The sequence below is a fragment of the Providencia sp. genome, assembly GCF_003533305.1.
Taxonomy (GTDB): Bacteria; Pseudomonadota; Gammaproteobacteria; order Enterobacterales; family Enterobacteriaceae; genus Providencia.
Genome location: NZ_DOEH01000028.1, coordinates 1 through 51,040, shown reverse-complemented (window position 1 = coordinate 51,040; position 51,040 = coordinate 1). Strand labels below are relative to the sequence as shown.

Sequence of the window (51,040 nt, the reverse complement as noted above, 5' to 3'; positions counted from 1 at the left end):
GGCTCTGATAATTTCCGCGCCTCGGCAGTGCAGGGCATCATGAAACGCATTAAAGCCAAAGGCATTGAAGTGGTGGTATATGAGCCAGTACTCACTGAAGATGAGTTTTTCCGCTCTAAAGTCATTCGTGATTTAGAAACCTTTAAAGCCCAATGCGATATTATTTTAGCTAACCGCATGGTACCAGAGCTAGAAGATGTGGCGGATAAAGTCTACACCCGTGATTTGTTTGGTAGCGATTAATTTGGTAATAACGATATGCCTGAAATTACAACTCAAGAATTAGTTTCTATTATTATGCCTTGCTATAACGCAGAGCAATATATAAGAGACTCAATTAATTCTGTATTAAATCAAACCCATCAATGTTTTGAATTAATTATTGTAGATGATTTATCAACTGATAATTCAATTAATATTATTAACTCCTTTGCTGATAGCCGAATAAAATTAATTCAATTAACGAAAAATGGTGGTGCCGGTATAGCGAGAAACACAGGTATTGAAGCTGCTCAAGGTAGATTTATTGCCTTTTTGGATAGCGATGACCTTTGGCGCCCTAATAAACTCAAGACTCAGTTAGAATATATGATTAAAGAAGGGCATTCTCTTTCATATACTCAATATCAAAAATTCACACAAGAAGGTAAGGGAAAACTAGTTATCCCACCAAATACCGTCACATATAATGAATTACTCTACTGTAATGTTATTGGCTGCTTAACTGCCATCTATGATACAAAAATATTAGGTAAACAGTTTATGCCTTTGATTAGAAAAAGGCAGGATATGGGGCTTTGGTTAAAAATTTTATCGCAATGTGACAAGGCTTATTGTTGTCCTCAAGTTCTAGCCGACTATAGAACTGATTCTGGTATGACTCAAAATAAATTAGATGCAGCAAAATACCAATGGAAATTTTATCGTCAAGAATTAAATTTTAATATTTTAAAATCAACAAAATATTTTATCGGTTATGCTGTAAAAGGCATTATAAGAAAATAGAATTCAGGATTAATTATGCTAACTATCATCGGTGGTTCCGGCTTCATAGGAACACGTCTATCTAATCAATTAAAATCTCAAAATATTGACTTTAAAATAGTTGATATTGAAAAAAGTGAAGCTCATCCTGAAAAGTGGGAATTTGGTGATGTAACCAAGCCAGAGACACTTATTGAACCATTAAAAGGCAGTGATGTTATTATTAACTTATCTGCAAAACATAAAGATAACGTTCATCCTATTAGTCTTTACTATGAAGTGAATGTTGATGGCGCCAAAAATGTCTGTGATGTTGCAGAACAACTTGGTATTAAACATATCGTATTTACCTCTTCTGTCGCTGTTTATGGTTTTGTAGAAAAAGAAACTGGCGAAGATGGTGAATATCATCCGTTTAATGACTATGGCAAATCCAAGCTTGAAGCTGAATACGTATATGACGCTTGGCAAGCAAAGGCTAGTGACAATACCTTAGTAACTATTCGCCCTACCGTTGTATTTGGCGAAAATAACCGTGGTAATGTTTATAATCTATTCCGCCAAATCGCTTCTGGCCGTTTCTTAATGATTGGTAGTGGTAACAATCAAAAATCCATGGCTTATGTTGAAAATATCGCTGCATTTATCTATTTTGCAACGACGGTTACTGAGGGCAAACATGTATTTAATTACATTGATAAACCTGATTACACCATGAATGAATTGACCACTATTATCTGTACTGCTTTAGACAAGCCAAAATCAAATATTCGTATCCCATATGCTATAGGCATTGTAGGTGGCTACTGTTTTGATATTCTATCTAAGGTTACGGGAAAAGAATTTCCAGTAAGCAGTATCAGGGTGAAAAAGTTTTGTGCTAGAACTCAATTTAAATCAAATTATATTGCAGGCACCAACTTTGCTCCTCCAGTAACGTTAGAAAAAGGTATTGCTAATACCGTTCAATACGAATTCAAATAAAATTTAATAAGTTTCTTTCATTATTTGCTAAAGGGATAGAAGGTGTTTATGAAGCGTCTTTCTGCGACGGTACTCATGCTAACTGCACTCACGGGCTGCACCATCACCCCTGGTGCCTATATGTCAACATCAGGTAAAAATGTTGTTGATACGGGTGATAAAGATATTACCAAACTGGTTGATATCTACCCTATTTCACCTAAATTATTAGATGAAATGTATACCCCACAAGTTATCGCCAAACCAAATCCATTACTCGATAAACAGCTTTCAACCTATGAATATCGTGTTGGTGTGGGTGACGTATTAACTATCACTGTATGGGATCACCCTGAGCTGACTATTCCAGCTGGTTCATATCGTAGCGCACAAGACTCCGGTAACTGGGTACACTCAGATGGCACCATCTATTACCCTTACATTGGTAAAGTGAAAGTCATTGGCAAAACCGTCACTGAAATCCGTACCTTAGTCAGTAACCGCCTTGCCACTTATATCGAGTCTCCACAAGTAGATGTTAGTATTGCCGCATTCCGTTCACAAAAAATGTATGTGTCAGGTGAAGTGGCTAAACCGGGAACCCTACCAATTACCAACGTACCACTGACTATTTTAGAAGCCTTTAATAATGCAGGTGGTCTAACCGAAAAAGCCGATTGGGATAACGTAGTACTGACTCGTAATGGCAAAGAAATTAAAGTCTCTTTGCAATCTTTGGTGCAATATGGTGACTTAACACAAAACTACCTGATGCAACCAAGTGATGTACTTTATGTACCGCGCAATGATGGGCAAAAAGTATTCGTGATGGGTGAAGTCGGTCAACCAACTACGCTCACCATTGACCGTGCAGGAATGAGTATTACTGAAGCATTAAGTAAAGCTGATGGTATTAAGCAAGAAACAGCCCAAGCAACGGGCGTTTTTGTAATCCGTCCTGTTAAAAACCAACCAGCAGCAGATAAAGAGCTAGAAGCGTTACTACCGAAAAAAATGGCAGCGGTTTATCAGTTAGATTTATCTGACGCCACCTCTTTGGTTATGGGCACCGAGTTCAAACTGCAACCTTATGACTTGGTCTATGTAACTGCGGCACCAGTCGTGCGTTGGAATCGTCTCATCACACAACTATTACCGACTATCGCCACCTATAATCAGTTAACTGAAGGTACCAAACGTATTCACGATTGGTAATAGCTATGTTTCATAATATCCTAGTTGTTTGTATGGGTAATATCTGTCGCTCTCCTACGGGGGAGCGTTTAATGCAGGTTCACTTCCCTGATAAAACTATTCACTCCGCGGGTATCATTGCTAAAAATGATATGCCAGCCTATGAAAGTGCCATTCGTATTGCCGAACAACATAATCTTTCTTTGCAAAATCATCAGTCTCGCCGTTTAAGTCATGAATTGTGTAAAAAAGCAGACTTAATCCTAGTGATGGAACACGCACATATTGATAAAATCCATCAACAGTTTCCTGAAACTCGCGGCAAGGTAATGTTATTTGGTCAATGGCTAAATAAAACCGAAATTCCAGACCCCCATAAGCGCAGTGATGAAATGTTTGAACATGTCTATCAGCTTATGGAAAAAGCAGCTATTGCGTGGCAAGGAAAAATTTAATTTTATTATTGGATGACTTAACGTTTAATCTATTATGAATACAACAAAAAATAGCGCGCCTGCGGCAGACGAAATCGACCTGCTCGCCTTGTTTAAAGTTTTGAAATCTAACTCCATTAAAATTGGATTTTTCACAGTTATTTTTGCCGCAGTTGCAGTCTCTTACAGCCTGTTAGCTACCCCAATTTACCAAGCAAATGCCACGCTGCAATATGATAAATTAGGCCAAATGTCGTTATTAGACCAAATGAGCGATGTAATGCCGTTTTCTAATAGCAACAATCAGGTCGACTCTGAAATTGAAGTCATCAAATCCCGTATGGTGTTAGGTAAAACGGTATCTAACCTCAACTTAGATGTTCAAACTGCGCCAACAGGATTCATTAATAAGTTGCTCGGTGAAACTGCACTTATTAGCGTTACGCTATACCAGTTACCAGAAAGCCTGTTAGGGGAGCCTGTTACCTTGTCTTATTTAGGTGATGACAAATATTCACTGAATATTGATGGGCAAGTTTTTGAAGCTAAAGTGGGTGAAGTATTTAAACAAGGTGAAATTAACTTATTAATCTCATCTTTTACCGCTAAAGCGGGCGAGGAATTTACTTTAGTTAAAAATGCACGTTATTCAACGATTGAAGATTTACGTAATACCTTAACTATTGCAGAAGTAGGCAACGGAACCGGTATTATCAGCATGGCAATTAAAGGCGCTGATAAAGTTGAAAATGTCACGATCCTTAATAGTATTATCCAAAACTATGTTGACCAAAATACAGAACGCAAAAAAGAAGTCACCAATAATACATTGACGTTCTTAGATGACTATCTACCGACCATCAAAACTAAGCTAGATAATTATGAAAACCAGTTAAATGATTTTCGTAAAAAGAATGAATCTATTGACCTATCTTTAGAAGCCAAAGCGGCGTTAGATACTGCGTTGCAAGTTGAAGAAAAGCTCAATGAACTGACCTTTAAAGAAGTTGAAATTCAGCAGCTTTATACTCGTAATCACCCTGCTTATCAGTCATTACTCGATAAACGCCAACAGCTGCTACGTGAAAAAGATAAAATCAGTAAAAATATTCAAAAATTACCGAATACGCAGCAACAAATTGTTCGTTTAACGCGTGATGTTGAGTCTGAACAAGCTATCTATAATCAGCTAGTCGTTAAACAACAGGAGCTAAGCGTTCTTAACTCAGGAATTACTGCTGATGTGCGTATTATTGACTCTGCTGAATCACAACCGAATGCAGTTGCACCAAAAAAATCATTAATCGTCGTGTTAGCAACCATATTGGGCTTTATTGTTGGCTGTGCCTATGTCATTGCACGCGAGTTCTTTAATAATAAGATTAAAGGCACCGAAGATATTGATGCACTTGGTATTAATGTTTATGCCACTATTCCATATTCAGCCTATGAGAAAAAACTTATTGCTGAAGGTAATAAGCGCCCTCTTGCCCTTGAAAATCCAGCAGATACCGCAGTAGAAGCTATACGTTCATTGCGTACCAGTGTTTACTTCTCGGTGATGAACCAAGGTAATAACTTGGTGATGGTCACCAGCGCATCCCCTGGGGTAGGTAAAAGTTTTGTTACCTCCAATATGGCGGTGGTATTAGCCAATGCAGGTAAAAAAGTCTTATTAATCGATACTGACTTACGTAAAGGTCGTATTCACAAAGCCTTTAGTTTAAATAATAAAATAGGGCTGTCTGAATATCTATCTCAAAAGGATATGACTTCTCCGACAATTCATGAAAACGTGATTGAAAACCTTGATGTGATTTGTCGCGGTAAAAATGTTTCCCACTCCTCTGAATTACTAATGGGTGAGCGTTTTAAACAGCTACTCGATAAAGTAAAATCTCAGTATGACATTGTAGTCATTGATACCGCACCTATCTTAGCCATTACTGACTCAGCCATTATCGGTAAATACGTCGGTACTTCATTACTGATTGCTTTCTATGGTGTGAATACAGTTAAAGATGTTGAGCTATCAATCAAACGTTTCAAACAAAATGATATTGAAATCACTGGTGTGATCCTCAATGGTATCGATGCGCGTTCAGATGACTATAACTATGTTTATGAATACTAAGTTTATAAATACTAGGTTTATAAATATTAATCAGATAAGGACGTTATGATGGATAACTCTCAAGTTTTAGTGACTGGCGGTCTGGGCTACATTGGTAGCCATACCTGTGTACAAATGATTAAGCAAGGTATGCAACCAATTATCTTAGATAATCTACATAACGCGAACCTTGAAGTACTCAACCGAATTGAAGCTATCACGGGTACTCGACCAACCTTTTATCAGGGGGATGTGCGCGATAGCCACATTCTTGATACTATTTTTGCTCAGCATCAAATCAGTTCAGTAATCCACTTTGCAGGGCTAAAAGCGGTCGGTGAGTCAGTACAGAAACCGATTGAGTATTATGACGTTAATGTTAACGGTACTTTGGTGCTAGTCGAAAGTATGAAAAAAGCGGGTGTGAAGAGCTTAATTTTTAGCTCTTCGGCGACAGTTTATGGCGATCCAGAAGAAGTTCCATTAACTGAAGCGTCCAAAGTTGGTGGAACAACTAATCCATATGGAACAAGTAAGTATATGGTTGAGCGTATTCTCTCCGACCTATATATTGCCCAAAATGATTGGTCATTAACACTATTGCGTTATTTTAACCCTGTTGGCGCACATCCATCGGGCACTATGGGAGAAGACCCTCAAGGCATCCCAAATAACTTAGCGCCTTATGTTGCCCAAGTTGCTGTTGGTCGCCATCCTAAAGTTATGGTGTTTGGTAATGATTATCCAACACCAGATGGCACTGGCGTTCGTGACTATATTCACGTGATGGATTTAGCTGATGGTCACATTGCCGCTTTAAATAAAGTAAGCACAAAAGCGGGATTGCATACCTATAATCTGGGAACTGGCACAGGTACTAGCGTATTAGAAATCATATCTGCATTTGAAAAAGCGTCAGATAAACCAATTAAATATGAGATTGTCGCGCGTCGCCCTGGTGATATTGCTGAATGTTGGTCTAGCCCTGATAAAGCCTATAAAGATTTAGGTTGGAAAGCACAATATTCAGTGCAAGATATGGTAGATGATAGCTGGCGCTGGCAGTCCCAAAATCCAAATGGATATAAAGCTTAAAACAAGTTAAGTATCTCAAAATATAGTCATCTAAAAGCGAGCTCAATTTATATTAGCTCGCTTTTTTATTTGTCTCTGATAATGCAACTTGCAAAATTTGCGCGTAAACTCTGCGTTATCATTTATTCACTTTCTAGCTAAAAGTTTATCTAACGTTATGCCACATATTGTTTTGTTCGAACCAGAAATACCGCCAAATACGGGCAATATTATTCGTCTATGTGCCAATACAGGCTTTAGTTTGCATCTTATTCACCCATTGGGTTTTACATGGGATGATAAACGCCTACGCCGCGCAGGCTTAGATTACAGTGAGTTTGCTGATATCAAACATCATCATGATTACTTTGCTTTTTTAGAAAGCGAAGGTTTGAATCCTGATAATAATCAGTCCGCTACTGGTGCTCGTGTGTTTGCGTTAACCACCAAAGGTAAGCCTAGCCACAGTAATGTCAGCTATCAACAAGATGATTATTTGATGTTTGGGCCAGAGACACGCGGCTTGCCGCCTTATGTGCTTGATAACATGCCAATGGAGCAAAAGATCCGTATTCCAATGCTAGCTGATAGCCGTAGTATGAATTTATCGAACTCTGTGGCGGTCGTGGTATTTGAAGCGTGGCGGCAGTTGGGGTATGCAGGGGCTTTGTTAAAGGACTAGAATCCCTCGTCATACTTCAAGCGGTATGGGTGTTGACTTCACTCCGCTACCCAAGTCACATACTCGTGTATGCTCCTTGAAATAGCCTCGTTTGTCGCCTACATACCGCTCAAATTATTTAGAGGGATAGGAGACTGTCTGTGCCGAACATTTAAATAAATCGATTACTCAGTTTAAATTGGGGAATGTATTCAGAAGACACACTTTTAAAAAATAACATCGATAGTGAATATTCCATCTACCTTTTATTCCTTCCCACAACTCAAATCCCATCGCCATTTTCAAAACCATAAATACTGCCATTAAAGTTTTGATCCATTTCGAAAGAAGGTTTGTCGCTGGTTGGTTTACCGACAATACGCGCTGGAACACCGGCAACAGTGGTATGAGGTGGAACGGGGTGAAGTACGACTGAGCCTGCGCCAATTTTTGCGCCGCGGCCGATTTCAATGTTACCGAGAATTTTAGCCCCTGCACCAATCATCACCCCTTCTCTAACTTTTGGATGACGATCGCCACAAGTCTTTCCGGTACCGCCTAATGTCACTGATTGCAAAATCGACACATCGTTTTCGACAATTGCGGTTTCACCGATAACAATACCCGTTGCGTGGTCAAGCATGATGCCACAACCAATTTTAGCTGCGGGATGAATATCTACCGCAAAAGTAACCGAAATCTGATTTTGCAAATAAACCGCTAACGCTTGACGACCTTCATTCCAGAGCCAATGCCCTATGCGATAAGCTTGTAGTGCATGGAAACCTTTAAGATATAAAAGCGGTGTCGAATACTTATCAACAGCCGGGTCACGCAAACGGACTGCCGCTAAGTCCATGGCGGCAGAAAAAATCATTTGTTCATCGTTGCGATAAGCTTCTTCAACAATTTCACGAACTTCCATTGCAGGCATGATGGGTGAGCTTAATTTATTCGCCAACATATAACTCAGGGCACTGCCTAAGTTATCGTGCTTGAGTAATGTCGCATTGAAAAAACTGGCTAGCAAAGGTTCACAATCAGCGAGCGACTTCGCTTCATCTTTAATGAACCCCCAAATTCTATCTAGTTCTTCACGCGACATAATCACTCACTCACAGTTATATTTATTTTGGTACATCCGCAATTTCATCTTTGGTTGCTCGGCCAAGTAGCGCCTGCGCAGCTTCAAGTACATTCTTATGGCAGTAGAGGATTTGATAAATCTGCTCAGTGATTGGCATTTCAACACCCGCACGCTCAGCAAGCGCTTTCACTTCCTTAGTGTTGCGGTAACCTTCAACCACTTGACCAATTTCTTTTTCGGCATCGGCCACACTAATACCATCCCCAAGCATCATACCAAATCGACGATTACGAGATTGGTTGTCGGTACAAGTTAACACTAAATCACCCAACCCAGCCATTCCCATAAAAGTAGACGGGTCTGCGCCGAGGGCAGCGCCAAGACGACTCATTTCAGCTAATCCTCGGGTAATCAAAGCAGTACGTGCATTGGCACCAAATCCCATACCATCTGAAATACCAGCGCCAATGGCAATGACGTTCTTCACGGCACCACCAAGCTGAACACCAACCATATCGGGATTTTTGTAAACACGAAAGCTTTTACCACAATGGAATAACTGCTGTAGCTCGTCGCCAAATTGGCTGTTACTCGCTGCGACTGAAATCGCCGTCGGTAAACCTGCGGCAAGCTCTTTAGCAAAAGTCGGTCCAGATAATACAGCTAACGGAATTTCATTGCCTAATACCTCACGTGCCACATCCTGTAACAAACGCCCGGTATCTCTTTCTAAACCTTTGGTCGCCCAAATAATACGCGCGCCAGTTCGAAGATAAGGTTGGATTTGTTTGAGTACATCACCGAAAACATGGCTAGGTACGACTATCAAGATATTCAGACTCGCCTCAACAGCCTGTTTTAAGTCCGTTTCGAGGGATAAACTATCAGGGAAAGAAACGCCCGGCAAAAATGCCTGATTGCTGCGATCTTGTTCTAATTTGCGGATATGAGCGGGATCATGTCCCCATAGCACCACTTGGTGCGCATTACGCGCAAGAGTGATGGCTAAAGCGGTGCCGTACGAGCCGGCACCGATTACTGTCATTGAAGCAGTCTTCATTAAGCGTCCTGTTGGGCTTCTGAGTTCTGCGCTTGTTCGCCTTGTTGCTGTTGCAAATAGTTCATGAACAATGCATCAAAGTTTACTGGCGCTAAGTTCAATTGTGGGAATGTACCACGGCCCACTAAGCTAGTGATTGCTTCACGTGCATATGGGAACAGGATGTTCGGGCAGTACGCACCTAAGCAATGTGCCATTTGAGTGCCATCAATACCTTCAATAGAGAAAACGCCTGCTTGTTGAACTTCACACAGGAAAGCGGTTTCTTCGCCCAATGTTGCAGTAGTTGTCACACGCAAAACAACTTCATAAACACCTTCTGATAGTTGATTTGAAGAAGTGTCTAAATCTAATTTAATTTCTGGCTGCCATTCGTGTTGGAAAATATGCGGTGCGCCAGGTGCTTCAAATGAAACGTCTTTTGCATAGATGCGTTGAATTTGAAATACCATTTCTGAATTATTTTGCTCTGACATAATTTATATACCTTTTAACTTCTAAATTTCCATATGAGTTTAATCATATAGCGCTGTATCTCACCTTGTTTTAAGCTCTAACCTATTATTAGATAACAATAATTACAGATACAGGCTATATATCGGATAGCTACTTCTTGCCACGAGCTAGTGGGAGGTTATCACCTGCCCAACCAGCGATCCCTTCTTTCAGGACAAAAACTTTTTCAAAACCGTATTGTGCTAATTGTTCCGCAGGTTTTGCTGATTCCATACCACTACCTGAAACAATAATAATAGGTTTTTGTTTATGTTTTTCCAACTCACCTAAATTATTATCTTTAATTTCAGACGGCGTTAAATTGATAGAATCAATAATGTGTCCTTTGCGGAAATCTTCACGAGTCCGTAAATCTACAATAACTGCCTCTTCTTTATTAATAAGTGTGATCGCCTGAGAGCGAGCAATCACTTTAGATTTTGAGAAAAGGCCTTTAAAGGTCATTACGACCACGGCAACTAATAGCGCTATCCAAACCAGACTCAATAACATGTTCCGGCTTACAAATTGCATGATTTCTTGGATCATGGGGGGCAATTACTCCCGTTAGTTAAAAACGAATATCAAAGGGTTCAGAGTATACCTTTGTGTTGAGCTAATTACAGCCAGTTCGCGCAAACTACACGTTTTTTTTTATAATAAAGTATGCAAAATTAGCTTTGTTTTCTAAAAAATAGGCTTTTTCTTTTAAAATTCAGCGCTGGTATTTTAACATAAGTTAAACGGTAAGCTAAATGACCGCTCTGTAATAAAAAGCACATCAACACTGGCTATACCTGTAAAATCGTTGATAATGAAAGGATATTATTTAACTTAATGATGATCTGTCAAAATAGCAATAATCCTAATTAGCCCATGTTTTCAGCCCTTTTTACAAGAGAACACTGGAAACCAAAACTTGCAGATGAAATAATCTGTTATTGCATTTAATTGAGGTGTTCTATCACAATGGCCAACACACATTATCGAATGAAAATATTATTTATTCGTCAGGCTATTACTTCTGCCCTACTTTGCGTGGGTTTATTGGCTATCGCGCCTATCCCGACTGCAATGGCAAATCAGATCACTGAAAATAAAGGTCAACTAAATGACCTACTCAAGAGTATTGCGGATAAAGAAAAAAGTGTTCAAGAACAAAAAGCTAAACGATCAGCTCTTCTCGAACAGCTTAAGCTACAAGAAAAAAATATTTCTGCTGCAAGCCGTGGATTACATGAAACTCAAACTCAATTAAAGCAGCTTGGTAGTGAAATTACCTCTCTCAATAGCAATATTAATCGATTACAAAAAAAGAAAACTGAACAAGAAAAATTGTTGTCTGAACAACTGGATGCCGCCTTTCGCTTAGGTAAACATCAAGGCCTCACCCTATTATTAAAAGGGGAAGAAGGCCAACGAGAGGAACGCATACTGGCTTATTACAGCTATTTAAATCAAGCTCGTGAAAAAAATATTATTGAACTTGAAGAAACCACTTTAGAACTCAACCAACAAAAACAACTTGAACAGAAAAAATTAGTAGAGCAAAAAACGACGCTTACACGGCAGCAACAAGAAAAAAATAAATTAGATACTGCAAAAGTTGATCGCCAAAAAACACTGACTGTCCTTGAAAGTACTTTAAAAGAAGACCAAAAGAATCTTGCTGTTTTGAAACAAAATGAAGCAAGGTTACGAGATAAAATTGTACGCGCTGAACGTGAAGCCAAAGCACGAGCAGAACGTGAAGCCAAAGAAGCAGCCCGTATCCGCGCTGAAGTCGCTCAAAAAGAACGTCAGGCTAAACAAAAAGGCGCGACGTATAAGCCGTCCGAAAGTGAACGTTCACTAATGTCGAGAACAGGTGGATTAGGTCGCCCTGCGGGCCAAGCTTTTTGGCCTGTGCGTGGCTCTACTTTACATAATTATGGCGATGTCATTTCCAGCGAACTACGTTGGAAAGGCATGGTAATTGCCGCCAATGAAGGAACACAAGTTAAAGCAATCGCAGATGGCCGCGTCTTACTTGCTGACTGGCTACAGGGTTACGGATTAGTAGTAGTCGTTGAGCATGGTAAAGGCGATATGAGCCTGTACGGTTATAACCAAAGTGCCTTGGTTAATGTTGGCCAAGAAGTACGAGCAGGACAGCCAATTGCATTAGTAGGAAGTAGCGGAGGTCAAGAACGGCCTTCACTATACTTCGAAATTCGCCGGCAGGGTAAAACTGTTAACCCACGCCCTTGGTTAGGAAAATAACCTAGCCAACTATAAAAAGTTAGGAAAATAATTATGTTAAAGCACTCGCCACTGAGATTATTTGTTGGTCTATCACTATTAATCATATGTTTACAGGCGAATGCAGCAAAATTAGCTATTGTTATCGATGATTTTGGCTATCGAGTCAAAGAAGATAACCAAATATTAGCGCTGCCAACCGCAGTCACAATTGCGATTTTACCGAGCTCTCCCCATGGTCGTGAAGTGGCTGAAAAAGCACATCAACAAGGGCGTGAAATTTTGATCCACATGCCCATGAAACCATTAAGCAAGCAACCGCTTGAAAAAGATACATTAGCGCCATCAATGAGTGCTGGCGAGATTGATCGCATCATTAAAAACGCCATCAGCCGAGTGCCTTATGCCAAAGGAATGAATAATCATATGGGCAGTGAGATGACATCGAGCTTAGCAGGGATGAAAAATGTGATGCGTTCATTATCTCATTCTAATCTATTCTTCTTAGACAGCGTGACTATTGGCAATACCCAAGCCGTCAATGCGGCAAAAGAGTTTGGTGTACCAACCGCCAGACGCAATATTTTTATTGATAATAATCAGTCAGAAGAAGAAACGCGAACTCAGTTGAATAAAGCGGTTGCCTATGCACGCAAACACGGCAGTGCGGTGGCGATTGGTCACCCACACCCTTCAACTGTAAGAGCCTTACAAAAATATCTTCCTCAGCTACCTGCGGACATTGAGTTAGTTGCTGTCAGCGCATTAGTTGGACAACAATCTACGGGTAACCCATCAAGTAACAGCCAGTCAGGTAATAATCAGCCCGATAAACCATTAAAAATGCTACCTGAAAAAAATATTAATAATAAATCTACCCATAAACCAGAGCAGTCACAGAAACCGATTGCCCCTGCGTCAAATGAATCTAAAATGGTCGTAACCCCGTTAGTACCACTAGAAATCGGCGTTTGTGAGTTTGAACAAACACCCGAACGCTTGCAAGGAATCAATTTTTTGATGTTTGTGGTTGAGGCAATTTGTCACGATAAAACATTGCAGCCGTTATTAGCCGAAAAGGTAACGGAAAAATTAGGGAAGCAAAAACCGCCCCTATTCACACAAAAATAAATATAAAACATTTCCAGTTACCACCGAGGTAACTGGAAACTAACTGCTAAGTTAAATTAAGATAAAAATTAATCCCAATTCAATATCACTTTACCCGACTGGCCTGAGCGCATCAGGTCAAAACCTTGTTGGAAGTCATCAATAGAAAATTGATGAGTGATAATCGGTGATAAATCGAGACCTGATTGAACCAAAGTCGCCATCTTATACCAAGTCTCAAACATCTCTCGGCCATAAATTCCTTTGATAAATAAGCCCTTAAAGATAACTTGGTTCCAATCAGTCACCATTGATGCAGGTGGAATACCTAACAATGCAATGCGGCCACCATGGTTCATGGTTTCTAACATAGTCTGAAAAGCGGCAGGGGAACCTGAAACCTCAAGAGCCACATCAAAACCTTCTTTCATACCTAGCTCGTTCATTACATCTTTGAGATTTTCGCGACTAACATTCACTGCGCGTGAAACACCCATTTTCTTAGCTAATTCAAGCCGATAATCATTAACATCAGTGATAACAACGTGACGAGCCCCCACGTGGCGACACACGGCTGCCGCCATAATACCAATTGGGCCAGCCCCTGAAACAAGAACATCTTCCCCGACTAAATCAAAGGAAAGTGCCGTATGAACCGCATTACCAAACGGGTCAAAAATCGCAGCAATCTCATCAGGAATATTGTCTGGTATTTTAAATGCATTGAAGGCAGGAATAACTAAATACTCGGCAAAGCATCCTTGACGGTTAACCCCAACACCGATGGTATTGCGGCAAAGATGGGTTCTCCCACCCCGGCAATTACGGCAGTGACCACAAGTTATGTGCCCTTCCCCAGAGACTCTATCACCAATAGAAAATCCTTTGACTTCCTGTCCAATAGCAACAATTTCCCCAATATATTCATGACCGACCACCATCGGCACTGGGATCGTTTTTTGCGACCATTCATCCCAGTTATAGATATGTACATCCGTTCCACATATAGCCGTTTTACGAATTTTAATCATCACATCATTGTGTCCAAGTTCCGGTTTAGGAACTTCCGTCATCCATATACCTGGTTCTGCTTTTAATTTGGACAGTGCTTTCATAGGCGACCTTATTCTCTCTTTATTTAATTATGTTGAGTTTTTTGCCAATACGGGTGAATGCATCAACAGCGCGTAAAATATCTTCCTCAGAGTGTGCAGCGGACATTTGCGTGCGAATACGCGCTTGTCCTTGAGGAACAACTGGGTAGAAAAATCCTGTCACATAAATATTTTCATTAAGTAACTCAGTTGCAAATGTTTGAGCAACTTTGGCATCCCCTAACATGACAGGGATAATGGCGTGATCGGCACCTGCAAGAGTAAAGCCAGCTGTCGTCATTTTTTCTCTAAATAACACAGCATTACGCCATAATTTTTCACGTAAAGCCTGACCTTCACCCATCATATCAATGACTTTAATGGATGCAGCGACAATCGCGGGTGCAAGTGAATTAGAAAATAAATAAGGACGAGAGCGTTGACGTAGCCATTCAACCACCTCCTTTTTAGCTGCCGTATAACCGCCAGAAGCGCCACCAAGAGCTTTACCTAAGGTACCGGTGATAATATCTACTCGTCCCATCACTTCACAATATTCATGACTCCCGCGACCATTTTGACCAACAAAACCCACCGCGTGAGAGTCATCAACCATCACCAATGCTTGGTATTCATCCGCAAGATCACAAATTGATTTTAAATCTGCAATCACCCCATCCATCGAAAAAACACCATCGGTGGCGATCATGATATGGCGAGCACCTGCGGCTTTCGCCTCTTCTAGACGCTGTTTGAGTTCAATCATGTCATTATTGCTGTAGCGATACCGCTTAGCTTTGCAAAGCCGAACACCATCAATAATTGAAGCATGATTAAGCGCATCTGAAATAATAGCGTCTTCAGGCCCCATTAAGGTTTCAAATAAGCCACCGTTGGCATCAAAACAAGATGAATAAAGAATGGCATCTTCAAAGCCTAAAAAATCAGCAAGTTTTTTTTCAAGAATTTTATGATTATCCTGTGTACCGCAGATAAATCGAACAGAAGCCATACCAAAGCCGTGGCTATCCATTCCCTGCTTCGCAGCTTCAATCAACGCTGGATGATTAGCCAAACCAAGGTAGTTGTTAGCACAAAAATTAACGACCCGCTTTCCCCCAGCAATTCCAATATCCGCATCTTGTGAGGTGGTAATAATTCGCTCATTTTTAAATAACCCGTCCGCCTGAGTTTGCACTAACTGGTCTTTAATCTGCTGATAAAATTGATCCGACATAATTTATTCCTATAGAGTGACTATTTGCAGAGTTTAATAATAGTCTCTACAACTGGCGACAATCTGTGAGCAAATAAGTTAAGTTTGTAGCCAAGATCACGATAATTGACTGCATTGAAGTTGTTTTACCCTAAATTATTCGAATTGTTAGTCATTGAATGGGAACTCAAAGTATGGCGGGTTAATACTGTCGTCAATGCAAAGAGGTGTTATTATACGCACCAAGACATTATTCAATTTATTCTTAACCCATTAGAGGTATACCCAATGATCATAGTCACTGGTGGAGCAGGTTTTATTGGCAGCAATATTATTAGAGCCCTAAATAATATAGGCCGTACAGATATTCTCGTTGTGGATAATCTAAAAGACGGAACTAAGTTTGCCAACCTTGTTGACCTTGATATTGCAGACTACGCAGATAAAGAAGATTTTCTCGTCAGTATTCTTTCTGGCGATGATTTTGGTGATATCGATGCAGTCTTCCATGAAGGTGCTTGCTCATCAACCACAGAGTGGGATGGCAAGTATATGATGGATAATAATTATCAATACTCTAAAGAGTTACTACACTACTGCTTAGAACGTGAAGTGCCATTCCTCTATGCTTCATCTGCTGCCACCTATGGCGGCCGTAGCGATAATTTTATTGAAGAACGTGAATTTGAAAAACCACTTAATGTTTATGGTTATTCAAAATTCCAATTTGACCAATATGTTCGTGAGATTCTACCAGAAGCAAATTCAACCGTGTGTGGCTTCCGTTACTTCAATGTATATGGTCCTAATGAAGAACATAAAGGTAGCATGGCAAGCGTGGCTTACCACTTAAACAAACAGATTAATGAAGGTCAAAGCCCAAAACTATTTGCAGGTAGCGATACTTTCCGCCGTGACTTTATCTATGTCGGTGATGTAGCCGCAATGAACCTGTGGTTCTGGCAAAACAATGTTTCGGGGATTTTTAACTGTGGTACCGGCCGCGCCGAATCTTTCCAAGCAGTTGCTGATGCCGTGACAAGCTTCCATAAAGACAAAAATGTCGCTATTGAATACATTGAATTCCCTGAAAAACTAAAAGGTCGCTACCAAAGCTTTACGCAAGCAGATCTCACTAAGTTACGTGCAGCAGGTTATACCGCGCCGTTTAAAACCGTTGCCGAAGGCGTCACCGAATATATGCATTGGCTAAATAAAGAAGATTAATTCTCATTGATAAATGCATTAGTTTTATCAAACTAGCGATTTTATAACGATAGTGGTTTTATGAAAATATTAGTGGTCGGCCCCTCATGGGTAGGGGATATGATGATGTCGCAAAGCCTATATCGCACGATAAAAGCACTGCATCCCCATGCTCAAATTGATGTGATGGCGCCTGAGTGGTGCCGTCCACTATTAGCTAAAATGCCAGAAGTCAGCCAAGCAATCCCAATGCCTCTAGGTCATGGCAAGCTTGATATTGGTGAACGTCGCCGATTAGGCGTCAATTTGCGAAAAAATGGCTATGACCAAGGGATTGTTTTACCTAATTCATTCAAATCTGCCTTGGTGCCTTTCTTTGCCAAAATAGCCAAAAGAACCGGCTGGCGAGGCGAAATGCGTTATGGTTTACTCAATGATATTCGCCCATTAAATAAAGTCGCTTTTCCACTGATGGTGCAACGCTATGTTGCATTAGCTTATGATAAGCAAATCATTAAATCTGCAACTGATATCCCAACACCAATACTCTGGCCGAAATTAGTGACAAATAAACAAGATGTCACTCATGTAATGGATACGTTTAATATTGAACATTCACGCCCAATTATTGGTTTTTGTCCGGGTGCTGAGTTTGGTCCCGCTAAACGTTGGCCACACTATCATTATGCGGCCTTAGCGGAAAAAATGATTAGTGAGAAAGGTTATCAAGTCTTGCTCTTTGGTTCCCAAAAAGACAATGATGCAGGGGAAGACATTCGCCGCAGTTTAACTAAAAATGCACAGCAGCACTGCCACAATTTCGCTGGAAAAACATCATTAGATCAAGCTGTAAACCTGATTGATGCCTGCCAAGCAATTGTGAGTAATGACTCTGGTCTTATGCATGTCGCTGCCGCACTCGATAAACCATTAGTTGCGCTTTATGGACCAAGTAGCCCTGACTTTACGCCTCCACTGTCCAATAAAGCAGAAGTTATTCGCTTAATTAGTGGCTATCATAAAGTTCGCAAAGGCGATGGGGATAGCGGCTATCATCAAAGCTTGATTGATATTCAGCCTCAATTAGTTATCGATGCCTTGGCACGTTTAAATATAGGTATTGAATAATATGCGCGTGCTTTTAGTCAAAACATCCTCTATGGGCGACGTTTTACATTCCTTACCCGCTTTAACCGACGCGCAGAAAGCCATACCGAATATTCAATTCGATTGGGTAGTTGAAGAAGGTTTTGCTCAAATTCCAACATGGCATAGCGCGGTTAACCAAGTGATCCCTGTGGCTATTCGTCGCTGGCGGAAAAACTGGTTTTCTGCACCGATTAGAGCCGAACGTGCCAAATTTCGCAATCAAATCCAGGCTAATCAATATGATGCAATCATCGATGCACAAGGATTATTAAAAAGCGCCTTTTTGGTCACTCGGTTAGCTCATGGTCCAAAACATGGTTATGACCGCCACAGTATTCGCGAGCCTCTCGCTAGCTTTTTTTATAATTATCGCTATGCAATTAGTAAGCAGCAACATGCGGTAGAGCGTATTCGCCAATTATTTGCCGCAAGCCTTGGCTATTCATGTCCGACAACTCAGGGAGATTACGCCATTGCTCACCAGTTTTTACAATCTTCCCCTGAAGCAATGAACCCTTATGTTATTTTTCTACACTCCACCACACGTGATGACAAACATTGGCCAGAAGAAAACTGGCGCGAGTTAATAACGTTGATGGCAAATACCGGAGTACAGGTCAGATTACCGTGGGGAACGGAGCATGAGCAGCAAAGGGCATTACGCCTAGCCGAGGGATTTGATTTTGTAGAAGTATTACCGAAACTAACTCTCGCGCAAGTTGCGCAGCAAATTGCGAATGCAAAAGCAGTTGTCTCTGTCGATACAGGCCTGAGCCATTTAACCGCCGCTTTGGATAAAACCAACTTTACCCTTTTTGGCCCCACAGATCCCGGTTTGATTGGTGGTTATGGACAAGCACAGCACAGCATTAAGTCGGCTAATAGCACAATGGTGTATATTAATGCTGATGACATTTATAAGCAGTTGAAACATTTCTTATAGAAAGGTATCTTTGCTAAAGAAATTTTCTTTTTTTAACCTCACAGTTAATACATATATTATGATCTGTGTTCTTTTTTCTTTATCCAGAAAACACCTTAATTATAATGAACAAATCAATAACATTAATTACAGCATTCTTTGATATCGGCAGGGGAAATTGGAATGCTAAAAGTGGTCGTTCTGATAGACTAGAGAGAACGGCTGAAACTTATTTTAATTATTTCAATAAGTTATCAAGTATTGATAATAAAATTATCGTATTTACTTCTCCTGACTTGAAAGAACAGATTCTCAAAATAAGAGAGGGAAAACCAACTCATGTCATCACTCTGGATCTACACCACAAGTTTAAATACACGATAAACAAAATTTCAGCTATACAACATAGTGATTCATTTAAAAAATTAATTAAACCAGAACAATTAAAAAACCCAGAGTACTGGTCAGCAGAGTATGTCTTAATCAATAATTTAAAACCTTATTTTGTTAATACTGCGATAAATTTAGGCTTAGCTGATAGTGAATTAATTTCTTGGGTTGATTTTGGTTATGTTCGAAAAGATAAAGTACTTTATGGAATAAAAGAATGGAATCATCCTTTTGATAAAAATTATGTTCATCTTTTTTCCATTCAAGATGGCTTAAATCTAGAAGATGAACAAAGTGTTATGGATAAAGTCATTAATAATGAAACATATATTATTGGCGGCGTTATTGTTGCAGCTAAAGATAAATGGATTGAGTTTTACAAACTAGTCACACAAATACAGAAAAAACTATTACTCTCAGGGATCATTGATGATGACCAAGGTATTTTTTTGATTTGTGCTAGTAAGCACCCTGATTTATTTAAACTAAATTATTTAGGTTATATGAAGTGGTTTTCTGTTTTTAAATTATTTCATCAAAAATCAAAAGTTAACTATTTTACTCGTCTAGCAATCCTTTTAAGGATTATTAAATAATATTAATTATAATTAGAGCTATATCTTATTTTTAAATAAACAAGATATAGCACAATAATTTAATTACTTCTCCGGCGCAATAAATCCAAAACACATAGTTTCAGGTTTAGCATCTGGCTCAGAACGATATATCACATCTTCTTTTTCGATAGTGAATTGCGGCCAATACTGACGTACTTTGTTAAAGTTTTCATGGGCACAATCATCATATTTACGACCTAGTAATATAGCGCCATGTTTACGAATTTCACTTTCGGTAATATAACGATTATACACATTCGGTGGCATATGGTTTTCTAATGTCCATGGTTGAATCACATGGGGCTTATCTTTCGCATAAATAATAAACCATTGATGCAGGTTATCTTCACCACCGACGTATTTTACTGGAGTACCATAACGCTGATACCAACGCTGCTCACCTTCTGCAATCAATGTTTTCACACCAATAAATTTCTGCCCAGCACCTTGAATATTCGCCCCTTGCACGGTCATATACCCCAATAAAACCAAAACACCGAAAATAGCCAATCCAATCAATGATTTTCTTAATGGCTTTTTCGGCATCACACTAATAGAACCAACAAATAAAGGCGCACAAACGGCCATAAAAGGCTGTAGCCATTCCGTAATTCGACCGCCATCATGGAAGGAAAACCAGCCATAGATAACAATCAAAGGAAATAAAACAATAAAATTAGCCATTCGGTTAGCTAATGCTTTTGGCCAACCTAATTTACCACCACAACAATATAAAATAATCGTGGCAATCACTAAGGGATAAAATACACTCAATGCGGCTTCTGTCGTATGAAGGTTAAAACCAGGAGCAATCTGTGAGTCTACCCACTTAAAAGCAGAAAAATCACTGGCCATCAACCAAAAGAAATTTGGTAATACCAAAGCAAACCATAGTGCTATAGCAAGATAAAAGACTGGATATCGATAGCTTTGACGAGCTTGTTTCACCAATAGGGTTAATAAAAAAACTGAACCTACCAAAGCAAGCGTGGAATATTTCCCCATGGTAGCCAGCCCAGAAAATAAGGCAAAAAGTAGCCACCATGCCGGGTTTTCATACACGGCACGTAAAAAGAAATAAATTATCCATGCCCAGAAAGTCACTAAAATATAATTATCATTATAGGGAATAATATCGAAATTAATAATACCGGATAGGTTCAACATTAGCATCGCAAACCAAGCAAGGTCTCGACGTTCAGTTAAACGGTACGTTAATTTCCAAACACCCAATAACCCAAAAGCAATGCCAACAAAATGAATAAAATACCAATAAAAACTGTAAGAGATACCTAAATGAATAGCGGGCCACATCATCACCCCAACAAACCACGGGTTTTTAGGCGATCCCCACTCTCCATTCATTCCCCAGTTAACGGCTTCAACCGTGTCATAAGGAACCGTTGGATCAAAATAGAAGCTAGCGAATATCCACGCAATGGCATACCCGATGATCCATAAGTAAACATATTTGTTTGATATTGGTTGATTGATTGCTGGCATACTCGGCATCTAAAGGTTGTTTTTTAAAATAGTTAAAAAATCTAACGTAAAATATCCACAGCTCTATTCGAGTATCAATAACCCATAATAAAATACTCAATAGAATGAAAGGAAAATTAGCTGTGAAGTCTACTATAGTTTATCTGGAATAATAAGGATTAGTCTGAAATAGTCAGCATTCATTGTTGTCTTGTTCAAGTTCAGTTAACTAAAAAAACAATCCAACAATATTATTGCTCTTTTGGCGGTAAATAAGGCTGTAATAATGTTAACAACCGTTGCAAAGCACCTTGGTTCTCATGCAGAACTTCAGCAGCATGTCGCCCATAATATAAGCGATAATCTTCATCTGATAATAAACTAGTAACGGCTTGAGCCATCGATTCACTATCAGTGACGGTGATCAAACCATCAGCTTGTAATAGCTTGCCGCAAATATCTTTAAAGTTAAAGGTATGTGGCCCCATTAATACAGGTAAAGCATGAGCCGCAGCCTCTAGCGGATTATGCCCACCAGTTTCAACTAAGCTACCACCAACAAACGCAATATCAGCAATTCCGTACAATAACATCAGTTCACCCATGGTATCGCCGATTACAACCTGAACATCAGCAGAAGGGATCATATTGCTACTACGACGGATAAAGCGTAATCCGGCTTTTTGTGTCAGCTCTTCCGCCTTGGCAAAACGCTCTGGATGGCGAGGCACTAAAATCAACAATAGATTCGGAAAACGTTTAAGTAATTTCTGATGACTTTCCAACACAATCGCTTCCTCACCTTCGTGAGTACTCGTCGCAATCCACACAGGACGATGTGCGGCCCACTGCCTGCGTAAAGTTATTGCCCTTACCGCAAGCTCTGGCGTAACTGAAATATCAAACTTCAAGCTACCAGTGACATTCAGTTGCATACGTCTTAAACCTAACTGAACAAATCGCTCACCATCTTCTTGATGCTGTGCTGCGACCATAGTGACATTTCGCAGCATTCGCTTGACAAAATTTCCGAGTTTTTGATAACCAGCAGCTGAACGCGCCGACAAACGTGCATTTGCAATCACTAAGGGAATATTACGTTTATGCAACTGGTTGATCATGTTCGGCCATAGTTCGGTTTCCATAATAATCACTAGTTTTGGATCAACTTGTTTAAGGAAACGACGCATAGAGCCCGGTAAATCATAAGGAAGGTAAACATGATAAACATCATCGCCAAAAGCAGAAAGAACCCGTTCAGACCCAGTTGGAGTCATAGTTGTCACAGTGATCGGCAATGAAGGATAGTGATGACGAAGTGCTCGAACTAATGGTACCGCTGCCAGCGTTTCACCTACAGAGACTGAATGCAGTAAAATACCTTGAGGTACGACTTTTCCAGCGCAAAAACCATAGCGTTCACCCCAACGTTTGCGATACGCAGGCGCTTTACGGCCACGCAGCAATAGGCGAACCCAAATAAATGGCTGGATGAGATAAAGGAGTACTTGATATAAACGCAGTAACATTCGTTCTAATTCACTTACCAAAATTGGCGCTATCTTACCATAAACCTTTGATGAAAGTGTGCAGAATATGCAGCTAAAATAGGGCTTAAAATTTATTGAAGGGTATCATCTCATGTTGCAACAATACGTAATAGCCGATAATGTTGATGATAAATATCGCTTATTCATACTAAATTTTCGAATAAGTAATAATAAACAATGAGATAATATGAACATGAAACATAAAGCTATCTACCCCGGAACATTCGATCCCATTACTTCAGGGCATGTTGATATTGTCACTCGCGCTGCGGCCATGTTTGATCATGTGCTATTAGCCATTGCCAATAGCCAACGAAAAAGCCCAATGTTTACCCTTGATGAGCGTGTTGAGCTGGCAAAACAAGTCACTTCTCACCTAGATAACGTTGAAGTTGTTGGATTTTCGGAGCTTATGGCAACGTTTGCTCAAAAACACAACGCAAATATTTTAATTCGAGGCGTTCGCTCAGTTGCTGATTTTGAATATGAATGGCAACTGGCTAATATGAATCGCCATTTTGTGCCTGATCTTGAAACGGTCTTTTTATTACCATCTCAAAGCTTATCGTTTGTTTCTTCATCTTTAATCAAAGATGTTGCACTACATGATGGCGATGTCTCTTCATTTTTGCCGCCTATCGTCTCAGAGGCAATGCTGAAAAAACTCAATAAAGCGTAAAATTTTACGATATTAAATTATCACTTTTGGCACTGACGACAAAAAAATGTACTGCGTTGCCCCTGCTTGATAGTTTCGATGGGTGTCCCACATATTGAGCAGGGCTCACCTTTCTTACCGTAAACAAAAAGTTCTTGCGCAAAATAACCCGGCTTACCATCAGACTGAAGAAAATCTTTTAATGTAGTACCGCCTTGCTCTATTGAACGTTGTAATACTTTTTTTATCTGAGTGACGAGTTCCGTTGCATCGACTAAAGTCAATGTATTGGTAATTTTCTCAGGCGAAATTTTAGCCGCAAACAAAGCCTCGTTCGCGTAAATATTGCCGACACCAACCACAATTTTATTGTCCATCAGCCACGGTTTTATCGCTGTTTTTCTTTTGGCGGCAAGCTCAAACAAATACTCGGCATTAAACTCATCAGATAAAGGTTCAGGTCCTAGATGAGCAAGTACCGAACTCGTTTCTAAATCGTCACACCATAGCCAAGCACCAAAACGTCGAGGGTCAGTATATCTAAGTACTTTTCCATCTTTCATTATCAAGTCGACATGGTCATGTTTTTCTTCAGGTAGTTCTTCAGTCAATATTCGAATACTGCCCGACATTCCCAAGTGAACAATAATCCAACCTTTGGTAAGCTCAATGAGTAGATATTTTGCACGTCGCTGTACGCTGAGCACGAGTTCATCCGATAGACGCTCAATTTGCTCACTCACAGGCCAACGCAAACGGCCATTACGCACAATCGCATATGAGATGATGTTACCGACTAAATGAGGTTCTATTCCCCTGCGGCTGGTTTCAACTTCAGGTAGTTCTGGCATGTTAAAACTCTTCTTTCAGATTATGAGTACCATTTATGGATCACACTTTGAAGCTCGTCTTTCACAATTTCCCACGTGAAATTATGATAAGCATACTCTTTCGCATTTCTGGCTATATTAAAGGCATTTGGATGATTTAAAGCATGATGAATGTCTTCTGCCATCATTATAGGTGAAAGTGGTTCCCTAAAAATAAAACCTGTTTCATTATGAGTAACGAATTCAATCATCGCGCCTCGCTGACTTGCAATAACAGGGCGACCAGAGGCCATTGCTTCGAGAGCAACCATACAAAATGGCTCATTAGTTATCGAAGGTACGGCAATAACATCCGCAATAGAGTAATAATGTCTAATTTTATCGGGATGAACACCGCCCAAAAAAATACATTGATCTCCTAAGTTTTTAGCATAGCTTTTTACTTCATCTTGATATTTTGCTAATTCACCTTTCGATGCTGCATTAGGATCGCCAACAATCACTAGCTTATAATGCTTATCATCACTAAAAAAGGTATTACAAGCTTGCATTAGCTCAAGCAATCCTTTATCTCTAGCAATTCTTCCGGCAAATAATACGATTTTATCTTTTGCATTTAAGCCAAAATTTTCGCGCTGAACTTCAGGAGGTAAAGCATAAATTTCGCCATCAAAGCCATTACGAACAACTTCAATTAGCGCATGAGGTAAACGTTCACGAAACCAATTTTGCATGAAACGACTAGGTACGATTAACTTTATGTCTTCAGGAAGATTTTCAGGTTCAAAGCAGTTGTGCATATGTAATACAACATTGCTATGCCCTTCTTTTTTAATTATTTTTTTGAATAACTTAATATTATTATGAACAAATATAACGCTTTCATCTGTATTTTGGGCAAATTGTCTTTTTATTTTAACAATCCTATCCGCGTATGAATAAGGGTCTAATCTTGTCCATTTTTTAAAAAGTCGCGTATAAATTTTACCGAATTTAATACGCTCAATCGCACAGTTGTCATTTACATCACTATGACTTGTATAGCCTTCATTTTGTATACAAATAATCCGATTTTCTATATCTAATCTTTTAGCGACGTTATACATCCAGGACTCAACAGCGGCAGCACTTTTAGGCGGTATAGAAAAAATAGGAGTAACAGTAAATATAGCTTTTTTAATCATGATATTATCTTTTTTTACCATTAAGTTTTTCAAAAAGGTATTTTATACCTGAAATACAACCTGCAACTAAAGCACCCTGCTTAAATAAATGCTTATATTCTTTCTTCCTTTCCACAAACTTTGTTGCTGGTTTTAAATCTGTAATTGCCCATGGAGATTGTTCTAGTGCACGATAAAAAGGTTGTGAAGCCGGATAATTCGCCCATGTATGCCAAGGTTTTGTTACCCCAGTGTAATGAATTAGCACTGTATCCGTTGTAATTATGTCGCTATATTTTTGATGTGTAGAGTCATAAAGCTCATTTTTTAAGGTATAAATCGTATTAAATCGCTTATCAAGTAACACGAGTTTATCTTTCAAAAGAAGATTTAATACATCCTGATCTGGGTATTTATATAACACTTTCGCATTATCAGCAGATAACAGTTCAAAACATTTCGTTGTTATTTGCTCTTCATGCCATTTTTTTAAATTAACAAACATGACGCCAGAGTTAAAATAAGTGTCAACTAATTCAGGTGTACGTAAACGAGATCCACTTTTAGTTCTCACCCCTAAATCATCAGCAATAACACCACAAACACTATTTTCGATTAGACTTGTTGCTAAACCTAACGAACCATTACATATAACATCAGCATCTAAATATAATGCATAGTCATAATCGCTTGATAAATAATCGAAAGCTATTAAACGAAAATACATTGCAGATGACCAAACATCTGAAGATGGTAATTTCTTTAATAACGCATTATCTAATTCATACACAATAATTTCAGCTGAAAATTGTTCCGTTATTTGTCTGAGCTTATCTAAAAATTGAGTGTCAACTGTATTAAAGAAAAAATGAAATCTAAAAAAAATGTGTGGATTATTAATCAACAAAGATACTGCTGAAACACCCGCGCCGAATTGATAGTTCTCATCAGAACCATAAATAATATCTATACAATTAACTTGAGAGCTATTGCTTTTAGCTTTTAACACTTGTTTATGTGTAACAATACTATTCATGGCTAGTCTTTTCCTTTTGCTCATTAGGGTTATGCCCCATCATTGCAATTAAAAACCCGAGCAAAATTCCTAATGGCTTTAGATCAATTTGTTCAAACATTCCTCTCACAAGGTAGAAGCTAACTAAACTGATCAGCAACGCCATAAAAGAAAAGTAAATTTTTGATTGAGAGGTACTATGGAATATTCCCCTTAAGGAGGAATAACACATTGCGAAAAATACCAATCCAAAGGATATAAGTCCCATAATGCCGGCACCAAACCAAGTATATAACCAAATATTGTGCGGGCCTATAGACGTTCTAAATGTCCATGTTGGGTTATTTTTAACAACACTATTATATTTCTCATGATATATCTTATCGCCAAATCCATAACCTACGATAGGTTTATCCATGATGAGTTCAAAAGCAGTGCCTTGAGTTCCATTTTGATATCGATGTGTACTATCTGTTTGCTCTAGTTTATAAAATAGTTTTTTGGTCACATCTGGATAAATTGTTTTTAATACCACCAAGGAAATCACCATTATCCCCAACCCAATCCCGATGAGTTTCCAAGGACGCTTAAAACATAAAAAAATAATTGCAGCGGCAGCAACAGCCACCCAAGCGCCTCGAGATAAAGTACCTAGTAAAACAAATAAAAAAACAACACTTAGCAAATAAAAATAAACTAACTTTGATTTAGGAAGTAAATACCAGAGAATAGGAATAATGGGAAAGAAAAAAACTAAAGCATCAGAAACATGCCTAAAATCATACGTCGTAAACGGAAGAACTCCATTATGATAAGCGACATAATATCGATATAATTCAATTAGTAAAACCACGATTAATGATACTGTAAAACTAATAAGCAATAAGCTAGATATACTTTTCTGATTTTCTTTATACAACAAAATAGGAAATAATACCGATAACGATAATATCCCATAATTCAATAAGTTATTATTGATTGCCTTTATCGATACACTAGGTATTGAAGAGTAACTTATGGTTATATACAAAATAGCAGAGAACAACAAAACTAAGTACAACACTTTATTATTAAGCGTTTTTAAAACATTTTTAGTGTCAATACATAAATAAATGAGTGCAGTCGCTATCATCAAATAAAACAAAATATGCTTATATCTTGTCACATTTTCTACAAAAAAAAGAGCAACAAATAAAAAAATTAAAAATCTATTATACTTCGAAATAAGTATTTCATTTTTTTCTAAAAAAGACATAGTCAGCCCAATTATTTATTCAGTTTAGCTAGAAAATATTGAAAGTGTGTTTTTATGCCTTGGCAATATAGTCCTTGATTAGTTTGATGCTTAGCACAATACCTTAAATGATTACTACTTTTTGCTTTTAATAAAGGAATATTTTTCCACGGAGATGCATTTTTAGCATCAATAAAAGGCTGAGATGTTGCATAATTAGCCCATTCATGCCATGGTTTTGTCGGTCCAATATAATGAATAAGAATAGTATTCTCGGTGATTGGATTCTCTTTTTTACCCTTTTGAAGCTCATAATTTAGGCTATATTGCGTATTGTATTTTTGATCAAGATAAATCACTTTCTCAGTCAAAAGCATATTTAAAATATCTTGATCAAGATAAGAAAGCTTTGCTTTCACTTCCTCTTGAGATAATAGCGCCATTGCTTTTGTTGATATATTATCTTTAGCCCAATTGACTAAATTAATAACTAAGAAGCCTGCATTAAAATACCCTGTTGCAATACTTGGGATACTTAACGCATCAGCTCTTTTTTTCCACCATACACTGTCTCTTTCGGGTACAACTGCTGCAATTTCATTTTGACCAAATTTGATATCTAATAGCTCTTTCAGCGACCCCTGACACATGATATCTGCATCCATATAAATCAGACGCTCTAGGTGGTCAGAAAAGTAATCAGCAATAATAAAACGAAAATACGTAGCATATGACCAGTTTTTAGTACTTGGTAATGATTTTAATTGTTCACAGTCAACTACATAAATTTGGATGCTTGTTTTATATTGTAATGCAAGGTCATGAAAAAGCTGAGATTGTTCTTCATCAAAATAATCGGTAAACACATGGAAAGAAAAAGAAATATTCGAATTATTTTTAAGTATTGAAGCAATTGATATACCACAGCCATATAGAAAATTACGATCGATACCGTAAGAAATATGTAAGCTATCACTACTATCAATAATGTCAGATGATGATAAATCAATCTGTTTAATTACCGCATTTTGCTTATCAAAAAACATTTCTTTTTTCTCTCTTCTTTCTATTTAATTTATAATGATTTTCTAGCTGTTCGTTCTTCAATCCGCTCGGCTTTACTTTCAGCCTTTGCTATCAACCGCTTTTCTTGAAGTAAAATTTCTTTTAAAGATAAACCAAAATAAATTTTTATAAAACGAAAAATATCCCGTTGGGTTAAACCAATGTTCAATGATGAATAATATAAACCAATTAAGTCTTTATCACGCCAGCGAGTAGGAACTACCGTTCTTAATTGTGCGCGATGTAAGTCAATGACCGATATTTTTAATTCACTTTGATTACCCGTGAAAGGTAAATGAAGTAAAAAATGACAGATATAACAATCACGATGGTTAATACCAGTGGCGTGCATTTTGCGTACCATCTCTGCCACTCGATGAATAATCATCTGCTTAACGTTAAACTTAGGCGGCTCCGTTAACCAATTTGCGCAGTAATCTTCTAAACTTATTGTTGGCGTTAAGTCTTCAGTGACAATAAAAGAATGACGCCGTAAAGGATTCAAACCTCTTTGACCAAATGCTCGGCCATTCATTGTATCAACACCCACTTTAGACAATTGATGAATCGCATTCCATTCTCTATCGGCACCTAAAACAGGCAAGCGAAATGAAATCAAATTCTTAAAAACTTCTTTCAATGAGGTGCCATAATGAATTTTAATAAAATAGCTTCGACCTTCAAGCTCAAAACGTAATGTTCTGCGGCTTTCTAATGCACGAAAAACTTCACCATGCAATTTATCGGCTTCGACAAAAGGGTCTTTATTTTTCCATAATTCACTAAAAGGCGTTTTTAATTCAATCATTTTGGCATCCTAAAATAATATCAGCCGCCTTCTCCGGTAAACTATATAAGTCTTCCGTATCTGCAAAATATTGCGCATTATTCATCCACTGAGTTAGCTGTTGTTTATTTTGCAAACTCTCCGATAACGCTCTATTCAATTTAACTTGCTCAAAAGGCTCTTTAATTACAATACCGCATTGAGCTTGGTCAATAAATGACGCGTAACCACACACTTCAGTCACAATAACAGGTAAACCCGCCGTTATCGCTTCCAATAAGACAATTCCAGCAGCTTCTTGATATGCGGGATGCATTAAAATATCTGCTGCTGCCATCAATTGTGCAATATCATCACGCCCACTGAAAAAAGAAACTTGTTCAGCAATACCGAGTGTTTTAGCGAGACGCTGATACTTAGCGGGTTTATCTTGTCCAACGACCATCAATAACGTATCTTTTCTGACATTTTCAGGTAAAGATGCCATCGCATGAAGCGTTCTATCAACCCCTTTACGTTTAAAATCAGAGCCAACTTGCAGTAATAAAAGCGCCGATTGGGGAATTTGATTTTTTTCACGGTAAACGCGTTTTGCCTCTGCAATCTGCTTATCATATTTTCTATCCTGTGCAATGCCAGGCGGTAACATATGAAAGCGCTCAGATTCAGTAGAATAATGTTTTTTGAAATGTGTAATTTGATGTGGAGTAAGCATCAATAATTGAGTCGATTTACCTTGCTCAAAAACAGCCTTTTCAAAAGCTATATAATGCTTATAACGTGGTGTTAACTTATAAAAAAAACCTTTTTCATTAGCTACTTTTTCTGCGTAACAAACATCAGCGGCATAATAAATGTCTAAACCTGGCATTTTATTAAAACCGACAACTCGGCTAACCGGATGTTGTTTAAGGTGTGTTAGTACCCACTCACAGTATTGGGTATTTCGCCCATGATTGGTGCTTGAAGTCACGGGGACAATAATCACTTCAAGTCCTTCAGGTATTTCACCTTCCCAAGATTGGGTATAGACGCGAATATGATAGCCGCGATTTTGGCAAGCCATCGCAATACGTAAAAAATCACGCTGTAAACCGCCAAAAGGGAAATATTTATACAGACAAAATGCCACTGTCATTTAATACCCCACATATTAATATCTTTTCATCATTGAGCGGATATTCATCGGTAACAATTTTTCTGTCGCTTTAATCACATCAGATGCAGGGATGATAGACAAATATTTTTTACTTCTATCTAGCTCATCTCTTGGTGGCATTGGCTCATAATCACCGGCCCAAAATAGCTCTGCATTATCACTCCATGGACGCCAAAACACATAATTTGTTGCACCAAAGAGGCAAACAATCGGTGTTTTTACCGCTGCGGCAATGTGCATTGGGGCAGAATCGACTCCAATAAATAATGCCGCATGAGCAATAAGTGCGCCAAGTTCAGGAAATGAGGTCTTACCCGCTAACTCGGTTATTGGCTTAACTTTGCAGCCAGAGGCAATATTATTGATACATTCAATATCTTCTTTACTCGGGCCAGAAGTGAGCACCACTTGGTAGCCGCGAGATTGTAACGCATCAATCACTTCTGAAAATTTTTCATCATCCCAACATTTAAACATTTGGCGCGCGGTCGGCTGGATAACAACATAACTACTGTGCACTCCAAGCTCTAAGAGTTTTTGGTCAATATTTTTCCAATCTTGCTCTGTATATGACATCGTTAAATGTGTTTTGAGTTCTTTGATTTCTAACGGTTCAAGCACAGAGAGATTATTCATGACCACATGTTCACCTTCGGGAACACTAAGGTGCGTAAAGCTATTACGCCAATATTGGGTATTTCGATGGTTAAATTGATGAGAAATTTTCATTTCAGCAGGGATGGCTCGCACAAGTAGAGATACCATCCACTGATCGGCTAAATTTACCACTAAATCATATTTATTTTTGCGTAGCTTCAGCAGCAATTTGATAAAATTACATGCTTTATTAATCGCACCACTTTTTCTGCCTGCTATTCCATATAAGGCATTTATCTCGCTATTTTCCGATAAAATGGGGATCGTATCCTGATAAAGCAGAACATCAATTTCGGCATCTGGATATTGGTGCTTTAATGAGCTGATAACGGGCGTCGTCAGCAACATGTCCCCATGAAACCTCATCTTGATAATAAGAATTTTTTTAAACTGTTTTTTCACCAGGCACTCTTAATCAATTTTTATAGGTAAAATGAAAAATTACTTAACAATAATGTTATTTGACAATAAATAACATTATTAATTCAATGAATACTTAGTATGTTACTACTTTCAGGATAACGGTTATAGCTTTTAATCACTATCACATTGAGTGCTTATAGCGCTTATTAATAATAATTTAAGAAATAAAAAAACCCAGCCGAGGCTGGGTTTTTTACGCAGAAAGCAAAACTACTTGATTTTTGCTTCTTTGTAGATCACATGCTTACGAACAACTGGATCAAATTTTTTCAATTCCAGTTTTTCCGGCATAGTGCGCTTGTTCTTCGTAGTGGTATAGAAATGACCTGTACCTTCTGAAGAGACTAGCTTAATTTTCTCGCGAATACCTTTAGCCATTTTTTAGCTCCTTAGTACTTCTCACCACGGGCACGCAGTTCAGCAAGAACAGCATCAATACCCTTTTTATCGATAACACGCATACCGTTAGCAGATACACGCAGTGTTACGAAACGTTTCTCAGACTCAATCCAGAAACGGTGAGAGTGCAGGTTTGGCAAAAAACGACGTTTAGTCGCGTTTAATGCGTGTGAACGATTGTTACCGCTCATTGGACGCTTGCCGGTAACTTGGCAGACTCGTGACATGTCTATTCTCCAAAAATCTAATCAGCTCGAGCTTTATGTTCTGGGTATGGCCGCCTCGTCAGGCTTTGGAGCCCATCTCAGCAAACTTTAAGTGACTAAAAAAACCGTCATTACCTAAGTAAAAATTTACTGAGATAGGCTCTTCTCGCCAAACCCGAGATCCTTAAAGGTGCCGTAGTATACGCTTTCAATCGTTTCCACTCAAGCCCAACACAACGAAAGTTGTCATTTTTTAGTCAAAAAAATGAATTTATAGCCATCCTCGCTCAGTAAATGATACGCAACTTTTGTGTCCGACCACAAAATGGTCGAGTAATTTAATCCCCATTATTGAACAAGCACTGTGAATGCGCTCAGTAACCTGCCTATCTGCAACACTAGGTTCGGGATTACCTGAAGGATGGTTATGGGCTAAAATAATAGCGCTAGCATTCATTTTAATAGCAAAGCGAATAATTTCACGTGGATGAACTTCAACTCGATTCAAAGTTCCTTTAAACATTTCTTCCTGACAAATAATCTGATGCTGATTATTTAAAAATAGCACCATAAAGACCTCTCGCTCTTGTCCTGCAAACAACTCTAAAAGCCGAGTTTTTAATAATTCAGGTCCCGACATTACATCTTCATGTAGGAATTGTTCAGAAAAAAAACGACGAGCTAACTCACTAACCGCTTGTAATTGCGTAAATTTACATGCCCCCATCCCTTTACATTGCGCCAACTTAGTATAATCCGCTTGTAGTAATAGATATAGCGAACCGAATTCCTTAAGTAAGCGCTCTGCCAATTGCAAAACAGGTTCTCCTTGACTACCTGTTCTTAGAAAAATAGCGAGTAATTCTGCATTTGATAGCGCAGCAGCACCATACGCCAATATTTTTTCTCGTGGCAACAATGCCAAATGTTCATTCATTACCGCGTCCTTTCATGCCCCACTTTCTTTCTCACTTTTCTACATAGTTAAATACGTAACAACAATAAAGCAGGCAGGGCTTTGCGTAACGCTTCGCAAAAATAACACCATGATGCGAAATCAAGCGCTCTCACCTAATCTGTTGATGTGATAATATGCCAGCCATATTGGTCAATCGGATAAAAACAATGACTCAACTATCAGGTAAACACGTTGTTCTTGGCATTAGTGGTGGCATTGCCGCTTATAAAATTCCTGAATTAACCCGTCGTTTACGGGATGAAGGCGCTCTTGTTCGTGTCGTCATGACATCTGCGGCCAAAGCGTTTATTACCCCTTTAACATTACAAGCAGTTTCAGGATACCCTGTCGCTGATGATTTACTTGATCCCGCGGCAGAAGCTGCAATGGGGCATATTGAATTAGCAAAATGGGCTGATATCATTATTTTAGCACCAGCAACAGCTGACTTACTTGCACGATTAAACGCAGGAATGGCCAATGATTTGCTCACCACGGTTTGTCTTGCCTCAGCCGCGCCTATTGCAATAGTCCCTGCAATGAACCAACAAATGTATCGTGCCGCTGCAACACAAGATAATTTAATCAAACTGAAACAACGGCAATATAAAATCTGGGGGCCTGATGATGGCAGCCAAGCTTGTGGTGATATTGGTCCCGGCCGCATGATTGACCCATTAGAAATTGTTCGCCTAACTCGTGAACACTTCAATTCCAAAATAGATTTACAAGGCATTAAGCTGATGATTACTGCGGGTCCAACCCGTGAAGACTTAGATCCTGTCCGCTTTATCAGTAATCATAGTTCAGGAAAAATGGGATTTGCTATCGCACAAGCCGCAAGCGAGCGGGGTGCTCAAGTGACATTAATTTCTGGCCCTGTAAATATTGAAACGCCTATTGGTGTTAATCGCATGAATGTTACCAGTGGTTTAGAAATGTATGAAAAAGTACATCAAACCATTGAACAACAAGATATTTTCATCGGTTGTGCCGCAGTAGCAGATTATCGAGCAAAAACTGTCGCCGAAAATAAAATCAAGAAACAAGGTGATGAAGTAACAATTATACTGGTTAAAAACCCAGATATTGTTGCCAGTGTCGGAAAAATGAAGCAAAATCGACCATACGTCGTTGGCTTTGCAGCAGAAACTCAAAATATTGAGGATTATGCACGCCAAAAACGACAACAAAAACAACTAGACTTAATTTGTGCCAATGACGTATCTCTTGCAGATAACGGATTTAATAGTGATAACAACGCATTACATCTATTTGATGCATCGGGTGATGTCAGATTGCCACATTGTAGTAAAATTGAATTAAGCCACTATTTACTTGACGAGATACTCCAACGTTATGAAAAAAATTGATCTGAAAATTCTTGATCCGCGCATCGGTAATGAATTTCCACTACCCACTTATGCAACTACGGGTTCTGCAGGTTTAGATTTACGTGCATGCCTTGACGCATCGATTGATTTGGCTCCTGGCCAAACAGTCCTTATTCCTACTGGCTTAGCTATCCATATCGCTGATGAGCAACTCGCTGCGGTGATATTACCGCGTTCAGGCCTTGGTCATAAACATGGTGTCGTACTCGGTAACTTAGTCGGTTTGATTGACTCTGACTATCAAGGCCCCCTGATGGTATCAGCTTGGAACCGTGGTGATAAAACATTTACCATTGAACCTGGCGAACGTCTGGCTCAAATGGTTTTTGTCCCTGTTGTCCAAGCTGAATTTAATATTGTAGATAGTTTTGATGCAACAGAGCGTGGCGAAGGTGGTTTTGGTCACTCAGGTCGCCAATAAGCCTATTTATCTTTCGTTAAAGTGCGTAATAGTGCCTATCAGAGGGATATATCTTTTGTATAAAAATAATCATTACGCACTTATTAAAGAAAAATAACTTAGATTTAATCAACGTATCTATAATTTTTAATACTCTTTTGCTCTGTATAGCTATTTACTCAGCGCAAAATTTTGGATAGTTTGTTTTGCTGTTTTAGCAGGGGTCTTATCAGACATGGCAGAAAAAGCGATAACAAAAAAGCGTAACAGACGTGAAGAAATTTTACAGGCTCTCGCGTTGATGTTAGAAAGTAGTGATGGTAGCCAGCGTATTACAACCGCAAAACTGGCTGCTACAGTCGGCGTATCCGAAGCCGCACTCTATCGTCATTTTCCTAGCAAAATGAAAATGTTCGATAGCTTGATTGAGTTTATTGAAGACTCATTGGTTTCACGTATTAATCTCATTTTAACTGATGAAAAAGATACTATTATCAGAGTAAAATTAATTTTAGCGTTGGTTTTAGGTTTTTCAGAGAAAAACCCTGGCTTAACGCGTATAATGACAGGCCATGCGCTCATGTTCGAGCAAGATAGGCTCCAAGGACGCATTAATCAATTATTTGAACGTATTGAATCGCAACTGCGACAAGTACTGAAAGAGAAAAAAATACGTGATGGTCATGGTTTTCTGCATGATGAATCACTACTTGCTTCTCAACTATTAGCCTATTGTGAAGGTATGCTTTCGCGCTTTGTACGATCTGAATTTCGTTACCGACCAACCGTCGAATTCGAAGCTCGCTGGCCTTTAATTTTAGCTCAGCTACAATAATCAATTATTCCAGCAAACGATTATTTATACTACTCACCCCGCCCGTTATTGGGCGAGGGCTTTTTTTATCTGCTTTTAACTAGATCCCATATTGTTCACGATATGCTTTCATTGCAGCTAAGTGTTCATGCATATCATCTTGTTCAGTAAGATAAGTAATTAAATCACTCATAGTAATAATCGAATAAACCTTACAGCCATAGTCACGTTCTATTTCTTGTACCGCTGAAATTTCACCTTTACCTTTCTCTTGACGATCTAAAGACAAAAGTACGCCACTCAATATGGCTTTTTGCTGTTTAATGATTTCCATTGATTCACGAATAGCCGTACCTGCCGTAATAACATCATCAACGACCACAACGCGACCTTGTAAAGGACTGCCAACCAAAACGCCACCTTCCCCATGATCTTTTGCTTCTTTACGGTTAAAGCAATATGGCATATCGATATCATGATGCTCAGCTAATGCAACCGCCATTGTCGTTGCGATTGGGATGCCTTTATAAGCAGGGCCAAAGATAACATCGCACTCAATCGTACTTTCTTGTAGTGCCTGCGCGTAGAAACGACCGATAAGAGCCAGGTCACGCCCCGTATTAAATAGCCCCGCATTAAAAAAGTATGGGCTTTTACGGCCTGATTTCAGTGTGAACTCACCAAATTTAAGTACCTGTTTTTTCATGGCTAGTTCAATAAAATCGCGCTGATAGGCTTTCATTAGTCATTCTCCTCATTGATTAATATTTATATAATTTCAGAATATATAATTCATATTCAGTTATTCATGTTCAACAAACCGTTAGACATAAAAAAGGCGACTAATCAGTCGCCTATTCAATAATACGTTTATTTCAGCGCTTCTCGCTGAGCTTCGAAAATGGTGTCTAGCCCCGTTTTCGCCAGAGCAAGTAAAGCAAGCAACTCTTCATGACTGAAAGGCTCGCCTTCTGCTGTGCCTTGAACTTCAATCATACGTCCATCGTCCATCATCACCACATTCATATCGGTTTCAGCGGCTGAATCTTCAACATATTCAAGGTCACACAAAGCTTCTTGCTTAACAATTCCCACAGAAACTGCGGCAACCATTGATTTTAATGGGCTTTTCTTTAATTTCCCTTGCTCAACCATATTATTCAGCGCATCAACCAATGCAACGCAAGCACCAGAAATTGCAGCAGTACGCGTACCACCATCTGCCTGAATAACATCACAGTCTAATGTAATGGTATATTCACCCAGTTTTTTCAGATCAACGGCAGCGCGCAATGAGCGAGCAATCAGTCGTTGAATCTCCATTGTACGGCCAGTTTGTTTTCCACGAGCGGCTTCACGTTGATTACGAGAGTTAGTTGCACGAGGCAACATACCATATTCTGCGGTAACCCAACCTTGGCCTTGACCTTTTAGAAAACGTGGAACGCCTTCTTCCACTGTTGCATTACATAACACCTTGGTGTCGCCAAACTCAATAAGAACAGAGCCTTCCGCATGCTTTGTATAGTTACGCGTAATTTTTATCGGACGCATTTGGTCTGCTAATCTATCTGATGGGCGCATGGTGTTATCTCCATTATCAACTCAAATTGGAACGCATTATACGTCGTTAAATAGATAATGCCTATCCTGTCATTCTCCATAGCGCTATAATATCTTCATCTTGATGATGATAGGAACGAATTATGATCCGTAGTATGACTGCTTTTGCCCGTCGTGATATCAAGGGTGAATGGGGGAATGCGGCTTGGGAGCTGCGTTCCGTAAACCAACGTTATTTAGAAACGTATATCCGTTTACCTGAACAATTTAGAAGCCTTGAACCCGTGATCCGTGAGCGTCTTCGTTCACGTCTGACGCGTGGAAAAGTAGAATGTAACTTACGTATTGAGTTAGATGATGCTAATCGTGGTGAGTTAATCCTTAATGAAAAACTCGCTCGTCAACTGATTACCGCTGCCAATTGGGTTAAAAATTACAGCCACGAAGGGGAAATCAATCCTCTGGAAATTTTGCGTTGGCCGGGTGTAATGTCTGCTGGTGAGCAAGATTTAGATACGATTAGTGAGCAACTCATGGCAGGACTTGATGAAGCTATCAATGCCTTTATCCAAAGTCGCGAATCTGAAGGTGCTTCATTACAGACTTTAATTGAACAGCGCCTCGATGGTGTATTAGTTGAAGTTGCAAAAGTACGTCAGCACATGCCTGAAATTTTAAAATGGCAACGTGAACGTTTGCAGTCTAAATTAGAAGAGGCTGACATCCAAGTTGATAATAACCGCCTTGAACAAGAGCTAATTTTACTGGCTCAGCGTGTCGATGTGGCTGAAGAATTGGACAGATTAGAATCTCACGTTAAAGAAACGCGCAATATTCTTAAGAAGAAAGAGGCTAATGGCCGCCGTCTTGATTTTATGATGCAAGAATTTAACCGTGAATCAAATACCTTAGCCTCTAAATCGATTAATAGTGAAGTCACTAACTCTGCCGTTGAGTTAAAAGTATTGATTGAACAAATGAGAGAACAAATTCAGAACATCGAATAACCTTTCTCAACATTTTAGAGTCACTCATTAAGTCAGCCGATACGTTGTATTAGCTGGCTTTTTTACTTTTAGTGAATAATCAAAAGTCCAAATTTGAATATTCCTCTAAAAATAAACTCTATCTCTATATTTGAAAGAATCACCTATTAAATGTACAATACAAATGTACATTTAAGGAGGCATATTATGCGTACATATACTTCAACTCAAGCTCGTGCCAATATCTCTGAAGTGCTAGATGCAGCAGTCCATGGCGAGCCCATTGAAATTACTCGTAGAGATGGTAGTTCAGCAATAGTTATCAGTAAAACTGAATTCGAGGCGTATCAAAACGCTAAACTAGATGCAGAGTTTGATACCATAATGCAACGTCATGGACACACTGTAGAGGCGCTAACGAATCGATGATATGGATTAGTGCACAAGAAGTTATTGCTTTCCATGACCGCATATTACAACGTTTTCCCGGCGTTAGCGGTATGTCAGATGTCGGCAGAGCTGAAGCACTAATTTATCGAGTACAAAATCGTACTCACTATGAAAATATCACAGATATTATTGAATTAGCAGCAACCTATTGGGTTGCCATTGCCCGTGGTCATATTTTTCATGACGGCAATAAACGTACTGCATTTTTTGTGACAATGACTTTTCTTTATCGCAATGGTATTAAAATCCGCGATAATGACTGTACACTTGAAAATCTAACCGTAGAAGCGGCAACAGGCGAAAAAACTGTTGATCAATTAGCACAGTGCCTACGTGAATTAATTGATAAAAATAGCTGACCTACAATACAAACTAGTCACACCATGCTTAGAATACCTTCGCGATCACTCAGGTTGATGACGAAACCCAACGATATCATTTTAGCTATAAAGCAAAATTCATTTTCAATCAAACCAACCTTTTCATAATCCATTGTTTATTAAGCAATAAATAAAGCTAGCCTTCGTTATATCTCAAAGTTTGATGTTGTTCATAAAATCATCAGATATTTTGAGTCAAATCACAAATAGCAAAACATATCTTTGACATGGCAATAACTCGTCATTAACATCCATCTTGTATACAAGTTGAATTCAATATAAATACAATAAAATATAACTCAGTTTATTACCTCTACGGACCAATAAAAAAGGTAAGGCTATGTCAAATAAAGACTCTATTACAGCTCCAGTGGCGAAAAATCCACCGGGACGTTTACGTTGGGGATTAGCGGCAATATTTTTTGCTATCGGCTTAGTTGCTTATATGGATCGCGCCAATATTTCTATTGTGGCGGAGTCTATGATGACCGATTTAGGGATGAGTAAGGTCCAATTTGGTTTTCTTGGTGCACTATTTTCTCTTGGTTATGCTCTCGCACAAATTCCAAGTGGCATACTTGCAGAACGTTTTGGTAGTCGCCTAATTGCCACAATCAGTCTGTATGTTTGGTCTGCTTTCACGATCCTAACAGTAGTCGCGCCAACTTATGTTTGGCTGTGTATTGTGCGTTTCTTATTTGGTGTCGGTGAAGCGCCGTTATATCCCTCTAATGCGGTATTCAATACTTGGTGGTTTCGTCAAAATGAAAAAGCACGCGCAGCAAGCTTCTTGCTCGCAGGTTCCTATTTTGGCCCCGTTATTGCACCAACACTAACAGTATTCATTATGATTTCATTCGGTTGGCACGCCGTATTTTGGATTTTTGGCGTTGTCGGCATCGTCATGGGTGCAATTTGGTATTTCTTTGCACGCAATCGACCTGAAGAACATCCCAATATTACCCCAGAAGAAATTGAATTTATCAAAAGTGGACGGAGCATTGGCGAACAAGGCGCTGAAAATGTAAAAGCCCCTTGGCGACTCTTTATGAAGGAACGCTCTTTTTGGGCAGTCGGTTTCCAATATTTCTTTGTTGCCTACATGACCACTCTTTTCATGATTTGGTTACCCACCTATCTGCAAGAAGCACGTGGTTTCTCACTCACCCAAATGGGTGTTGCAGCCAGTTTTCCTTGGCTCGCTATCTGTATTGCTGTACTTAGCGCCGGTTCAATTTCAGATTGGCTCTTAAATAAAGGTTATTCTCAACTCGTCGCTCGCGGCTATATCGCCATCTTCGGTTTCATCTTATTTATTATTGGTATCTGTGGGGCAGCCCAAACAGAAAGTGCGGTTACAAGTGTAGCGTGGCTAACTTTAGCACTTGGTTCTTTAGGGCTTCCGGTTGTGACCTCATGGGCAATTGCCGCAGATAAAGGCCGTCAATTTGCAGGTTCAGTCAGTGGTTGGATGAATTTATGGGGAAATCTTGGAGGGGTTATCTCGCCAATCCTTTGCGGTTGGTTAGCTCAACATTTTGGATGGACTGTAGCATTACTTTTTAATGTTATTCCAATCAGTTTAGCCATCATCTGCTGGTTTTTTATTCAACCGGATAAACCATTAATCAGTGCAACTAATAATAGCTAGTTATCACTCATATCCATAATTTTAAAAACGATTAACTAAAAGGTGCCTTTATGTTTACTCTCAATCCTCGCATTGCTCATTTTACTCAAGAAACTATTGAAAGCTGCCGTCATGTTTGTCCTTCAACCATCGGCCATATGACAGATTTTGGTTTTATTAAAACATTACGTCCACAAATTGAAAAATGCCAATTTATTGGCCATGCCGTCACCGTTCGTATTCCGCACATGGATTCCAGTGCAGTACATAAAGTATTTGATATTGTGCAAGAAGGTGATGTTATTTGTGTTGATATGTCAGGTGATTTCGACCGAGCTTGCTGGGGAGAAATGGTTTCCTATATGGCACGAGAGAAAAAAATTGCAGGTGCGATTATTGATGGCTGCGTTACTGATATCAAAGCACTACGTGAAATTGGCATACCTATTTTCGCACGTAAAGTTAGCCCACTTACCACTCGTATTTTAGGTATAGAGGGAGCCATCAACGTACCAATTAGCGTTGATGGCGTCACAATTTATCCTGGCAATCTCATTATTGCAGATGGTGACGGCGTGCTAGTTGCAGATGAAGCCTTCATTAAAGAATACAGCCAACGAGCACTTAACGCGCAACATGCTGAAATTGATGTTAAAAAGCGTATAGATGCAGGGGAAACCTTGGCAGCTATCTCTGGCGCAGCAAAATTCTTTGAATAAGGAGCTCCCATGAAAATCGCAATTGCTCAACTTGCTAGCAGTCCTAATAAACAACAAAATTTAAACAAAGCCTGTGAAGCCATACAAAAAGCCGCGCAAGGTGGCGCGGATATGGTGTTATTACCTGAAATGTTTATGGCTTTTGTTCCGCCTGATACAGGTATTTCTTATGCTGATATTGCCGAGCCAATCAATGGGCCTTTTGTTTCCCAACTCGCAAAAACCGCAAAGGAAAATGGTATCTATGTCACTTGTGGTATTTATGAAAGTGCACTGAATGAGCCTAAACGCGCATTTAATACGACAATTATGTTAAACCGACAAGGCGAGTTAATTTATCACTATCAAAAAACGCATCTCTACGACGCATTTTCTTATCAAGAATCACTCAATATTATTCAAAGTAATAATAAACTTGAACCCGTAGAAACTGAATTTGGCAAAATAGGTATCTTAGTTTGCTACGAATTACGTTTCCCTGAAGTTGCTCGAAAACTCGCATTAGCGGGTGCAGATTTACTACTCGTACCAACAGCATGGGTCAGTGGCCCATTAAAAGAAGAGCACTACCAAGGGTTGGTTAAAATAAGAGCGTTGGAAAATACAATACCAGTATGTGCCTGCGACCAAACAGGTAATATCTTTATTGGCCGTAGCCTCATTTGTGATGCGATGGGCGTCACGATTGCCTCCGCAGGTTATGATGAAACTGTCTTTTTTGCAGAGATATCAACACAACATACCGCAGAAACTCGTCAAAAATTACCTTGTATACAAAATAGGCGCCCTGAATTGTACTAATTTACCGCCAAAATCAGCATGGATGCTGATTTTTCATATTAACGACATCATCATAACCAATAGATATAAAGTTGGTGTATAGCTTGTATACCAGTAGGTTCCTTTCTATACTCACTAAAAACCCTACTTCTGTATGATATTCACATGAAAGATAAACCATTAAGCCAACAAGCTTACACCGCGATTAAAACAAAAATCCTCACCAAACAATTTGGTGAAGAAAGTTATACCTCAGAAAATAGTTTAGTTGATGAACTCGGTATGAGTCGCACACCGATACGTGAGGCACTTTACCAATTACAAAATGAAGGTTTAGTCAAAATAATTCCACGCAAGGGAGTTTTCATCCAAAAGCTCTCTTTAAAGGAAACTCGAGATAACTATGACTTGAGATTAGCCATTGAATCTCATGCCATTAAACTAGTGAGAGATTATTTAACCACAGAGCATTTTGTTATTTTAGAGAAAATAGTAGAACGCCAATATAGCTTGCTAGAAAACAATAATTATTATGAATGGATTAAAGAAGATGAACGCTTTCACCGTTTCTTTCTCGAATTACTCGATAACACGGTGTTTTTAGATTTAGCTGATAACATTCGCCAACGTGTCTATTTCCAACCAGACCCTATTTACCGTAATGAATATTATGCGGAATCAACCAAGCAGCACAGCCAGCTAATTGAACAATTGAAAACGAAGCAATATAGTCAGGCTGAAGAAACCTTAACTGAACATATTTTACGTGGAAAACGTAATTTTGTTTAATCGTGGTTTGCAAAAAAAAGAGAAAACCTTTATATCAGTTTTCTCTCTTAATTTAGCTTTAATTTAACGTTGCTTTCGTTTTAACTCGCTTTCACTTTTTTCAAAGCCGCGTTTTTATCGTGATGATAATGGAAAGTGAATTGGAAAATAATGGCTAAGATAACGGTATATGATGCAAAGACTAACCAAATCATTTGCCAATCTTTAATACCATCAAATGTAAAGTAATCGACAACTTGTCCACTGAGTATGGCACCAAAATAAGCACCAACCCCATTAACCATCGTCATAAATAAGCCTTGAGCACTGGCCCGCATTCTTGTATCCACTTCTTTTTCAATGAAAATTGAACCTGAGATATTAAAGAAGTCAAACGCACAACCATACACAATCATTGACATGATTAAGAACATCAAACCAATTGCTGAAGGGTCACCGAAGGCAAAGAAACCAAATCTTAATGTCCATGCGAACATACTCAATAGCATGACAGTCTTAATACCGTAGCGCTTTAACACAAATGGAATTGCAAGAATAAAGCACACTTCTGCCATTTGAGAAATCGATAATAGAATCGATGGATATTGCACAATAAAACTATCTTGGTACAAAGGATTAAGACCAAAATCATGAATGAACGGATTACCAAAGGTATTAGTAATTTGTAGCACCGCACCAAGTAGCATCGCGAATAAAAAGAAAACTGCCATGATAGGTTTTTTAAATAATACCAGTGCATCCAACCCTAGCTTGCTCATCCAACTCGTTGAAATCGCGGTTTTATTCACAGGGATTTTCGGTAATGTCACCGAATATGCAGCCAATACGAGAGAACAACCCGCCGCAATATAAAGCTGCATACTGCTTAGCTCAAATTTCAGTAAGCTAATACTCCACATCGCAATGATAAAACCCACTGTGCCAAACACACGGATCGATGGGAAATTAACAACTGAATCAAGCTGATATTGGCTCAATGATGAATAACTAATTGAGTTAGATAATGCAATCGTAGGCATAAATGCCATCGCATTAATTAACATAATCCAAAACATAGTTGTCGAGTCAGTCACTGTCGTTGCATAAAACAATGAAGCTGCGCCAATTAAATGACAAATCATGTATAAACGATTTGCTGGGATATACTTATCTGCAATAATACCGATAATTCCCGGCATTAAAATGGCTGCAATACCTTTCGAACTATATACCATCCCTACTTCAGCACCTGAAAAACTTAGTGTTTTGATCATGTAGGAACCGAGCGTAACTAACCAACTTCCCCAGACAAAATATTGCAGAAAAAGCATTACTTTTAAGCGAGATTTTATATTCATACTAAGCTCCGTTTGGAGTTATATTTATTTGTTTTTATCTTCAACTCAGCAATAGCGACACCCATTAGAATAACGACAACGCCAACTAACTGAATGAATTCGAGAGGTAAATGTAATACGGTAACTGAAAGTAATATGGTTACAGGAAGCTGCATGGAGCTGACGATAGTTGCCAAACTTGTTCCGATAAGCGGAGTGCCTTTTGCAAACATCCACATTCCAAAGAAAGAACCAAAAAAAGCCAGCGGTAACCCATAAGATAAAAAGAGCGATTGAAACGTTGATAAATCGAGTAAAAATGTAGGAGGAACGACAATAGAGGTTAAAATTGCTCCACCGGTCACCATAATCGCAGAGCGCATCATTGGATCAGTTTTTACCGCCAATGCACCACTCACATAAACACGTATCGCGTTCGATAATGCGGCGCACAGCCCTAAAGCGACTCCGCTCCAATGAAACGAGATACTGCCATTATTCAATAACCCTGTCGCCAACACCGTCCCCACTAAAATTACGAAAACAGAAATTAGCGTCATAACTGGCGGCATACGTCGAGTAACAACAGCATTAATCGCCACTCCCATCCACGTAAATTGCAAAAATAAAACAACACCTAGTGCAGGGGATAAATGCTGTAATGAGGCATAATACAATAACCCCGTCAGACCGGTTGTTGTTCCTGTTAATAACATCATTAACGTCTGCTTACGTGACGGCCAGGCTAAGCGTTTCTTTCTCATGGCCGCGCCAAGAACCACAAACAGCCACAATAAAAAAGCACCTAAGACTGTTTGACTGCCGATGACGTCACTTAAAGAAAAACCAGCTCGATATGCTAAAACAACAAGCGTAGAAAGAATGCCATAGCTGCAAGCCCCTAAAGAAACTAAAATCAGACCTTTAAATTTCATTTCAATAATTACCTACTGTATGCCTATGACATTCTTTATATTATTTTGAGAAAAAGCTAGAAACGCTGGATCACACCGGTCACTAAGTTTAAGAAAGTCGCCTTGACTCTTTCAGCGGTTTCGATCACTTCGTCATGGCTTAATGGCTGTTCTAAAATTCCGCAAGCCATATTGGTCAAGCAGGAGATACCCACTGTTTTGATTTGTGAATGATGAGCCACAAGCGCTTCTGGTACTGTAGACATACCCACTGCATCTGCGCCTAGTGTTCTGATCATACGAATTTCTGCTGGTGTTTCATAAGTTGGACCCGTCCACCATGCATACACACCTTCGCGTACACTAACGCCTTGTTCTTTCGCTACATCTTTAATAGTTTGACGTAATTCTTTATTATAAACTTCACTCACATCAAGGAAGCGAACACCCAATTCAGGGTTATTTGGTCCCATTAATGGGTTGTTAGCCGTCAAATTGATGTGGTCAGTGATGATCATCAAATCACCTGGATTAAAATCGGTATTCACAGCGCCACATGCGTTCGTGATAATCAATTTTTCAACGCCAAGCGCCTTCATTAAACGTACAGGGAAAGTGACTTGATCCAGCGAAAAACCTTCGTAATAGTGGAAGCGACCTTTCATCGCAACGACGCTCTTACCCGCTATAGTTCCGATGACGAGCTCATTAGCGTGACCGACGGCTTCAGATTTAGCAAAATGAGGAATTTCGCTGTAAGGAATATGAACCGCATTTTCTAATGTATCCGCGAAAGGGCCCAAACCAGAACCTAAAATGATACCAACTGTTGGTTTAAGGTCAGTGCGTGACTGAATAAAATTCAAGCATTCTAAAATATCTTTCGTGTTATGCATGGCTATCTCCGAATTAACACCGAATAAGGATTGTTAAAAGCCATCATAAAGCAATTTAAAAACCGAACCGCGATCTTAATCTCATTTTAAGAAAAAGATTCTCGGTATGATGTGTGAATCATGGTGCAGTACTCAATGCGTAAATCTGCTAATCTTTGATGCAGTGGCAGAAACACAAAGGGAGAGGTTGCTTGTTACACACACTATTAAATGAATTTCGCACCTCAAAAAATTCAAAAACTCAGAAACTTAAAATGCTCTATCGGCTCATCCTTAACCATGGACCAATAAGGGCAGAAACGTTAGCGTCCCTTGCAAGTATGAAATCTGCAACCTGCGCGCGATTACTCGATGAACTCAGCAAATGTCAGCTAATTTCAACTTCTGAGCTAGGGGAATCAACCGGTGGGCGGAAACCTATTCTATATAGCATCAACCCTGATGATGGTTATCTTATTGGAATAGAAATGAGTGATATTTACTCAACTATCGTCTTACAGAACCTAAAACTCGATATTTTAGGTCGAGTAAAAATCAAATATGAGCATCTTGAAACTGCCGAAAATATGCTCGACCATTTATTAGTCAAAGTAGATGAGCTTCTCGCAGAGCACCAATTAACAACAAAAGAAATTCTGGGGATGGGGATTGCAATCGACCATATCTTAGAACGAGACAAACTATCTTATCACCTCTATAGCACAAGAATAAAAGCGCTATATAACTATATCACCCAAAAAGTTCCCTGCTTCGTCTTACTCGGCAGTGGCATTAATTTTGCCGCCTTTGCTGAATACCGGTTGCGATATATCTCTGATAGCCAACGTTTTTTATTTACCACTTGCGACACCGATATTCGTAGTAGCACCATCATCAATAACCAACTAGCCCCTGCGCCAATCAGTACCGCACAAGCGTTTGGTCATACTACCATCGATATTAATGGCCAGCGCTGTGACTGTGGCTCTTTTGGTTGCTTGAAACAATATAGTTCGCTTTCTGCGATTAAATCCCGAGTCATCCAACAATTAAGACTCGGTAAAACTTCAATTATTAATGATCTCGTTCAATCAGAATCAGAAATTAATTACCATACTATTTTCCAAGCACTCACCCAAAATGACTCTTTGTGTTTAGAGGCATTAGAGGAGGCTGCGTATTACTATGGTATCGCTATCGCCAATGCCATACTCACAACACAAGCTGATGTTGTTGTTTGTGGTGGAACACTAACGCCAAAGAACCACTTTTTTGCAGTCACAAAAAAATCGATAGAAAATAAATTAGCCGCTTTTCCCCATATCAAAACAAAAGTTTATGCCGCCAATGACTCTTACGAGATAGTAGCTCAAGGAGCAGGAGGTATGGTCATGGAAAATTATTTATCTGATTAGCTAATTAACATTAACAGTCTCAATAAAATGCGTAGAATGGAATTTGTTATTCTACGCATAGCTACGGTTAATGAGAGGAAACATGTCAGGATTTGAAACTATTAATGCCATCATAAATACAAAAACTATTCAGCAGTTACATGCAAAATCCCCTCTCATACACTGCATGACTAATGATGTCGTTCAAACATTTACTGCCAATGTATTATTAGCACTAGGTTGTTCGCCTGCCATGGTGATTGAGCCAGAAGAAGCAGAACAATTTGCCGCTATGGCGAGTGGGCTATTAATTAATGTCGGTACCTTAACCACTGACAGACAACATGCCATGCGCTTAGCTGTAAATAGTGCTAATAAAGCAGGTAAACCCTGGGTACTTGATCCTGTGGCTGCTGGCGCATTAACTTTTCGTACTCGTTTCTGCCACGAATTACTCATGTTGAAACCGACCGCAATTCGCGGTAATGCTTCAGAAATTATGGGACTCGTGGGAGTCGGCCGAGGTGGAAAAGGAGTTGATTCACTCAATACAACTCACGATGCACTACCTGCTGCTCAACATTTAGCTAAAGCAACCAATACCATTGTCGCGATTAGTGGTGAAATCGATTATGTCACTGATGGTGAACGCACTTTTGCGGTTACTGGTGGAGATCCTCTGATGACTCGAGTTGTCGGGACGGGATGTGCGCTATCTGCAGTTGTCACTGCAAGTTGTGCATTATCGGGTGACAAATTAATCAATATCGCGAGTGTTTGCGCCATAATGAAACAAGCTGGAGAAATTGCGACCCAAAGATGTCGAGGAACTGGAAGTTTTACTCCTGAATTTTTAGATGCTTTATGCCAATTAAAGCAATAATTCGTCGCTAACGAACTAAAAATTAAATAATAAGCTAATTATAATCGTGTTTTCTTACCTCTCATTTTTCGTGACCAATGGCGAAAATTATCTCTGAACATGATAAGACGATAGATTAGGCTTTTTTTCGTAGGTTCAATACCATAGAAGCGTTTTAACGCAATCAAATCATTCACTTTACAGATAGTTAAATTGCCATAGTCAGACAGGTCGATAACTTTTAAGCCATTATCAGTTAAGACAAAATTACCTGCATGGATATCATTTGAAGATAAGCCATAAGCATGCAATTGATTAATAATGGTTTCTATTTCAAAATAATAAGGCGTGATATCCTCAAGCTCTGTTAATACTCTGCCCTCTACAAATTCAGCAATGATCCATGTTTCGACAGATTCTCGGCATTTTACTTTTTCTGCAATAAAATAAATATCATTCGTGATCATACAGCCTTGATTTTGTGCTTTAACTAATCGATGGAGCAAACGCGAATAATAAGGTCCTGAAATCATTCTCATGAGACGTTTTTCTAATCGTTTATCGCGCTCTTTTTCACACTTAATAATCAAATGTCGGCCATCAATATTTAACATAGCAACACTACGGTCAATGTTTCCGCTACCTAAATCTTTGCTAACGATCCGCCCGTGAATATAATCATCAATAACCTGCCAGTAATCAATATCCTGATCTTTTTGATAAAAATTAAATCCACCTTTTTGTGTTTTTATTATTTTCTGCATAATTTTTAAGCCGATTATTGCGCATAATTTTAAATGCTAACAAATGAGTAAGCGTATTTCTTAGCGATTCTTGCAGAATGAGACTTAAGAGCCGATGGAGAGGAATAAATAACACAAAGAGGTAAATTTTAGGGAATTAAATAAAAATAAAAAGATAAAACAGCGATAATTGGTCAGCAATTATTCACTGACCAAGCCGATTATTAAGCATTACGACGCCTAATAATTATCAATTTAATAATAACTAATTAGTCACTACCAAATAAATCACGGGTGTAGACTTTATCCGCCACATCTTCTAGCTCTGGTACCATGCGGTTAGCTAAAATAATATCGCATTGGGCTTTGAAAGCCTCTAAATCACGGATGACTTTAGAGCGGAAAAACTCATCTTCAGTGAGCACGGGCTCATATACCACCACTTCAATGCCTTTGGCTTTAATGCGTTTCATGATGCCCTGCACTGCCGAGGCGCGGAAATTATCAGAGCCCGCTTTCATCACTAAGCGATAAACGCCCACTTTACGCGGCGCTTTAGCAATAATGGCATCAGAGATAAAGTCTTTACGAGTCCGGTTAGATTCGACGATAGCATTAATCAGATTGTTAGGCACATCATCATAATTGGCTAATAGTTGTTTGGTATCTTTCGGTAAACAATAACCCCCGTAACCGAATGACGGATTGTTATAATGGCCGCCAATACGTGGGTCTAACGAAACACCTTCAATAATTTGACGTGCATTTAAACCGCGACTTTCGGCATAGGTATCGAGCTCATTAAAATAAGCCACACGCATCGCTAAATAAGTATTAGCAAATAATTTAACCGCTTCCGCTTCCGTACCATCAGTGAACAATACCGGGACATCTTTTTTTATCGCCCCTTCGAGCAATAAATTCGCAAAAACTTGTGCTCGTTCTGAACGCTCACCGACCACAATCCGTGATGGATAAAGGTTATCCCACAACGCACGGCCTTCACGTAAAAACTCAGGGGAGAAAATCACATTGGTATAACCGAACTCTTCACGTAAACGCTCAGTAAAACCAACCGGAATGGTCGACTTCACAATAATTGTCGCATTCGGATTGATTTTATTAGCGTCGTGAATAACCGATTCGACCGAATTAGTATTGAAATAGTTGGTTTTTGGGTCATAGTCAGTCGGCGTCGCAACGATGACATAATCAGCACCGGTATAGGCTTCGACTTTATCTTGTGTTGCACGGAAATTTAGTTTTTTTTCAGCCAAAAACTGTTCAATTTCAGTATCGATAATCGGTGATTGCTTATTATTCAACATCGCCACTTTTTCAGGGATGATATCGATAGCCACCACTTCATGATTTTGTGACAGTAACATGGCGTTAGATAAACCCACGTAGCCTGTACCTGCAATTGCTATTTTCA

At 39.1% G+C, this 51,040-nt stretch carries 53 protein-coding genes; 27 read left to right on the top strand and 26 right to left on the bottom strand.

Going from position 1 to position 51,040, the window contains the following annotated elements; genetic code table 11:
- From DD649_RS17855 to trmL, 8 genes are all read left to right on the top strand, one after another.
- Positions 1-243 (top strand): UDP binding domain-containing protein (locus tag DD649_RS17855; RefSeq protein WP_336431014.1); only part of this gene is annotated, 243 nt, incomplete at its 5' end.
- 15 nt (positions 244-258) lie between these two features.
- Positions 259-1,005 (top strand): glycosyltransferase family 2 protein, encoded by a 747-nt coding sequence (locus tag DD649_RS17850; protein ID WP_294110163.1) that lies wholly within the window; start codon positions 259-261, stop codon positions 1,003-1,005.
- Positions 1,006-1,020: 15 nt separating this feature from the next.
- Positions 1,021-1,968 carry an NAD-dependent epimerase/dehydratase family protein gene (locus DD649_RS17845; protein ID WP_294110161.1) on the top strand — a complete coding sequence of 316 codons (948 nt, stop codon included), beginning with the start codon at positions 1,021-1,023 and terminating at the stop codon, positions 1,966-1,968.
- 48 nt (positions 1,969-2,016) lie between these two features.
- The gene (locus DD649_RS17840; protein WP_294110159.1) at positions 2,017-3,162 is read left to right on the top strand and encodes a polysaccharide export protein; all 1,146 of its coding nucleotides are present in this window, start codon (positions 2,017-2,019) and stop codon (positions 3,160-3,162) included.
- A 5-nt stretch (positions 3,163-3,167) separates the two neighbouring features.
- Entirely contained in the window at positions 3,168-3,596 is a 429-nt protein-coding gene (locus tag DD649_RS17835) for a protein tyrosine phosphatase (RefSeq protein ID WP_068440549.1), read from the top strand.
- A 34-nt stretch (positions 3,597-3,630) separates the two neighbouring features.
- A complete protein-coding gene (locus DD649_RS17830; RefSeq protein ID WP_294110155.1) occupies positions 3,631-5,709 on the top strand; it encodes a polysaccharide biosynthesis tyrosine autokinase in 2,079 nt (692 codons plus the stop codon).
- A gap of 48 nt (positions 5,710-5,757) precedes the next feature.
- On the top strand, positions 5,758-6,783 hold the full coding sequence (gene galE, locus DD649_RS17825) for a UDP-glucose 4-epimerase GalE (protein ID WP_294110153.1): 1,026 nt from the start codon (positions 5,758-5,760) through the stop codon (positions 6,781-6,783).
- A 157-nt stretch (positions 6,784-6,940) separates the two neighbouring features.
- Positions 6,941-7,444 (top strand): tRNA (uridine(34)/cytosine(34)/5-carboxymethylaminomethyluridine(34)-2'-O)-methyltransferase TrmL, encoded by a 504-nt coding sequence (trmL, locus tag DD649_RS17820; protein WP_294110151.1) that lies wholly within the window; start codon positions 6,941-6,943, stop codon positions 7,442-7,444.
- Positions 7,445-7,706: 262 nt separating this feature from the next.
- On the opposite strand, the gene cysE is transcribed toward trmL, so the two are convergent.
- The 4 genes from cysE to DD649_RS17800 form a co-directional block, all read right to left on the bottom strand.
- On the bottom strand, positions 7,707-8,528 hold the full coding sequence (cysE, locus tag DD649_RS17815; RefSeq protein ID WP_336431013.1) for a serine O-acetyltransferase: 822 nt from the start codon (positions 8,526-8,528) through the stop codon (positions 7,707-7,709).
- 22 nt (positions 8,529-8,550) lie between these two features.
- A complete protein-coding gene (gene gpsA / locus DD649_RS17810; protein ID WP_294110147.1) occupies positions 8,551-9,570 on the bottom strand; it encodes an NAD(P)H-dependent glycerol-3-phosphate dehydrogenase in 1,020 nt (339 codons plus the stop codon).
- The gene (gene secB, locus DD649_RS17805; protein WP_294110142.1) at positions 9,570-10,046 is read right to left on the bottom strand and encodes a protein-export chaperone SecB; all 477 of its coding nucleotides are present in this window, start codon (positions 10,044-10,046) and stop codon (positions 9,570-9,572) included. Before secB ends, gpsA begins: the two co-directional genes overlap by 1 nt.
- Before the next feature lie 130 nt (positions 10,047-10,176).
- Positions 10,177-10,614: a rhodanese-like domain-containing protein gene (locus DD649_RS17800; protein ID WP_294110140.1), complete on the bottom strand. Its 438-nt coding sequence runs from the start codon at positions 10,612-10,614 to the stop codon at positions 10,177-10,179.
- Between the two features lie 420 nt (positions 10,615-11,034).
- Here DD649_RS17800 and envC point away from each other — a divergent pair, with 420 nt between their 5' ends.
- Both envC and DD649_RS17790 read left to right on the top strand, forming a co-directional pair.
- Positions 11,035-12,327 carry a murein hydrolase activator EnvC gene (envC, locus tag DD649_RS17795; protein ID WP_294110139.1) on the top strand — a complete coding sequence of 431 codons (1,293 nt, stop codon included), beginning with the start codon at positions 11,035-11,037 and terminating at the stop codon, positions 12,325-12,327.
- Between the two features lie 33 nt (positions 12,328-12,360).
- Positions 12,361-13,437, top strand: a complete 1,077-nt coding sequence (locus DD649_RS17790; RefSeq protein WP_294110137.1) for a divergent polysaccharide deacetylase family protein — start codon at positions 12,361-12,363, stop codon at positions 13,435-13,437.
- Between the two features lie 68 nt (positions 13,438-13,505).
- Here the strand turns inward: DD649_RS17790 and tdh are convergent, their stop codons facing one another.
- Both tdh and DD649_RS17780 read right to left on the bottom strand, forming a co-directional pair.
- Positions 13,506-14,531 (bottom strand): L-threonine 3-dehydrogenase, encoded by a 1,026-nt coding sequence (tdh, locus tag DD649_RS17785; RefSeq protein WP_294110135.1) that lies wholly within the window; start codon positions 14,529-14,531, stop codon positions 13,506-13,508.
- A 19-nt stretch (positions 14,532-14,550) separates the two neighbouring features.
- Positions 14,551-15,747: a glycine C-acetyltransferase gene (locus DD649_RS17780; RefSeq protein ID WP_294110133.1), complete on the bottom strand. Its 1,197-nt coding sequence runs from the start codon at positions 15,745-15,747 to the stop codon at positions 14,551-14,553.
- A 267-nt stretch (positions 15,748-16,014) separates the two neighbouring features.
- Here DD649_RS17780 and rfaD point away from each other — a divergent pair, with 267 nt between their 5' ends.
- From rfaD to yibB, 4 genes are all read left to right on the top strand, one after another.
- Positions 16,015-16,953 carry an ADP-glyceromanno-heptose 6-epimerase gene (gene rfaD / locus DD649_RS17775; protein ID WP_294110131.1) on the top strand — a complete coding sequence of 313 codons (939 nt, stop codon included), beginning with the start codon at positions 16,015-16,017 and terminating at the stop codon, positions 16,951-16,953.
- 60 nt (positions 16,954-17,013) lie between these two features.
- Complete coding sequence (gene rfaF / locus DD649_RS17770) at positions 17,014-18,060, top strand: ADP-heptose--LPS heptosyltransferase RfaF (protein WP_294110129.1); 1,047 nt, start codon at positions 17,014-17,016, stop codon at positions 18,058-18,060.
- Between the two features lies 1 nt (position 18,061).
- Positions 18,062-19,024, top strand: coding sequence for a lipopolysaccharide heptosyltransferase RfaC (rfaC, locus tag DD649_RS17765; RefSeq protein WP_294110128.1), 963 nt, complete (start codon positions 18,062-18,064; stop codon positions 19,022-19,024).
- A 104-nt stretch (positions 19,025-19,128) separates the two neighbouring features.
- A complete protein-coding gene (yibB, locus tag DD649_RS17760; RefSeq protein WP_294110126.1) occupies positions 19,129-19,989 on the top strand; it encodes a protein YibB in 861 nt (286 codons plus the stop codon).
- A 63-nt stretch (positions 19,990-20,052) separates the two neighbouring features.
- Here yibB and DD649_RS17755 read toward each other — a convergent pair whose 3' ends face one another.
- Together DD649_RS17755 and waaA are read right to left on the bottom strand one after the other, a co-directional pair.
- A complete protein-coding gene (locus tag DD649_RS17755) occupies positions 20,053-21,513 on the bottom strand; it encodes a glycosyltransferase family 39 protein (protein WP_294110125.1) in 1,461 nt (486 codons plus the stop codon).
- Between the two features lie 230 nt (positions 21,514-21,743).
- Complete coding sequence (waaA, locus tag DD649_RS17750) at positions 21,744-23,021, bottom strand: lipid IV(A) 3-deoxy-D-manno-octulosonic acid transferase (RefSeq protein WP_294110122.1); 1,278 nt, start codon at positions 23,019-23,021, stop codon at positions 21,744-21,746.
- 214 nt (positions 23,022-23,235) lie between these two features.
- Here waaA and coaD point away from each other — a divergent pair, with 214 nt between their 5' ends.
- On the top strand, positions 23,236-23,721 hold the full coding sequence (coaD, locus tag DD649_RS17745; RefSeq protein WP_294110165.1) for a pantetheine-phosphate adenylyltransferase: 486 nt from the start codon (positions 23,236-23,238) through the stop codon (positions 23,719-23,721).
- Between the two features lie 20 nt (positions 23,722-23,741).
- Here the strand turns inward: coaD and mutM are convergent, their stop codons facing one another.
- The 11 genes from mutM to radC form a co-directional block, all read right to left on the bottom strand.
- Positions 23,742-24,551: a bifunctional DNA-formamidopyrimidine glycosylase/DNA-(apurinic or apyrimidinic site) lyase gene (gene mutM, locus DD649_RS17740; RefSeq protein WP_336431012.1), complete on the bottom strand. Its 810-nt coding sequence runs from the start codon at positions 24,549-24,551 to the stop codon at positions 23,742-23,744.
- Positions 24,552-24,571: 20 nt separating this feature from the next.
- Entirely contained in the window at positions 24,572-25,735 is a 1,164-nt protein-coding gene (locus DD649_RS17735; RefSeq protein WP_294110117.1) for a glycosyltransferase, read from the bottom strand.
- Entirely contained in the window at positions 25,719-26,729 is a 1,011-nt protein-coding gene (locus DD649_RS17730; RefSeq protein ID WP_294110115.1) for a glycosyltransferase, read from the bottom strand. The genes DD649_RS17735 and DD649_RS17730 overlap by 17 nt, the downstream gene beginning before the upstream one ends.
- Positions 26,722-27,963, bottom strand: a complete 1,242-nt coding sequence (gene rfaL, locus DD649_RS17725; protein WP_294110113.1) for an O-antigen ligase RfaL — start codon at positions 27,961-27,963, stop codon at positions 26,722-26,724. Before rfaL ends, DD649_RS17730 begins: the two co-directional genes overlap by 8 nt.
- Positions 27,964-27,974: 11 nt before the next feature.
- Positions 27,975-28,988 carry a lipopolysaccharide 3-alpha-galactosyltransferase gene (gene waaO, locus DD649_RS17720; protein ID WP_294110111.1) on the bottom strand — a complete coding sequence of 338 codons (1,014 nt, stop codon included), beginning with the start codon at positions 28,986-28,988 and terminating at the stop codon, positions 27,975-27,977.
- A 29-nt stretch (positions 28,989-29,017) separates the two neighbouring features.
- On the bottom strand, positions 29,018-29,815 hold the full coding sequence (gene rfaP, locus DD649_RS17715; RefSeq protein ID WP_294110109.1) for a lipopolysaccharide core heptose(I) kinase RfaP: 798 nt from the start codon (positions 29,813-29,815) through the stop codon (positions 29,018-29,020).
- Positions 29,808-30,932 (bottom strand): glycosyltransferase family 4 protein, encoded by a 1,125-nt coding sequence (locus DD649_RS17710; protein WP_336431011.1) that lies wholly within the window; start codon positions 30,930-30,932, stop codon positions 29,808-29,810. Before DD649_RS17710 ends, rfaP begins: the two co-directional genes overlap by 8 nt.
- A 15-nt stretch (positions 30,933-30,947) precedes the next feature.
- Positions 30,948-32,012: a lipopolysaccharide core heptosyltransferase RfaQ gene (gene rfaQ, locus DD649_RS17705; RefSeq protein WP_294110105.1), complete on the bottom strand. Its 1,065-nt coding sequence runs from the start codon at positions 32,010-32,012 to the stop codon at positions 30,948-30,950.
- A 231-nt stretch (positions 32,013-32,243) separates the two neighbouring features.
- Positions 32,244-32,411, bottom strand: coding sequence for a 50S ribosomal protein L33 (gene rpmG / locus DD649_RS17700; RefSeq protein ID WP_004265124.1), 168 nt, complete (start codon positions 32,409-32,411; stop codon positions 32,244-32,246).
- A gap of 11 nt (positions 32,412-32,422) precedes the next feature.
- Positions 32,423-32,659, bottom strand: coding sequence for a 50S ribosomal protein L28 (gene rpmB, locus DD649_RS17695; protein WP_294110040.1), 237 nt, complete (start codon positions 32,657-32,659; stop codon positions 32,423-32,425).
- A gap of 250 nt (positions 32,660-32,909) precedes the next feature.
- Positions 32,910-33,575 (bottom strand): DNA repair protein RadC, encoded by a 666-nt coding sequence (gene radC / locus DD649_RS17690; protein ID WP_294110038.1) that lies wholly within the window; start codon positions 33,573-33,575, stop codon positions 32,910-32,912.
- Positions 33,576-33,763: 188 nt separating this feature from the next.
- On the opposite strand from radC, the gene coaBC reads away from it, so the two are divergent.
- From coaBC to slmA, 3 genes are all read left to right on the top strand, one after another.
- Positions 33,764-34,969, top strand: coding sequence for a bifunctional phosphopantothenoylcysteine decarboxylase/phosphopantothenate--cysteine ligase CoaBC (coaBC, locus tag DD649_RS17685; RefSeq protein WP_336431010.1), 1,206 nt, complete (start codon positions 33,764-33,766; stop codon positions 34,967-34,969).
- Positions 34,956-35,411: a dUTP diphosphatase gene (gene dut, locus DD649_RS17680; RefSeq protein ID WP_294110032.1), complete on the top strand. Its 456-nt coding sequence runs from the start codon at positions 34,956-34,958 to the stop codon at positions 35,409-35,411. The genes coaBC and dut overlap by 14 nt, the downstream gene beginning before the upstream one ends.
- Before the next feature lie 214 nt (positions 35,412-35,625).
- On the top strand, positions 35,626-36,225 hold the full coding sequence (slmA, locus tag DD649_RS17675; protein WP_294110030.1) for a nucleoid occlusion factor SlmA: 600 nt from the start codon (positions 35,626-35,628) through the stop codon (positions 36,223-36,225).
- Positions 36,226-36,304: 79 nt separating this feature from the next.
- On the opposite strand, the gene pyrE is transcribed toward slmA, so the two are convergent.
- Together pyrE and rph are read right to left on the bottom strand one after the other, a co-directional pair.
- Positions 36,305-36,946, bottom strand: coding sequence for an orotate phosphoribosyltransferase (pyrE, locus tag DD649_RS17670; RefSeq protein WP_294110028.1), 642 nt, complete (start codon positions 36,944-36,946; stop codon positions 36,305-36,307).
- A 128-nt stretch (positions 36,947-37,074) separates the two neighbouring features.
- Positions 37,075-37,788 carry a ribonuclease PH gene (gene rph, locus DD649_RS17665; protein ID WP_294110026.1) on the bottom strand — a complete coding sequence of 238 codons (714 nt, stop codon included), beginning with the start codon at positions 37,786-37,788 and terminating at the stop codon, positions 37,075-37,077.
- A gap of 122 nt (positions 37,789-37,910) precedes the next feature.
- On the opposite strand from rph, the gene DD649_RS17660 reads away from it, so the two are divergent.
- The 7 genes from DD649_RS17660 to DD649_RS17630 all read left to right on the top strand — a co-directional run bounded on the left by DD649_RS17660 (position 37,911) and on the right by DD649_RS17630 (position 43,501).
- Positions 37,911-38,774, top strand: a complete 864-nt coding sequence (locus DD649_RS17660; protein WP_294110024.1) for a YicC/YloC family endoribonuclease — start codon at positions 37,911-37,913, stop codon at positions 38,772-38,774.
- A gap of 186 nt (positions 38,775-38,960) precedes the next feature.
- Entirely contained in the window at positions 38,961-39,182 is a 222-nt protein-coding gene (locus tag DD649_RS17655) for a type II toxin-antitoxin system prevent-host-death family antitoxin (RefSeq protein WP_336431009.1), read from the top strand.
- Positions 39,179-39,562 (top strand): type II toxin-antitoxin system death-on-curing family toxin, encoded by a 384-nt coding sequence (locus DD649_RS17650; RefSeq protein ID WP_336431008.1) that lies wholly within the window; start codon positions 39,179-39,181, stop codon positions 39,560-39,562. Before DD649_RS17655 ends, DD649_RS17650 begins: the two co-directional genes overlap by 4 nt.
- A gap of 361 nt (positions 39,563-39,923) precedes the next feature.
- Positions 39,924-41,234, top strand: a complete 1,311-nt coding sequence (locus DD649_RS17645) for an MFS transporter (protein ID WP_294110022.1) — start codon at positions 39,924-39,926, stop codon at positions 41,232-41,234.
- A 50-nt stretch (positions 41,235-41,284) separates the two neighbouring features.
- The gene (locus DD649_RS17640; protein WP_294110020.1) at positions 41,285-41,932 is read left to right on the top strand and encodes an RraA family protein; all 648 of its coding nucleotides are present in this window, start codon (positions 41,285-41,287) and stop codon (positions 41,930-41,932) included.
- A 9-nt stretch (positions 41,933-41,941) separates the two neighbouring features.
- Positions 41,942-42,733 (top strand): carbon-nitrogen hydrolase family protein, encoded by a 792-nt coding sequence (locus DD649_RS17635; protein WP_294110018.1) that lies wholly within the window; start codon positions 41,942-41,944, stop codon positions 42,731-42,733.
- A gap of 144 nt (positions 42,734-42,877) precedes the next feature.
- A complete protein-coding gene (locus DD649_RS17630; protein ID WP_294110016.1) occupies positions 42,878-43,501 on the top strand; it encodes a GntR family transcriptional regulator in 624 nt (207 codons plus the stop codon).
- An 80-nt stretch (positions 43,502-43,581) separates the two neighbouring features.
- On the opposite strand, the gene DD649_RS17625 is transcribed toward DD649_RS17630, so the two are convergent.
- Genes DD649_RS17625 through DD649_RS17615 form a run of 3 tightly spaced genes read right to left on the bottom strand, consistent with a single transcriptional unit; the run spans position 43,582 to position 46,627 of the window.
- Entirely contained in the window at positions 43,582-44,838 is a 1,257-nt protein-coding gene (locus tag DD649_RS17625; RefSeq protein ID WP_294110014.1) for a nucleoside permease, read from the bottom strand.
- Positions 44,835-45,752: a DMT family transporter gene (locus DD649_RS17620; RefSeq protein ID WP_336431007.1), complete on the bottom strand. Its 918-nt coding sequence runs from the start codon at positions 45,750-45,752 to the stop codon at positions 44,835-44,837. The genes DD649_RS17625 and DD649_RS17620 overlap by 4 nt, the downstream gene beginning before the upstream one ends.
- A gap of 56 nt (positions 45,753-45,808) precedes the next feature.
- Positions 45,809-46,627 (bottom strand): purine-nucleoside phosphorylase, encoded by an 819-nt coding sequence (locus DD649_RS17615; protein ID WP_294110011.1) that lies wholly within the window; start codon positions 46,625-46,627, stop codon positions 45,809-45,811.
- A 254-nt stretch (positions 46,628-46,881) separates the two neighbouring features.
- Between DD649_RS17615 and DD649_RS17610 the strand changes: the two genes are divergently transcribed.
- Together DD649_RS17610 and thiM are read left to right on the top strand one after the other, a co-directional pair.
- On the top strand, positions 46,882-48,021 hold the full coding sequence (locus DD649_RS17610; RefSeq protein WP_294110009.1) for an ROK family protein: 1,140 nt from the start codon (positions 46,882-46,884) through the stop codon (positions 48,019-48,021).
- A gap of 82 nt (positions 48,022-48,103) precedes the next feature.
- Positions 48,104-48,883, top strand: a complete 780-nt coding sequence (gene thiM / locus DD649_RS17605) for a hydroxyethylthiazole kinase (protein WP_294110007.1) — start codon at positions 48,104-48,106, stop codon at positions 48,881-48,883.
- A 38-nt stretch (positions 48,884-48,921) separates the two neighbouring features.
- Here thiM and DD649_RS17600 read toward each other — a convergent pair whose 3' ends face one another.
- Both DD649_RS17600 and DD649_RS17595 read right to left on the bottom strand, forming a co-directional pair.
- Positions 48,922-49,626, bottom strand: a complete 705-nt coding sequence (locus DD649_RS17600) for a lipopolysaccharide core heptose(II) kinase RfaY (RefSeq protein WP_294110006.1) — start codon at positions 49,624-49,626, stop codon at positions 48,922-48,924.
- Positions 49,627-49,874: 248 nt separating this feature from the next.
- A partial coding sequence (locus DD649_RS17595; protein ID WP_294110004.1) for a nucleotide sugar dehydrogenase occupies positions 49,875-51,040 on the bottom strand: 1,166 nt, incomplete at its 5' end.

Coding starts and splice junctions, on each gene's coding strand:
- DD649_RS17840 (WP_294110159.1), top strand. CDS start 2,017: ATGAAGCGTCTTTCTGCGACGGTACTCATGCTAACTGCACTCACGGGC.
- DD649_RS17800 (WP_294110140.1), bottom strand. CDS start 10,614: ATGATCCAAGAAATCATGCAATTTGTAAGCCGGAACATGTTATTGAGT.
- rfaL (WP_294110113.1), bottom strand. CDS start 27,963: ATGTCTTTTTTAGAAAAAAATGAAATACTTATTTCGAAGTATAATAGA.
- secB (WP_294110142.1), bottom strand. CDS start 10,046: ATGTCAGAGCAAAATAATTCAGAAATGGTATTTCAAATTCAACGCATC.
- DD649_RS17645 (WP_294110022.1), top strand. CDS start 39,924: ATGTCAAATAAAGACTCTATTACAGCTCCAGTGGCGAAAAATCCACCG.
- radC (WP_294110038.1), bottom strand. CDS start 33,575: ATGAATGAACATTTGGCATTGTTGCCACGAGAAAAAATATTGGCGTAT.
- DD649_RS17655 (WP_336431009.1), top strand. CDS start 38,961: ATGCGTACATATACTTCAACTCAAGCTCGTGCCAATATCTCTGAAGTG.
- DD649_RS17615 (WP_294110011.1), bottom strand. CDS start 46,627: ATGCATAACACGAAAGATATTTTAGAATGCTTGAATTTTATTCAGTCA.
- cysE (WP_336431013.1), bottom strand. CDS start 8,528: ATGTCGCGTGAAGAACTAGATAGAATTTGGGGGTTCATTAAAGATGAA.
- waaO (WP_294110111.1), bottom strand. CDS start 28,988: ATGTTTTTTGATAAGCAAAATGCGGTAATTAAACAGATTGATTTATCA.
- pyrE (WP_294110028.1), bottom strand. CDS start 36,946: ATGAAAGCCTATCAGCGCGATTTTATTGAACTAGCCATGAAAAAACAG.
- DD649_RS17635 (WP_294110018.1), top strand. CDS start 41,942: ATGAAAATCGCAATTGCTCAACTTGCTAGCAGTCCTAATAAACAACAA.
- tdh (WP_294110135.1), bottom strand. CDS start 14,531: ATGAAAGCACTGTCCAAATTAAAAGCAGAACCAGGTATATGGATGACG.
- DD649_RS17790 (WP_294110137.1), top strand. CDS start 12,361: ATGTTAAAGCACTCGCCACTGAGATTATTTGTTGGTCTATCACTATTA.
- rfaF (WP_294110129.1), top strand. CDS start 17,014: ATGAAAATATTAGTGGTCGGCCCCTCATGGGTAGGGGATATGATGATG.
- slmA (WP_294110030.1), top strand. CDS start 35,626: ATGGCAGAAAAAGCGATAACAAAAAAGCGTAACAGACGTGAAGAAATT.
- DD649_RS17755 (WP_294110125.1), bottom strand. CDS start 21,513: ATGCCAGCAATCAATCAACCAATATCAAACAAATATGTTTACTTATGG.
- DD649_RS17625 (WP_294110014.1), bottom strand. CDS start 44,838: ATGAATATAAAATCTCGCTTAAAAGTAATGCTTTTTCTGCAATATTTT.
- DD649_RS17845 (WP_294110161.1), top strand. CDS start 1,021: ATGCTAACTATCATCGGTGGTTCCGGCTTCATAGGAACACGTCTATCT.
- DD649_RS17850 (WP_294110163.1), top strand. CDS start 259: ATGCCTGAAATTACAACTCAAGAATTAGTTTCTATTATTATGCCTTGC.
- DD649_RS17710 (WP_336431011.1), bottom strand. CDS start 30,932: ATGACAGTGGCATTTTGTCTGTATAAATATTTCCCTTTTGGCGGTTTA.
- DD649_RS17780 (WP_294110133.1), bottom strand. CDS start 15,747: ATGTCGGATCAATTTTATCAGCAGATTAAAGACCAGTTAGTGCAAACT.
- rph (WP_294110026.1), bottom strand. CDS start 37,788: ATGCGCCCATCAGATAGATTAGCAGACCAAATGCGTCCGATAAAAATT.
- rpmB (WP_294110040.1), bottom strand. CDS start 32,659: ATGTCACGAGTCTGCCAAGTTACCGGCAAGCGTCCAATGAGCGGTAAC.
- dut (WP_294110032.1), top strand. CDS start 34,956: ATGAAAAAAATTGATCTGAAAATTCTTGATCCGCGCATCGGTAATGAA.
- DD649_RS17630 (WP_294110016.1), top strand. CDS start 42,878: ATGAAAGATAAACCATTAAGCCAACAAGCTTACACCGCGATTAAAACA.
- rfaC (WP_294110128.1), top strand. CDS start 18,062: ATGCGCGTGCTTTTAGTCAAAACATCCTCTATGGGCGACGTTTTACAT.
- DD649_RS17600 (WP_294110006.1), bottom strand. CDS start 49,626: ATGCAGAAAATAATAAAAACACAAAAAGGTGGATTTAATTTTTATCAA.
- waaA (WP_294110122.1), bottom strand. CDS start 23,021: ATGTTACTGCGTTTATATCAAGTACTCCTTTATCTCATCCAGCCATTT.
- rpmG (WP_004265124.1), bottom strand. CDS start 32,411: ATGGCTAAAGGTATTCGCGAGAAAATTAAGCTAGTCTCTTCAGAAGGT.
- DD649_RS17730 (WP_294110115.1), bottom strand. CDS start 26,729: ATGAATAGTATTGTTACACATAAACAAGTGTTAAAAGCTAAAAGCAAT.
- DD649_RS17835 (WP_068440549.1), top strand. CDS start 3,168: ATGTTTCATAATATCCTAGTTGTTTGTATGGGTAATATCTGTCGCTCT.
- DD649_RS17660 (WP_294110024.1), top strand. CDS start 37,911: ATGATCCGTAGTATGACTGCTTTTGCCCGTCGTGATATCAAGGGTGAA.
- envC (WP_294110139.1), top strand. CDS start 11,035: ATGGCCAACACACATTATCGAATGAAAATATTATTTATTCGTCAGGCT.
- rfaD (WP_294110131.1), top strand. CDS start 16,015: ATGATCATAGTCACTGGTGGAGCAGGTTTTATTGGCAGCAATATTATT.
- DD649_RS17735 (WP_294110117.1), bottom strand. CDS start 25,735: ATGGTAAAAAAAGATAATATCATGATTAAAAAAGCTATATTTACTGTT.
- thiM (WP_294110007.1), top strand. CDS start 48,104: ATGTCAGGATTTGAAACTATTAATGCCATCATAAATACAAAAACTATT.
- galE (WP_294110153.1), top strand. CDS start 5,758: ATGGATAACTCTCAAGTTTTAGTGACTGGCGGTCTGGGCTACATTGGT.
- coaBC (WP_336431010.1), top strand. CDS start 33,764: ATGACTCAACTATCAGGTAAACACGTTGTTCTTGGCATTAGTGGTGGC.
- DD649_RS17640 (WP_294110020.1), top strand. CDS start 41,285: ATGTTTACTCTCAATCCTCGCATTGCTCATTTTACTCAAGAAACTATT.
- yibB (WP_294110126.1), top strand. CDS start 19,129: ATGAACAAATCAATAACATTAATTACAGCATTCTTTGATATCGGCAGG.
- trmL (WP_294110151.1), top strand. CDS start 6,941: ATGCCACATATTGTTTTGTTCGAACCAGAAATACCGCCAAATACGGGC.
- mutM (WP_336431012.1), bottom strand. CDS start 24,551: ATGCCAGAACTACCTGAAGTTGAAACCAGCCGCAGGGGAATAGAACCT.
- DD649_RS17610 (WP_294110009.1), top strand. CDS start 46,882: ATGCTCTATCGGCTCATCCTTAACCATGGACCAATAAGGGCAGAAACG.
- DD649_RS17650 (WP_336431008.1), top strand. CDS start 39,179: ATGATATGGATTAGTGCACAAGAAGTTATTGCTTTCCATGACCGCATA.
- DD649_RS17830 (WP_294110155.1), top strand. CDS start 3,631: ATGAATACAACAAAAAATAGCGCGCCTGCGGCAGACGAAATCGACCTG.
- gpsA (WP_294110147.1), bottom strand. CDS start 9,570: ATGAAGACTGCTTCAATGACAGTAATCGGTGCCGGCTCGTACGGCACC.
- DD649_RS17620 (WP_336431007.1), bottom strand. CDS start 45,752: ATGAAATTTAAAGGTCTGATTTTAGTTTCTTTAGGGGCTTGCAGCTAT.
- rfaP (WP_294110109.1), bottom strand. CDS start 29,815: ATGATTGAATTAAAAACGCCTTTTAGTGAATTATGGAAAAATAAAGAC.
- coaD (WP_294110165.1), top strand. CDS start 23,236: ATGAAACATAAAGCTATCTACCCCGGAACATTCGATCCCATTACTTCA.